This is a genomic window from Streptomyces colonosanans (assembly GCF_001866645.1).
In the GTDB taxonomy this organism is placed as follows: domain Bacteria; phylum Actinomycetota; class Actinomycetes; order Streptomycetales; family Streptomycetaceae; genus Streptomyces; species Streptomyces colonosanans.
In genome coordinates, this window is sequence record NZ_MLYP01000045.1 from 56,739 (window position 1) to 113,433 (window position 56,695).

Below are 56,695 nucleotides of genomic sequence, written 5' to 3' on the forward strand. Positions count from 1 at the left end.
GCACGTACCGCGAAGCCATCCCGGCCTATGCCAGTACGGCGACCTTCTCCAGCATCGAGGAGTACCTCGATGTCGCCGACCAGTGTCTCGCGTCCGGCTTCGCCGCGATCAAGCTGCACGCCTGGGGGGACGCGCGTGAGGACGCCGAGCTGTGCCGGAAGCTGCGGGACCACGTCGGGGATGACGTGTGTCTGATGTACGACGGCTCAGCGGCCTTCGACCTCGCTGATGCGCTCTACCTCGGCGAAGCCCTGTCCGACGCCGGGTACACCTGGTACGAGGAGCCGATGCGGGAGTTCAGCGTGACGGCATACCGCAGGCTCGCCGAACGTGTCGCCGTTCCCTTGCTCGTCGCCGAAACCTCGGACGGGGCGCACATGAACACGGCCGACTTCATCGCATCCGGTGCGGCCGGCAGCGTGCGGACCAGCGCGCTGTACAAGGCAGGCATCACCGGTGCCATGCGGGTGGCCCATCTCGCCGAGAGTTTCCTGCTGAGAGCCGAGGTCCACGGATCCGGGATCGTCAACGCGCATCTGTGCATGGCCATCCCCAACACCACCTACTACGAGTCCTTCGTCCTCACCAACCCGGTGGTACGTGAATCGTCAGTCGGTCCCGACGGGCAGCTCCGGGCCCCCACTGCGGCCGGCATCGGGTACGACCAGGATGGCTGGTCGGGCGGGGTGGCGCGGGACTGAGGCTGAGAACTCCGCTCCAACGGCCCCTCGATCGCGTCCTGGAGTCGTGCGTGCGCGTCAGTTGACGCCAGGCACGCGGAACAGCTCCTGTTCCACTGTGTTGAGTGCGAGCCGTACGCCGCCGAGTGCTGCGGCTTCGTCGCCGAGCGACGAGGCAGCCACCTCAACCGGGAAGAGGCAAAGGTCACTGAGGCGGTTCCGGAGGGGGGCGAGGAGGAGCTCGCCGGCGAGGGAGATGCCGCCGCCGATGACGACCTGCTCCGGGTCGACGGTGAGGACCATGGCCGCCACGCCCTGCGCGAGGTCGGTGGTGAAGTCGGCCAGGGCCTGTTCGGCGCGATGATCCCCGGCGTGAACGGCTCTGAAGACACCTTCCGCGGAATCCCAGTGTTCCAGCAGGCGGCCGGGCGCGGTGTGCCAGCCGGAACTGCGGAGAACGCCGATCTCGCCCGCGGCGCCATTGCGCCCGGCACGCAGTCGGCCGTCCAGGAGGATCCCCGCGGCGATGCGATGGCCGACGTGGATGTAGATCACATCCTGGTGGCCGCGGGCCACCCCCTGCCACTGCTCGCCGACCGCGGCCAGCGAGCAGTCATTGCCCACGACAACCGGCGCGCCGAACGGCTTCATGAAAGCCGCCACGAGGTCGGTGCCCGCCCAGTCCGGCAGTCGTCCGCTCACGGTGACCGTGCCGGAGGCGGAGACCACGCCGGTCGTGGCGACTCCTGTGGCTCGTACGTCCGTCACGCCGAGAGCTGCGGAACGCAGCGTGCGGCGGGCCAACGTGCGGGCGTCAGCGATGCGCTCGGCGGGGCTGTGATCAGGGCCGACGGCTGTGCGGCGAGTGGCAAGCACCGTGCCGCGCAGGTCGGCGACGATCGCGAGGATCTTGTGGACGCCGATGTCGAGGCCGAGCACGCAGCCCGCCTCACTGCGAAAGCGGTAGCGCTTGGCAGGACGGCCCACCTGGCGTGGGCCGTCGGCGGCCGGAGCCACCTCCTCCACCCACCCCTGCTCGACGAGGCCGGCGACCGCGTTCTCCACGGTGTTGCGGGCGACCGCGGTGGCTTTCACGAGTTCGGTGAGCGTGAGCTCTTCAGCGTCGTACAGAGCGCGCAGCACCGCGGACTGGTTCACCCGGCGCAGGAGTGATGGATCGCTTCCAGTGTTGATCACGGTCTGCTCCCACCCCTCTTGACGCGGCTGCGGCGAGGGTGCACAGTGGCTCGCGAAGTTATTTCAAAGGGTACCAGAAATATCGTCAGGAATTTGCCGAGACTGGCCCGACCTTCGGCGCCGTCGTCGTGTGGATCGAGGCCTGTACCGCTCCGGACTCACCGTGATCTCGGCGACTCTCGGCCGTGACCTGTGTCGTCACCACTCCCGCTTCGGGACAGCCAGCACTGTGCGCGCTCACCACCTCACCTTGCAGAGGCACTTCCTCAAAGGCCCCGCTGAAGCAGCCCTCAAAGGACGATCGTGACCCACCACACTCCTGCTACATCCGCCAAGCAGTTCACCAATCTGCGTGACCACCACGGCATACCGCTCGATCGTCCGCTCAGTGTCGCCATCGCCGGCGCGGGCGCGCGAGGCGCCGGATATGCGGCGCTGGCCGCCGCGGGTGGCACGCCTGTCACCATCGCCGCGCTCGCGGAGCCGCGTGTCGGCCGCCGCGACCAACTCGCCAGCCGGTACAGCGTGCCGACCACGCACTGCCACGACGACTGGCGGCAGATGGCCGGCGGTCCTCGTCTCGCCGATGTCGTGATCATCGCCGTACAGGACACACAGCACGTCGAGGCTGTGGAGGCATTCGCGGCCCGCGGCTACGACATCCTGCTCGAGAAACCGATGGGGACGACTGCTGCCGAGTGCGACCGGATCGCCGCCGCCGCCGAGGATGCCGGGGTCTCCCTGACGGTCTGCCACGTGCTGCGCTATGCGCCCTACACCGTCCGTCTCAAGCGCATCCTGGACTCCGGTCGTATTGGCGAGATCGTGAATGTCCAGCACTTGGAGCCCATAGGCTACTGGCACTTCGCGCACTCGTTCGTCCGGGGAAGCTGGCGGCGCGAGGACACCTCCGGTTTCCTGCTGCTCACGAAGTGTTGCCACGACATCGACTGGCTCGGCTACATCGTCGGCCGGCCCGTGCGGGCTGTTTCCTCTTTCGGCGGGCTGGCTCACTTCCGTGCCGAGAACGCCCCCGAGGGCGCCGGAGAGCGGTGTGTGTCCTGCTCGATCGAGCCCGGGTGCCCGTACTCGGCGCGCAGGCTCTATGAAGTCGGGCTGCGCGAAGGCGGCGTCAAGCGGTACTTCACCTCGGTCGCCGCAGAGGAACTGACCGAAGCCTGCGTGGAAGAGGCGCTCGCGAGTGGACCGTACGGGCGATGTGTCTACCACACCGACAACGACGTCGCGGACCACCAGGTGGTGAACCTGGAGTACGAGGGAGGCACGACCGCATCCTTCACCGCCACTGCCTTCACCCCGCAGGAGAACCGCAGCACCAAGATCTTCGGCACTCGAGGGCAGATCACCGGCGACGGTCGGCACATCGAGATCTACGACTTCGCCACCGACGAGCGCACCCTCATCGACACCGACGCCGGCGGTGCCTCCGCCGCGGAGGGCCACGGCGGCGGGGACGCGGGTCTGATCTCTTCCTTCGTACGCGCGCACCACGAGGGTCGCCCCGAACTCCTGCTCACCGGCGCGGCGGAGAGCCGTGACAGCCACCGGGTGGTGTTCGCGGCGGAGCAGTCCCGCCGGAGCAGGCAGGTCGTACAGCTCTGATCTGCCCCGTCGCGGGGAGGGCCGCAGACAGCGCCCCCTTGTCACCGGCCAAACGACAACGGGTCGGCCCTGGTACGACGTTCACCATGGCAGGCACGTTGTCACGGTCCATCTCTCCTGGGAGGAACCATGGACAGACGCAGCTTTCTGATCGCCGGCGGCCTGACGTCGCTGGCGGCGACCGGCATGACGGCCGAGCCTGCCCACGCGGCTCAGGCGTCCAAGCCGTTGCGGATCAACGCGGGGTTCCTCGCGGTTGATCTGTCGGATACCGGCCGGGTGGCCGGCCTGCGGGATCTGCGTACCGGCACCGACTACGTGGCGCCTGGCAAGTCGGTGCCGCTGGTATCGGTCGTGCTCGGTGACGGACGACAGGAAACACCCACCCGGGTGCAGATTTCACCACGCGATCCCAAAGTGCTGGTCTTCAGCAGCGACAACGCCACGGTCGAGGTGAAGGTGGTCAAGTATCCCACCTATACCACCCTGGAGGTGGTCAGCCTGACCGCGGCGTCGGGTGTGGACGTGCAGACCCTGCTCTGGGGACCGCTGCCAACCAAGGTCACCCAGACGGTGGGTGAATGCGCCGGGGTGCTCCGAGACGACGCGTTCGCCCTCGGCCTACGGCCACTCAACGACAAAACCGTGGGTTCCTGGCCGAACGAGCATCGCTCCTTCGGGTTCGGCCCCGACATTTTCGACAACCCCTACAGTCTGCAGGTGGACATCCACGTGGAATGGAGCGCCGCGGCGAAGACCACCTGGGGCAGCATTCTGCGTGCCTACACCTATGACTACAGCAAGGTGCGGGTCCGCCAGCGCACCAGCGGGTATGAGATTCCGCTGGGGCCTTTGCCGGGGCCGGAGGGTCGGATTATCGGGTCGAAGGTCGCGTTGTTCGGTAGTGGGCCGGATCTGGTTCTCACGGTGTTGAGTCAGATCGCGCAGGAGCAGGGGCTGGAGTATCCGACGCTGGGTGGGCAGTGGCAGAAGACGGCCCAGCGCACCTCGCAATCGCATTTCTGGGTCCACGATCTCAACACGAGCACCGTCATCGCCGCGAGTCAGTACGCCAAGCAGGCCGGGATAAAAAACATCTACGCGATCTCCGGCAACGGGCCCTGGATATCGCACGGGCACTACCAGTTCAACAGCGCGCTCGGCGGCTCGGACGAGAACGCCGCCAAGCTTGTTGCCACCGCGGCAAAGGAGGGGATCGAGGTCGGCGTACACACTCTCTCGGACTTCATCGACTCCGGAGATCCGTACGTCTCACCCCCACCAGCCGATTCGCGCCTGTCCACCGGCCTGACCGTCAAGCTGACCCGTCCACTAGCCGCATCCGACACCTCGCTCTATGTGGATTCTGGCAAACCGCTCGGGCCCGGCGTTCAAGGGAAGCGCCTGCGCATCGGCGATGAGTTCATCACCTACACCGGTCTGACGCAGGCCGGCGCCACCGAGTGGCAGGTCACTGGTCTGGCCCGCGGCCAGTGGGGATCGTCCGCGCAGCTGTATCCCGCCAGCACCGGCGTCGACCGGATCATCGAAAACTCCTACGGTGGTGCGATCGGCGATTTGCCGATCATCGACGAGATCGCGACCCGGTTGGCCGCCGCGTACAACAACACCGGTATCCAGGCAACGTCCTACGACGGGTTGGAATCGGCATCAGAGACCGGCTGGGGTGCCTACGGCTTCGCGCGTCTGGTCAACGGGGTTTACCGCCAGCTCGATGCGAAGGACGGCTTCATCAGCGAGACCAGCAGAATGTCGTCCAACACCTGGGACGCCCAGTCCCGGGCCAGTTGGGGCGAAATCGGCTACACCGACTACACCCAGGTCATCAAGAACAACATCTTCTACAGCGCCAACTATCTGCCTCCGATGATGGGTCAGCAAGGGCTCTCGGGAAGCTCAACCCTGCAAATGATCGAAACCACCCTGGCGCACGCGGCCTCCCTCGACGCCGGCGTCAACTTCGAGACCAGCGTGCGCAGCCTCGCCTCCGGATCGAACACGGCGGCGGTGCTTCAAGCTATCAGGATATGGGAGTCCGCACGGAAGGCTGGTGCGTTCACCACCGAGCAGAAGATGCTGTTGGCCGACCCGAACAAATATTGGCATCTGAGTGAGGGTACGCCCGACCAGGAGTGGTCGCTACAGCAGTTGGATTCCGCCGGCAACCCGATCGGGGAGGCGCAGCCGGTGAAAGCACCAGAGCCCGGGTTCACCACACCTACCCCGCCGGATGCCCGCGTGGGTGAGCTCTACGCGTTCAAAACCACCTCCAGCACACCACAGACCATCCGCTACGAAGTCACCTCTGGTGCCCTACCGGCGGGACTCGCCCTCAACAAAGACACCGGCGGTGTCATCGGAATCCCCAGAAAAGCGGGAGCCAGCAGGTTCACCATCACCGCCCGCAACGACGGAGCCGTCCCCGACGCCTCTGTCTCCTACACCCTGAAGGTCAAGCCGGACAACGAAGGCTGAGGAGCCTGCGAAACAACCGCATCTCGCGGTTGCCAGGAGCGCCATATGTGCGACACCGATGCCATCACCGGGATCCCTACCACTCCCGGCACCAGCAGGTTCACCATCACTGCGCACGACGGCGACTTGGCGTCCGACGCAGCGATCTCGTACCACCTGGGCGTCAGCCCAGCCTGACCGGCCTCCCTGCGGTCTGGTCCGACGGGACCGCAGGGAAGCCCGACCCTGCGGCGGTGGCCCGCAAGGCCCGCGTCAGTGATGCGCGTGGTCGTCCACCGCGTCCGGTGGCCGATTGTCGACCGGGGCATCGTCGGCGGGGAAAAGGCGGTGTCGGATTTCCCGCTGGAACTGTTCCTGCGTGAGGTCGATGTGCTCGGCCATGAGTGCTGCTGCCCGGTCCTCTTCCCCGCCCGCGACAGCGTCGGCGATCGCCAGGTGCTGCTCTGCGGCCACCACCAGCGACCCGCTCGAGTTGCCTGCCAGCCCGATGGCGCTGACCTGCCGCTGGAGCCGCTGGACCGACTCGAGGGTCGCAGAAAGGAAGGTGTTGGCCGCTGCGGTCCCGACCTTGCCGTGGAACAACTCGTCGGCCTGGTTGAACGCTCTGACGTCATTGCGTTCTGCCGCGTCCGCCGACTGCTGTGCCGCTTCGCGCAGCGCCTTCACCTGGGACGGTACGGCCCGCTGCGCCGCCATACGCGCGGTGGTGGTCTCCACGAAGCGACGGAACTCGAACATCTCGTCCACCTGCTGAAGGTTCGCAGGCAGAAAGTGAGAGACCGACTGCCGCCACAAGTCGCCCGCCGGCTCGGCGACGTAGATGCCCCTGCCCTTCTGTACGGAGAGCCGCCCCAGGGCGGACAGGATCTTCACCGCTTCCCTGACCACCGTTTTGCTCATCCGGACCGCGTCGGCCAGGTCCTTCTCCGTCGGCAGGCGGGCACCGGGCTCGAGGCGCTGCTGGGCGATGTACTCAAGAATCAGCTCCGCGGCGATCTCGTAACCGGGGCGATAAGCATCCGCCGCACCCTCCTGTTGTGGCGCGGGTGGCGACGGCTCGCGTCGAGTCAACCTCTCTCCTCAGTCTCCTCTGCGGGACCCGCTCGTGGGTGAGACGGCGGGCTCTTCACCGACACTACCAACAGCAATTTTACATAGCTATCCAATCTGCAACATCCAATAAACCGGATCTATGGGGGCGACGGTCAGGTTGTTCAGCCTGAGCCAGCTGGTGGTGATGCAGTCCGCTCGATGCGCGGGTATCGGCGGTGGGCGTGGTGGGCGAGGCGGGCGGGCCGGTGGTAGAGGCGGGAGCGCATCGTGTCCGGCTCGGCGTCGGCCGGTTCGTCACGGTCGTGGAGGGTCAACAACCGCAATCAGGCGCCGAGATCGGCTACAAGGTTCGCGGCGAGCAGCCACCCCGTGTTGACCTGGTACGGAGGTTCCGGTCACGTACATCCCGGCGGCGCCGGACCGAGCTGCGCGCCTGGTCAGCACAAGGCGTGCAGGGCACCAGCAAGGAGGCCGAGGATCTCGACCAGCCCTCGCCGATGCCCTGCGCCAAGTGAGCGTCGGGCCTATGCGCTATGAACCGCTGAACTCAATCTCCGAGCCGCACAGGTGACAACGCAGCGGCGATCGGCGCCGGGACTCTGGGCGATCGAGCACGCGCTGTCGCCTGCGCAGAGTTCTGACGAGCTGGTCGACGCCGAGCTCAAGCGCACACCCTCGGGGACAACCAATGCAGCTTCTGATCAACACCATCAAGAGGATGAGGCCACTCTCACCTTGTAGGTGACTGCTGCGTCGGGACGGGTGTCGCCGTTGCGGGCTGTGATCGTGAACTTGCTGGTGCCAGGGGTGGTGGGGATTCCAGTGATGGCGCCGGTGTCGATGTTGAGGGTGAGTCCGGCCGGGAGGCTGCCGGAGGTGATGTCGTAGCGGATCGTCTGGGGGGTGGTCGAGGTGACCTTGAACGCGTAGAGGTGTCCGACTCGAGGGCTCGGGGGTTCTGGATTGGTGAAGCCCGGCTCCGGGGCCTTGACGATCTGGGGTGCTCCGACGGCGTTTCCGCTGGAGTCGAGTTGCTGCAGCTCCCATTCAGTGCCGGGGGTGACGACGCTGAGATGCCAGTTGGCGGCCGGATCGGCGAGCAGTTTCTTCTGGGCGAGGGTGAAGGCGCCACTGTTGCGCGCGGACTCCCACGTCTGGACGGCGTCCAAGATCGCGGCGGTGTTCGATCCGGAGGCGAGGCCTTGCACGCTGGTCTCGAAGTTGATGCCGGCGTCGAGGGAGGCCGCACGCGCCATGGTGGCTTCGATCGTCCGAAGGCTGGAGTTCCCGGAGAGCGCTTGCTGGCCCATCATCCCGGGCAGATAGTTGGCGCGGTAGAAGGTGTTGCTCCGAATGATCTGAGCGTAGTCCGTGACGCCGATCTCGCCCCAACTGGCTCGGGACTGGGCGTCCCAGGTGTTGGAAGAGAGGTTGCTGCATTCGGTGACGAGGTCGTCCTTGGAATCGAGTTGCCGGTGGACGCCGTTGACCAGACGCGCGAAGCCGTAGCCACCCCAGCCGGTGTAGCCCGCCGACTCCAACCCGTCGTAGGACGTGGCCCGGATGCCGGTGGTGTTGTACGCGGTGGCCAGCCGGGTCGCGATCTCGTCGATGATCGGCAGACCGCCGATCGCGCCGCCGTACCCGTTCACATTGATCCGGGCCGCGCTGGTACCTGCCGGGTACGACTGCGCCACAGAGCCCCATTGCGCCCTACCCAAGCCGCTGACCTGCCACTCGGTGTCGCCGATCTTCGTGACGGTGTTGTAAGTGATGAACTCGTCATCGACACGCAGCCGTTTCCCGTCGAGACCAGGTCCGAGTGGGCGGTCGGCGTCCACATACAGAGTGGTGTCCGACGTGCCGAGCGGACGGGTCAGCTTGACCGTTCCGCCCGTAGCGAGCCGGGGGTCAGCAGGCCGTGGCGAGACATAGGGGTCCGATGGATCGATGAAGTCGGACAGCGTGTGCACACCGACGTCGATGCCGTGCTGCGCGGCCGTGGCCACCAACTGGGCCGCGGCCTCGTCCGAGCCGCCGAACGCGCTGTTGAACTGGTAGTGCCCATGCGACTTCCACGGCCCGTTTCCGGCGATCGCGTAGATGTTCTTGATCCCGGCCTGCTGGGCGTACTGGCTGGCGGCGGTGACGTTGCTCGTGTTGAGATCGAAGAGCCAGAAGTGGGATTGCGAGGTGCGCTGGGCCGCCTTCTGCCACTGGCCGCCCAGGGTCGGATAGGGCAGGCCTTGGCCCTGGGCGATCTGACTGAGTACGGTAAGCGCAAGGTCTGGAGCGCTGCCGAACAGCGCGATCTTCGACCCGACGATCTGGCCTTCCGGTCCCGGCATCGGCCCGAGCGGGATCTGGTATCCGGTGGTCCGTTCCCGGAGCCGGACACGGCTGTAGTCATAGGTGGAGGCCCGCAGAACACTGCCCCACGTCGTTTTCGCCGCGACGTTACTGGCCAGCCACTCATCCTTCTCGCCGGTCTGCAGACCGTAGGGGTTCCAGATGAGGTCGGGGCCGAATCCGTAGGAGAGGTGTTCGTTCGGCCACCCACCCACCGTCTTGTCGTTGAGTGGCCGCACCCCGATCGTGAAGGTGTCGTTGCGGACGACCCCGGCGGTCTCCCCCACAGTCTGGGTGACACTCGTCGGCAGCGGACCCCACAGCAGCGTCTGCACATCCACGCCGGGAGCGGCGCTCAGACCGACGACCTCCAGGGTGGTGTAGGTGGGGAACGTGACGACCTTCATATCGATCGTCACCTTCTCGCCGCTGAACACCAACACCCGTCCATCTCGCGGCGACCTCCGCACCGTGGTGGGGGCTTCCTGCTTCCCGTCGGCCACCACACTGACCAGCGGCACCGATCTGCTCGCGGACAGGTAGTCGGTGCCATCACGCTGATCCACCAGCCCGGTGACCAGGCCGGTTTCACTCAAATCCACCGACAGGAAACCCGCGTTGATCCGTAACGGCTTGGACGCCTGAGCAGCATGGGCGGGGACGGCCGTGATGCCGGTCGCCGTGAGGGACGTCAGGGCGCCGACGATCAGAAAGCTGCGTCTGTCCACAGTTCCTCCCAGGGGAAATAAATGGATCGGGCGACGAGTGGAGACTCACATAGTTCAAACTCTTCTGGCGATGAGGAGGACCGAGATCGCTGGTGGCGGTGCTCGCGTTGCCGCGCCGCCTCGACGGCCTCTGATGTGATCACCAGCGCGGGTGGGGCGCCGGGGCGTACCCGGTCCAGCCGGCGAGGTTCGAGCTGAGCGGTCAGGGGCGACGGTGATGCCCCGCGCAGTCCTGGGGGTGAAGGTTGTCGAGCTCTGTGTCGCTGTCAGGTGCGAGCGCGCGGATCATGCGTTTGACCAGGGAAGACGCCGAGCGATGGTACTTTCGTGGTCCGATTGCCCGGGTAGGTACGAGAAGATACCGAACAGGCGCTTGCCGACGAAGCGCAGACAGGCAGGCCTTATCCATCGCGTTCCTCCGGTCACGTCGTCGCTGTCCACCTGGAGTGCGGTCGAAAGGGTCTCGAGGTCTGTCGTCACAAACGGATCATTCAGGTCCTCGGTACTGTTATGCGACGGTATTTGGGACTTGCTCGTCTCGGCACATGGCTCAAGTCCGATTCAGAGTGCACGCCTCCGCCTGAAGCGTCAAGATATAGATCTGATCTATCTGGGGCCAGGTCGGGCGCCCACGGCTTACCCGGACTCGTCCTGGCGCATCCGCGGCGTGGACACATCTGTGCCCGGATCGCGTCGGATACGGCAGAGCGGCCACGACGCCTACCGGTGCACTCATTTCGCCAACCCGGCCGGAAAGCTCTGCGCGATGGATTGACAGCCGGTCAGTTCATCGTCAGTCTCCAACGGGTGTGTTAACGATAACAAGTTGGAGGGAGTCGATTCATGTCAGGTCGTCATACGACGCTCCATCCATGCATCGACCGGCGCACCCTGTTCCTCGCAGCCGGCGCGGGCGCACTTGCCACGGCCTGTGGAACCGCCGCAGGCCAGCCTCCCGGCAAGGTCGCCGTGCACGGTGACAACCCGGCCTGGGCCGTCCCGTTGACCGCCGCAGGCAAGGCCATGCGGTCCGTTGCCGGGATCCGACTCGTACCCGAAGTCATCCCGTCGCTCGACTCGTTCGAGCAGATCGTCAAGTCCTCGCTGCGTACGAACAAGACTCCGGACATGCTCAAGTACTGGTCCGGCTACCGTCTCCAGGACCTCGCCCGCACCGGCGGCATCGTCGACCTGACCGACCACTGGGAGAGCGCAGCCGGCAAGGGCTGGGTCGACACTTCGCTCCGCAACGCGTTCACGTACCAGGGCCGCGTCTATGGCCTGCCGATGAACCTTGCATACTGGGTGTTCTTCTACAACCCTGAGGTCTTCACCGCGAACGGACTGCGGAAGCCGGGGACCTGGGAGGACTTTCTCGCCGCCTGCGAGCGGCTGAAGAGCGCCGGCATCACTCCGCTGCATGGCACGGCCGACGGCCGCTGGCCCTCGTTCATCTGGTTTCAGGAGATTCTCAGCCGCCAGGACCCGCAGTTCTACGAGGACCTGATGAACGGCCGGGAGCGCTACACCGACCCGCGTACCGAACGGGCGATGCGCACCATCGCGTCCTTCTTCGACAAGGACTGGTTCACACCGATGGACATGAACCACAACGACGCGGCCGCCGGCGTCGTGCACGGCAAGATCGGGATGGTGCCCTGCGGCACCTGGCTCGGCTCCACGCTTGTCGCCGCAGGCGGCAGGCCCGGCAAGAATCTGGACGCCTTCGTGTTGCCGATGCAGAACACGAAGGCCCGCCCGAGCATGATCTTCGAGTCCAGCGCCCTCGTCTGCACCGTCAAGGGCCCCGACCGCACGGAGGCCTACAAGGCAGCCGGCGCCTGGATGAACCCGAAGGTGATGCAGGCGTTCTCCCACTCCCTCCAGGACGGCTGCCCCAACCCCCAGGTGCCGCCGGCCAGCGTGATGATCGACGGCATCGTCCGGAAGGCGCGTGACGACAAGCTCTGGATGCTCAACCGCTTCTGGGAGCAGGGGCCCCCGGAGCTCGTGGAGGCGACGGTCGACGACCTGGCCGGCTTCCTGCTCAACCCGTCCTCGTACCGCACGGTGCTCCACACGATGCAGGACCGCGCCGACGAAGCGTGGAAGGTATGGAGGGAGGCGGAGCAGGCATGACGGACATGGTGACCACCGCCAAACCCGTGCGGACACGCCGCCGGATCCCGACACGCACGCCCCACCAGGCTGTCCACCACGCCTCGGTTGCCGGCCGGCGTGGCGGCCCGCTGGCGAGCCTGACCTGGGCGCTGCCCGCGCTGCTCTTCGTCGGTGTGCTGCTCGTCTATCCGTTCTTCCGCAGCGTCTACGGCAGCTTCTTCGAGGACAACGGCTTCACCAGCCGCTTCACTGGACTCGACAACTACACCCGGCTCGCCGAGGACCCGGTCTTCGGCCGGTCGTTGCTCAACACCGTGATGTGGGTGGCCGGCACGCTCCTGCTGCCCGTCGTCGCCGGCCTCGCCATCGCCGTCGCCACCTTTCGGATGCGGCTGGGCTGGCTGGCCCAACTGGTGATCGTCCTGCCGTACGCGATCTCCGGCGCAGCCACCGCCGTGCTGTGGAAGTTCATGCTGACCTCCGACGGCGCCGTCAATGAAGTGCTGCGTGCCATCGGCCTCGACGGCCTGGCGACGAGCTGGCTGCTGGAGTGGCCGCAGAACACCATCTCGATGATCATCGCCAGCACCTGGCAGGCGGCCGGCCTCAATGTGGTGCTCTTCACCATCGGCCTGCGCGCCATCCCACGGGAGATCACCGAAGCGGCCGAGCTGGACGGCGCCACCGGCTGGCGGATGTTCCGCCACATCACCCTGCCGCAGCTGCGCGCCATGACGGTCGTGGTCGTCGGGATGGCAATCGTCAACAGCCTCAAGGCCTTCGACATGATCTGGATCCTGACCCAGGGCGGACCGTCCCGCTCCTCGGAAACGCTCGCGCTCACCATGTACCGCGAAACATTCCGGCTCTTCCACGTCGGTTACGGCTCCGCCATTGCCCTCGTCCTGTCGGTCATCGTCGTCGCCTCCTCGTGGGTGTACCTGCGCCGCCAGATGCCCGAAGCCACCGGAAGCCAGTGAGGAGACCCCGATGGGACGCACGGTACGGAATGTCTTCGTCGCCGGGTGTGTCGCGTTCTGGCTGATCCCGCTCTATCTGCTGATCGTCAATGCACTCACCCCGGCCACCGGCTACACGGGAGAACCCGACTGGACCCCCCAGGGCTTCGCGATCTTCGACAACATCAAGACGGCGTGGAGCGACGCGGGCATAGGCGACAGTTTCCTCAGCTCCGCGCTGTACGCCGTCGTCTGCGGCGCCGCGGCCGTGCTCGTCGCCGCGATGGCCGCGTTCGCCGTCGTCGTGCTGCCGATCCCCAAGCCGGCCTTCTGGTTCTGGCTCATCTACTCCGGGACGCTGTTCCCGCTGCAGATGTTCCTCGCGCCGCTCTTCGGCATGTACGCGGACGGAAATCTCTATGACACCCGGCTGGGCCTCATGTTGGTGTATGTGGCCTGGGCCGTTCCGTTCGCGTTCTTCTTGGTCCGCAACCAGATGACCACCATGCCACCCGAGGTCACCGAGGCGGCCATGCTGGACGGCGCCTCGTTCCTCCGCATCTTCTGGCGCATCCACGTGCCGCTCATGGCCCCCACCCTGGGCGCCGCCTTCATCTTCCAGTTCACCGCGGTCTGGAACGACCTGATTCTCGGCATCACCCTCAGCCGCAGCCCCGACGTCCAGCCGGTGATGGCAGCCCTGAGCACCCTCAGCAACGCGTACGCCTCCTCGGGCCCACCCGTCATCCTGGCCGGCGCACTGATCGTGTCGCTGCCCACCCTGCTCGTCTTCCTGGTGTTCCGCGGCCTCTTTCTGCGCGGGGTCACCGCAACCGCACGCTCATAGGGGAGAGATCCGCATGACGACACGGGCACTCGTCCGTACCACCGACTGGGACAACGAACGGATACGCGACAGCCTGCGCGGCTGCGCTGTGAGCGCGGAGGGCAGCCTGAACGGCAGCGCCCTGCGGCTCACCGTCGAGCCGCTGCTGCGCCGCGCGGAGGGCGGCGGACTGCTGCAGTCCCTCCGCGTCGACGCGGTGAACGGCTCGGCCCTGCCAGAGGCGTTCACCGTATGCGCCGAGTCCGGCAGCCCGCTGCCCGCCGTGCGGCTCGCCGGGCCGAACGGCTCCATACGCCTCCTGCTGCCCGCCGTCGACACAGCGCAGCGGGTCACCCTGTCACTGCCCGACGGCGAGGGCGGCAGCGGGATCGACGTGACCCTCACCCCGCAGCGCCAGTGGACCATCCACCTGGTGCACCACTCGCACCTCGACATCGGCTACACCGACCCTCAGGGCCGGGTGCTGGCCGAGCACCTGTCCTACCTCGACTCCTGCCTGGAGCTGACCCAGGCCACCGACGACTGGGCGCACGAGTCCCAGTTCCGCTGGTGCGTGGAGTCGCTGTGGTCCTTCCAGCAGTGGGCCGACGCCCGCCCCGCGGAGCAGGTCGAGGAGTTCGTACGGCGGGTGCGCGAGGGCCGCATCGAGTTGACCGCGCTGCCGTTCAACCTGCACACCGAGACCTGCTCGACGGATGAGCTGCACGAACTGCTGCGCCTCGCCCACCAGGTGAAGCAGAAGTACGGTGTCGACTTCACCTCGGCGATGCAGACGGATGTGCCCGGCTCGGTCGTGGGCCTGGTCGACGCGCTCAGCGCGGCGGGCGTGAAGTACCTCTCCGTCGCGCACAACTGGGCGGGCCGCTCGGTGCCGCACCTGGTCGGCGGCGAGAAGCTGCCCCGGCTCTTCCGCTGGCGCGCCCCCAGCGGCAGCAGTCTCCTCGTCTGGGTCACCGACACCCCGCACGGCCTCGCCTACATGGAGGGCCCGCTGCTCGGCTTCGACACCGACTACGACAGCGTGGACGACCTGCTGCCCGCATATCTGACGTCGCTCGCGACCAATCCGTACCCGTACCGCGGCGGCGTCTTCGGCTGGGCCATGGACCAGAAGGAGATCAAACGCGAGCCGTATCCCTGGGATGTGCTGCACCTGCGCGTCCAGGGCAAGTTCGGGGACAACGCACCGCCGCGCCGCGTCATCGCCGACACCGTGCGCCGCTGGAACGAGACCTGGGCCTACCCGCAGCTGCGCCTCTCGCGTAACGAGGACTTCTTCACCGACGCCGCATCCCGCCTCGGCGACCGGATTCGCACCTTCGAGGGTGACTGGACGGACTGGTGGGCCGACGGCATCGGCTCCGGGGCCCGCCCCCTGTCCCTGGCCCGCACCGCCCAGTCCGTGGTCGCGGACGCGCAGACGATCGGCACCTTCGCCGGCGTCCTGGGTGCCCCGGGCGCGGAGGACGACAGCCGCGACGCCGCAAGCGTCTATGAGGCGGTGTCCCTCTTCGACGAGCACACCTGGGGCGCGGGCGACCCCTGGACGCACGGCGATGAAGGCGGACACTCCGGCGAGCACCAGTGGCACTGGAAGTACGGGCAGGCCATGCGCGCCCACGACGACGGGCAGTCGCTGCTGAACCGCGCCACCGCCCGCCTCGGCCAGCGGCTGGCCCGGCCGGACGGGGCCGTGGCCGCGTACCACGTGTTCAACACCTGCTCCTGGCCGCGTACCGACGTCGTACGAATCTTTCTGCCCGAGAGCAGCGTCCCCCTGGAGCGGCCGGTCACGGTCCTCGACGCCCGCACCGGCCGCCGCCTCGACCATGAGGAGCGTGCGCAGGTCAACGACGACCACCGGGACGCGGGACGCTTCCTGCTCGTGCGGGTCGACGACGTGCCGCCGGCCGGGTCCGTACGGCTCGACATCACCGAGACCAACGCGCCCGCCGGCGAGCAGGAGGGGGGAAGCGTTCTCAAGGCCTCCACCGGCTGGAATCCCACCGGCGGCGCCGAGCAGGAGAACCTCGCCGAAAGCGCCGCCGAGGCCCACGCCCTCGCCGACCCCATGCTGGTGGATAACGAACACCTCGCCGTACGCGTCGATCTCGCCCGCGCCTGCATCGCCTCCATCACCGACAAGGCCACAGGGCGTGAGCTGGTCCGCGCCGACGCCATCGCCGGCTTCAACGCCTACATCCACGACACCTACACCACCGCCGGAGCCTTCAACCACAACTCCAGCCGCACCACCGTATCCGACCGCCTGGAGTACCTCGGCAACCGCTCGGTCGCCCCGCCCGCGGCCCTGATCGCCCGCCGCTCCACGCCCACCGCCGAGACCCTCACGTACGAAACCCGCCCGGCCGGCGCCAACCGGCTGCGCACGACACTCACCCTGCCCCGTGGTGTGGCCCGCCTCGACATCGAGAACCGCCTCGACAAGGACGCCACCCTCCGGAAGGAGAGCGCCTACTTCGTCTTCCCCTTCGCCTTCGACGAGCCCGTCGTCCGCATGGAGGCCTCCGGTGGCGCCACCGGCACCGGCCTGCCGGTCATCCCGGGTTCGGCGCGGCACATGCGCGCCCTGAGGCGCTGGATGACCGTCGAGCAGGACGGCCTCACCGTCGCCTGGTCGACCCAGGACGCGCCGCTCGTCCAGTTCGGCAACATCGCGCTGCCGTATGCGCCGTTCCCGAAGACACTGGGCCACGACGAGCCGGCCACCGTCTTCTCGTGGATCCACAACAACCTCTGGGACACGAACTTCCCCAGCGAGCAGGGCTTCGAGTTCACCTTCCGCTACAGCGTCGCCTGCGCCCCGGCCGAGACCGCCGCCGGCCTCGGCCCTCGCACTGCTGCGGCCTGGAGCCGTCCGCTGCATGCCGTACGGGCCAGGGGAGCGGTGTCGGACGCGGCCGCCGAGACGCTGGCCTTCGCCGAGCTGGGCGACCCCCGGGTCCGCTTGGTCGGGGCGACCACGCCGGAGCCCGGTGGGCGGGTGCTGCTGCGCCTGCAGTCCTTCGCCGAAGAGCCGGTGGTCTGCCCCGTGCGGGTCGGATTCCCCGTCGTCGCCGCGCACCGCGCGGACTACCTCGGCAGCGCTGTCGATGAACTGCCCCTCGACGGCGGGGAGGTGACCATCGACGTCCCCGCCCTCGGTACGACAGCTGTGCTGTTCGAACGCCCCTGAACCACGAACCGACACCACAAAGGAGAACGCGTGTACCGGCTCGACCCTCGATACAGCCCGGCGCCGGAGTCCGTCCTGATCGCCGGGTGGCAGGCGGTAGCCGCGCATCTGCCCACCGGACCGGCCGTTGTCGCCGTCGATGGACCTCCCTCCGTGGACTGGGAGTCCCTCACGGACCGACTGGCCGCTCACCGAGCGGTGCGGCTGCTCGACGTGCGCGCACACTACGCACCGCCTGCCGAGGTGCGCCGCCGCACCGTCCGCCCCGAGGACGCCGACGATCCCTACTACTGCAAGCTCGCCGAGAATCCGCTCGACGACCTCTTCGACGAACTTCCCCGGCCTGACCGGCCCTCCGAAGGCCTGCTCATCGTGTACGGTCCGGGTGCGGCGCTGGTCGAGCACGACGTGCTCTGGTACGCCGACATCCCCAAGCGCTACGCCGAGGCCGCCGTCACCGCCGGCACCGGTGTCAACCTCGGCCTCCCCAGCGAGCGGGCCGACCACCGCCGTCTGTTCTACGTCGACTGGCCGATGCTCGACCGCCACCGCGATGCTCTCGCCACCCGCATCGACGGCTGGCTCGACGTCCAGGAACCGGACCATGCGGTCCTGCTCGATGGCGACGGTCTGCGCGCCACGCTCGCCACCCTGGCTCGCCGCCCGGTCCGCACCCGACCGTTCTTCAACTCCACTCCATGGGGCGGTCATTGGGGGCAGCAACTCGGCTTCAACCCGGGCGCCCGCAACACGGCCCTCGGCTACGAGCTCATCGCCCCTGAGGCGGGCATCCTCATCGGCGAAGGCCCGCAAGCGCAGGTTGAAGTGCCTTTCCAGCTGATGTGCGTGCGGCACCCCGAGGAGGTGATGGGCGCGGAGGTGTACGCCCGCTTCGGCACGTCCTTCCCCCTTCGCTTCGACTACCTCGACACCATCGGCGGCGGCAATCTCTCGGTGCACTGCCACCCGAGGGAGCCGTACATGCGGGAGCGCTTCGGCTGGCACTACACCCAGCACGAGACGTACTACATGACCATCGGCAGCCCGGACACCCGCGTCTTCCTCGGCCTACGCGAGGACGCCGACCTCGACCTGTTCCGCAAGGAGGTCGAGGAGGCCGCCACCACCGGGGTCCCGATGGACCCCACGGACCACGTCATGACCTTCCCGGCCGAGCAGGGCCGGCTGTTCATGATTCCGGCGGGCACCCCGCACGCCAGCGGCGCCGACAACCTGGTCCTGGAGATCAGCGCCACCCCGTACCTCTACAGCCTCCGTTTCTACGACTGGCTGCGCCCGGATGCCAACGGCAATCCGCGGCAGCTGCCCTACGAGCACGGACTCGCCAATCTGGATACGGAGCGGCGCGGCGAGGCGGTCGCCCGCGAGCTCGTCCAGGAGCCGCGGACGCTCCGCTGCGGCGACGGCTGGCGCGAGGATCTGCTCGGCGCGCTGGACGAGATGTTCTACGAGGTGCGGCGGTACACGCTCGACGCGGGCGCCGCCGCCGGGGACGACACGGCCGGACGCTTCCATGTGCTCAATGTGGTGGAGGGCGAAGGGGTCATCGTGGAAACTGCGGCAGGGGACCGGCATGAGCTGTCGTACGGCGAGACACTGACCGTACCGGCGGCGGCCGGCGCGTACCGGCTGTGCGCCACCGGCAGCCCGGTCAAGGTCGTGAAAGCGCTCGTATGGTGACGCCCGTCCTCGAGATCGGCGGCACCCACGTCACCGCTGCCCTGGCGGACCCGGCCACGGCAGCGGTCCGGGACCGAGTCCGCCGGCCGCTGGACGCCCACGGCAGCGCTGAGGAGATCCTCGGCGCCATCATCCGCTGCGCCAACTCCGTGCAGGTGGAGCCGGGCCGGGTCTGGGGCGTCGCTGTGCCCGGGCCGTTCGACTACGGCAAGGGCGTCGCCCTGTTCGAAGGGGTCGGAAAGTTCGACAGCCTCTATGGGACCGACGTCCGGGCGGCGTTGCTGGGCGGCCTGCGACACAGCCCGGCCGGAGTGGTCTTCCTCAACGACGCGCATGCTTTCCTGGCCGGCGAGTGGCATGCCGGAGCGGCGCAGGGCCACCACCGCGCCGTCGGCATCACCTTGGGTACGGGTGTGGGTTCGGCCTTCCTCAGCGACGGGCAGGTATGCCGTGAAGGGCCCGGCGTTCCGCCGGAGGGCCGGGTGGACCTCATGATGCTCGACGGCCGCCCGCTCGAGGACTCCGTCTCGCGCCGCGCCATCGTGGCCCGTTACGGAGATCCGGCGGTGGACGTGCACGAGATCGCCCGCCGTGCGCGAGCGGCCGAGCGGACGGCCCTGCACGTACTCGACGAGGCGTTCACGTCTCTCGGCAGTGTGCTCAGGCCCTGCCTGAGCTCCTTCAGAGCCTCGGTTCTCGTCATCGGTGGCTCCATGGCCGGCTCCTGGGATCTCATCGGCCCCGCACTGTGCGCCGGACTCGGGCATACTCCGGTCACGGTGAAAGCGAGCGGCCTCGCCGGCGACGCCGCACTCATCGGAGCGGCACACGCCGCCGTCCGGGACTGAGAGGGCAAACGGCCACGATGTCTCACGGCTCACACCACCCGGTGGGCCACCATCGCGTCGAGCCGAGCCCCGCAGCGCAGAACGCCAGGACCGCGGGCGTGCCCCTGCAAGGCACTTTGTTTCCTCACCTGCTGAGGCAGCAACAGTAAGCTGAGGCAGGGCCCGGAGTGATCCCACGCCTGCGGACTGACCGATCTTGTACCGCTGTACGCGCTGCCCGCCCCGTGTTCAACTCGCTGAATCACATGCTCAGTCACAAGCTGTGAGCCCGTGAGGGGGCGCGCTCGGTGCTTCCGCGCACCCTGGTGCGGGCCGCCGGGCCGGCGCACGATGGACAGGTGGGCGAGCGCGATCAGGACCAGGACGATGTCGCCGAACCGGTGCCGCGGCCACCGACCACCGCGCACGCCCGCGCGGTGACGGATGGACTGCGGGAGGTCATGGACGATGTCCGGCGCATGGTCGCCGTTCTCGCCGCCCGGGTCGGTGACGCGCACGGCGCCCGGGTGCGGCTCCCGCTCGGCTACGGCTCGAGGGAGGCGTACTGCGACGCGGAGTTCGGCATCAGCCGTGCGCAGGCGTACCGGCTGCTCGACGTCGCCCGTGCCCTGGGCGCCATCCACAGCGCCGTCGCCGCCGGCACCGTGTCATGGCGAGCGAGTTGCCTGCGGTCACCGTACTGTTCTCCTGCTGGAAGGACGGTGCGAGCCTCGCCATGGCCCCGAGCGATGCCTTGGGACGTACGCACTCGTCCGCCAGGCCGTCGCAACGGTCTGGTGAAGCTGGGGCAGCCCGATCCGGGGGAGGGCGGCAAGCGACCCCGACAACGGGGCGGGACGTGCCGGGATTACTGGACGGTGCGGGTCCGTTCAGCCAGGTCAGAGAAAAGGGTGATGATCATGGAGCTTTTCCCGCCGATCCCGCTCGCCGAGTGGCGCGACACCAAAGAGACGCTCCATCGCTTCGCGCAGACCATTGGAAAGGTCCGTCTCGCCGCCAGCGCCCGGCGCAACCACTGGTGGAATGTCCCGTTCCACCTCACGGGGCGCGGCACCACCACTCGCCCGATGGGGCTGGTCGACGGCAACCCGATGTTCACGATGGACTTCGACTTCGTCGCACATCAGCTGGTTGTTTCGACTCTGGACGGCCGGGAGATCTCGCTACCGCTCATCGGCCAGTCCGTGGCGTCCTTCCACGACGCCGTCATGGACTCGCTGGCCGCGCTGGACATCCGGGTGCGGCTCGACGTACCCAAGCCCTTCGACCTGCCCGACTCCGCCCGGCCGTTCGCCGAGGACACCGAGCACGCGACCTACGATCCCTCGCAGGCAAACCGCTACTGGCGGGTCCTCAGCCAGGTGGCGTCCGTACTGGAGGAATTCGCCGCAGGGTACTCGGGGAAGGTGAGCCCGGTGCACCACTTCTGGCACACCTTCGACATCGCCCACACCCGGTTCTCCGAACGTCACATCGAGCAGTCCCAGCAGATCGACCCGGTCACCCGGGAGGCGTACTCCCGAGAGGTGGCCAGCTTCGGCTTCTGGTTCGGCGACGACACCTTTCCCGCACCCGCCTTCTACTCCTACACCGCTCCCGAGCCGGCGCACCTGGCCGAGGAGCCGCTCCGGCCCGCGGCGGCACACTGGGTCGCCCGGAACGACAGCCACCTGGCAGTACTGCCGTACGACGAAGTCCGCACCGAGCCCGATCCGCGTGCCGCCGTGCTCGCCTTCTACGAAAGCGCGTACCAGGCCGGTGCCCGGTGCGCGGGATGGCCGATCGACCCCCTCGCGTGCCCGGGCGGGGTGACGGACCCGCAGCTGCGGTCCGAGGGACCCCATCCCTCTTCCGGCTGACCTCGCAGCGGCCGCGAGCCCCACGTCGGGCCGGATGGCGTGGCCTTGACGATGGGCGTGGGCAAGGTGGCCGGTCTGGGTGCGCTGGTCCTGTCGCCCGCAGCCCGGCCCTTGACTTTCGCCTAGCGGTCGCCGAACGCGGTGTCGGGCTGGGCCAGGCACATGGCCGTGTGTTGCAGCCCGACGCTGTGGGAGCCCTTGACCAGGACGATGTCCCCCGGCCGAATCAGGTCGCGGGCCAGGGTGATTATCCACGCGACTTGGTCGAAGGTGAGCGGGGTCCTTACGTCGGGCGGGGGAGCGCCGCCCGTGCGGCGGGCCGGGCGCAGGCATCGTATAGGCCGCGCCAGGTCGGGAAACGGTTCGTTGGGGTAGGTCACCGTATGTCTCCGTGGTCACGACAGGGGGCGGGGATTGGCCAGGACAGGGCGCCGCAGGAGGTGGTCACCCGCTGGGTGCCGTCGGCGTCGATCTCAAGCCGGTAGGTGTGAGGTGATCCGGCTGCCTGCCAGCGGCCGGCGACATCCTGGAGCTCCGCCCAGACGTCGCGCGGCCCGGCGCCGGTGACGTCCCAGCGGCCGGAGTCGGCCGGGCACACCCGCATCCACGAGCCACACTCCGGCGCGCCGATCGTCAGGTGGTCGGCGCCGAAGTGGCGGACGAGCCCAGGGAAGAAGTGGTCCAGGGCCAGCCACATACCGCGCGCGGTGTCCGCCGGGGGCTCCAGCCGACTGCGCCGGGTCCAGTCGCCCGGCGAGGTGGTGATCTGATCGCGGAACTCACGGGACAGGAACAGCCGGTCGAAACCCCAGCCGCCGCGATGCCCGAACTCCACCGCGATCAGCTCCCCCTCCACCACCCCCGACTCGGACCTGGTGACCACGGCCAGGCCCGGCCAGGACGGCGAGGAGGTGCCCAGCGTCATCAACGCCCGTCCGTTTGGCGCGAGTTGGCTCATCAGGGCCGGCGGGACTCGGGGCACAGCGAAGGAGATGAAGATCCGGTCGTAGGGCACTTGGGCGGGCCATCCTGCCGTGCCGTCCCCGGTCGCCACGACGGGCCGGTAGCCGAGCGCGGCCAGCCGTGCCCGCGCGGCCTCGCTGACATGCCGGTCGATATCGACGGTGACGACGCCGTCATGGCCGCACACGAAGCACGCCACCGACGCCGTCACGCCCGCGCCGGTGCCGACGTCCAGCACCCGCTGCCCCCGTCCAAGGCCCAGCTGGTGCAGCAGATCCGCAGTCATACCCGCGACACTGGACATGGCAGTGATCGCGCCGCCCGACCGTGGCCCGGGGATACGGCTGAGGATTGGCTCGCCATCATGCTGGATCGGAACGCTTTCCCCGCTGTACAGCAGGCGCAGCAGCTCGTCCCTGTCGCCGGGCTTCGACCAGTCCAGCAGATCCCAGCGACGCGGCGTCTCGTCGGGCGCCGAGCGCCGGACGTACGCCTGCGGGATCAGCACCTCGCGAGGCAGCGCCAGCAAGGCGTCGCGGACAGGGCCGGGGGCCAGCGCCACTTCCCTCTCCAGCCGGGCGACCATCGCCGCCCGCGCGGCCGCCGGATCCACCGCGGTGCCCGGATGCGACGCGATGGCTTCGTCCTGCCCTGCCTGTGTCTTGGTCTTCGGGGTGGGCAGGGCTGAGTTCGTACCCAAGTGCGTCACTGCTCACCAGCCCATTTCGGAGTAGGGCTGGCCGGCCAGCACTTGCTCGATGGCCCACCGCGCGTACGGGACGATCGTCTGAGGCAGCGCCTTTGGACTCCACCACTTCCAGCCGAGGCACTTGTCGGACTCGCGTACCTCCGGGGTGCCCTTCCATCGGCGCACCCGGAAGACGATTTGCATGCGGGGCTCAGCACCGGCGTTGTCGCGGAGGTGCACGGTGTGCGCGTGCTCCACGTCGGCCGGACCGATGACCAGGCCCGCCTCCTCGAGGGCCTCCCGCACCAGGCACTGGACGGCGGATTCCCGTTCGCAGTGGCCTGCCAGGAAGTGCCACGTACGGCCGGCGTAGGCGGAGTCCGGGTGACGCAGCCCGAGAAGGATCCGGCCCTCGTCGTCCTCCAGATACAGATGGACGCCGATCACATTGCGCACCGTCCCGCCTGCGGCCGGGCTCTGCGGTGCCTCGGCCTGCGGGGGGTGCTGCGTGGCGTGCCGGTGCAGGAGGTCGGCCGTCGACGGGGGGAGCCGCAGCCGGTGCAGCATCTCCAGTGGGAACCAGTGCAGCAGTACACCCTCGTTCAACTGCAGGGTGTCGGGGCTGCCGTTCCAGCGGCCGGAGAATGTCTGGATCGGCACGCACAGGCCGTCGACGTTGGTGGCTTCTTCCACGGTGAAGGGTGTCAGGTCCGGCAGGTGCAGACCGGGTACTCCCTCGGCCAGTTCGCGGCGGATCGTGGCTTCCAGCGATGGATCTCCCGGCTTGCGGCCGCCGCCGAGCAGTGCGAAGGTGCCCGGCTCCCAGATGTCCGGGTGGTTGTCGCGAAGGTGGAGGAGGTAGCGGCCCGCGTCGTCGTGGATCAGCACTGAGGCATTTACCGGCTCGGGCCGCCCGTCGAGGCCGGCCTCCAGCAGCTTGGCGCGCAGTGTCGGGGAGCTGACGTCGGCGAACGGGCGCCATTCGGCACCGGCGACCTCCTCGTCCTGCAGCGCGATCGCCGGCGGCTGGTCGGCTGCGAGGTAGAACGCGAAGCGGAAGTCGTAGTGCTGGTGAGTGGGCTCACCTTTGGCCGGGTTGGCGTCGATGTCGTGGACGTCGATGTCGATCGGAGCACTGAGGAACTGCGGGGTCGGGCACAGGGATACGGGCTGGATCCCGGCTTCCTCGTGCAGTTCCCGCAGGGCCGCTGCCAGGAGGGTGCGGTCAGATGCCTCGACGTGGCCGCCGGGTGCGAGCAGCAGCCCGGTCGCCTTGTGGCCGAGGTGCAGCACGCGCCGGTCGCGGTCGATGACAACCGCGCTGCACGTGACGTGGCCGGGGAGCGCCGTACGGCTGCACGGGTCGCCGGGGCCGTCCAGGACGGCCGACAGTCCGGCCAGGGCAGTCCGCTCATGCGGATGTCGGGCGAGATACGCCTCGACGGTGCTGCGGATGTGGGTGCGGGTGGGTGGCACGTCATCACCTCGGGAGTCGCGAAGCGGAGCGAGGGCGTTGAGCAGGGGTCTCGTGCTGCTCGCCGTCGGTCTGGGCTGTATCGGAGGTGACCTGGTAGGACAGCAGCTGCTGGAACAAGCCTTCCTGCGCCGCGAGTTCTTGGTAGGTGCCTTGCTGCACGACTCGTCCCTCGTCGAGGACCACGATCCGGTCGGCCACGGCGACGTTGGTGATGCGGTGGGTCACCAGCAGCACCACCCGGTCTCGTGCCAGGTCCCGCAGCCGCTGGAAGATCCGGTATTCGGCTCGGGGGTCCAGGTTGGCGGTCGGTTCGTCGAGGACCAGCAGCCCCGCCTCGCGGAAGAACGCCCGCCCCAGAGCGATGCGTTGCCACTGGCCACCGCTCAACTCCTCCCCGTTGAGCCACTCGCGGGCGAGGAGCGTATCCAGACCAGCGCCGAGCTTTTCGATGACCTCGTCGGCTCCCGCGGCCTCGCACGCCTCACGCACCGCCACATCGCCGCGAGGCGAGGGCTGTCCGAGGGTGATGTTCTCGCGCACGGTCAGGGGCCAGTGTGCGTACTCCTGTGGCACCAGGGCCACCTGCTGCCACAGTGCCTGCGGGTCGGCGTCGCTGGTAGGGGTGCCGTCCCACAGCACCAGCCCGTCAGTGGGCAGGTAGAGGCCGCTGACCAGCTTCGACAGCGTCGACTTCCCCGAGCCGTTGAAGCCGACCAGGGCGGTGACCTCACCACGGCGCAGTGTGAGGGAGACATTGGTCAGCGCATTGCGGTCCTTGCCCGCGTAGCGATGGGAGACCGACTTGATCTCGATCGTCGTCGGCGGCTCGGGCCGGTGCGTGCCCCGCCGCATGCGGAATCCGCCGGCCTTGTCCAGGAATCCGCTCCAGTCGTCCATGTACAGGCCGGTGCGCACGGCTCGCGCCCCGACGGCCACCAGACCGCGGACCGACTGCCCTACCGTCTGCAACGCGAAGACGGCCGTCCCGGCGTGCCCGACGCTGATACGACTGGTTGCCAGCAGCCACACGACCGCCGCCCACACAACCGCGGACCCCAAGCCTCCGCACAGCGCGCCGACCAGGGACATACGGGCCCCCTTGTCGGCCGCGGCCCGGTCCTCACGGTTGATCCGGGCGACCGTCTGCCGATACCGGCCGGACAGGAACGCCGCCATGGTGCCGGCACGGATCTGGTCGGCGGCCTCCTTGGTGTAGATGTGCCAGCGCAGCACCGACAGCATCCGGTTGTCGCCGTTGCTGCGCAGGTTCGCCAGGTAGCGCACCCGTGCGGCGCTGACCTGGGCCAGCGCCTGCGGCAGGCTGGCCGCCACCAGGAGCGGAAGGAGTACCCAGTGCACGCCCGCCAGCACAACGGCCCCGGCGAGGAAAGAGGCCGACGAGGCGATCAGGTCCTGCCCCTCGTCGATCAGGTCCCCGGTGACCTGCGCTCCGCGGTCTGCAGCCTCACGATCGCGATTGAAGTCGGGCTCGTCGTAGGCACACAGCTCCACCTCGGCGCACCCGGTGAGCAGCATCAACTCGGCCTCCCGCGACATCAGCGGACCCAGCCGCGAGGAGAGCCAGCTGACGACGATCCCCAGGAGCGCTCGCACCCCGGACGCGCCGGCCAGCAGGGCCACGGACGGCCACGCCTGCAAGAGCCGGTGGTAAACGTCCCCGCTGGTCAGGAGCGCGGTCAGGGTGCCGCTGATCGCGACCAGGCCCAGCGCCTGCATCACGCCCGCGACCGCCTGGCACACCAGGAGGCCGACGGTCGCCGCCCGGTCGACCCGCCAGGCCAGAGCCAGCGACCTGCGCACCAACTGCGGGAGGCGCCTGGCCATGTCGCGCATCCGGATCGAGCGGCCGGCCGCTTCACGACTGCCCGTCAGGTCCACGTACCGCATCTGCGCCTCGGGAGCGGTCGCCTCCGTCGCTTTCGGGGGTACGTCTGATCCGTCCTGCGGTCCGGAGGACACCGTTGCGGACGGGAGTGGCGGCGGGGTGGTGCGTGGCCCCGGGACGCCATTGTCCGGCGCATCGGTGGGCTCGCTCATGCTGCCCACCCCGTATCCGGTCGTGCCGAGCAGTTGGAGCCGTCAACGCTGCGCTTCATCGCGCTGAGCTGCCGTTCGAATCCAGGGGGCTGGTGCACAGGAGCGGGATGCATGGCGTCCTCCATCTGGGCGGCGAAGTGGCACTGGTGCTCTAAAAACGCGCTGGAATCGCATCTGTTACGGGCCTTTCGGGAGCGATCTGCGAACGCATGTTCCTTTCTCTTTGGTCGGGCGTGCGGGCTGCGGGTGTCCGGAATCCAAACTCGTTCGATGGGGTCCTTGTCACCCCTTCGACGGATTGCACAGGGCTCGCCCTTGGCTCACGGGTACTCCAGGGCCTCGTTCCAAGCAGTGAAGGCGTCGGGGCGGAACTGAGGGGCGGGGTTGTGAACTGCTGCCGCGTGAGAGCGTATGAGTGCGTTCTGGCGTGCATGAGTAAGCGCTGTGGTCCAGGCGCGTTCGTCTTTGGGGTGGGAGGGGGAGTCCGACCCCGAGTTGCGGGCCTCACCAGCCAGGAAGCGGTAGCCGAACTCCGGGTACGAGCGGTTGCCGGGCTGACCTGGGGCGGGGTGGCTACGGGGACCGACTGGCCGGTTGGCCTCTTCCCCGCTCTTCCCCGTGGTTCCCCGCCAGATCTGGCACGCATCTGGCACGAGCGGGGAGCCCGGTGCGTCGAGAGGCGCACGCCGGGTTCGGCGAGCGGCACGGGGAAACGGACCGGCAGCAATGCCGATGCCGCGCCCCGTGCCGACTCAATCACTGCTGTGACCAGCGTCTGCGGCCTTGCCCTCACGCGCACCGCAGTGTGTCCGAACCCTCTGACTCTGGCCGTCCAAGGCTCACCCATGCGATGCGTGAAACTGATCGGTGTCGCCCCACAACGATCACCGCAATGCGTCAAGTTACCCGCGCGGAACCTTGACGCATTGCAGCGGGCTGCTTACCGTCAGGCCGTCTGAGTGAATCTGATCGATTTCGTTGCTTCTGGTTTGTTCCCATCCGGCCCGCTCGCATCACACCACCTGACCGATCGTCATCAAGCTGATGAGGACGTCGTCTTCTAGGAGGCTGCCCATGCGCCCGAGCAGAAAAAGACGGTGGACGGACAGCGGGGACCGCTCCGTGGTCATCATGGCTGTCATGACCATGATCATGGTTGCTGCGGCGGTCCTGCTGGTCCCGGCCCGAGCGGGGGCGACCGCGACCGCGTTGCCGGACACGTCGATCGCGGTCAACGGTCCCCACCCTCCGTCCGTCGAACCGACGGCCCGCTGACCCTTGCGGGGCCGGGACTCCGCCGGACGGCGTCTGCCGGACGGCCGAGGATCGTTCCGGCGCACGAAGGTTCGGCGCTCGCGGGTACCCAGCCTCGAAGACATGACACGTACCCCTCTTCGACGCTCGCCGGTCTTGCCCCATATTGCGTCGCGCTTCCCGGAGTGACGCATCGACGAACTCTGATCACTCCTGATTCCGCGGCACGGAAGCGGGAGCGCTTCAGTGCTGTGATCCATCTAGTGGAGGTTCCTGTGAGATTGAGAGGCGTAAGACGCCGGCTCCTGCACGGCTGCCTGGCGACCGGTACGGTCGTCGCTCTGCTCAGCGGCCTGGGCCTGGGCGTGCCCGGCGGTGCGACGGCGGCGTCGCGGCCAGTGGCGGCGCAGGCCCGTCAGTTCGTGAGCCCGGCGGGTACGGCGCATTCAGTGACATACGACGGTTACTCGTATCTGATCGACGGCAAGCGGACCTACCTGTGGGCCGGTGAGTTCCATTACTTCCGGCTGCCCAGCCAGGACCAGTGGCTCGACGTGCTGCAGAAGATGAAGGCGGCCGGCTTCAACGCGGTGTCGATGTACTTCGACTGGGGTTACCACTCGCCCGCGCCCGGGGTCTACGACTTCAAGGGTGTGCGTGACGTGGACAAGCTGCTGGACATGGCGAACCAGCTCGGCATCTACGTGATCGCCCGTCCCGGCCCGTACATCAACGCCGAAGTGGACGGCGGAGGATTCCCCGCCTGGCTGCACAACCAGGTCAGCGAGACCCGGACCACCGACCCGGGGTGGTTGAAGTACTCCGACGAGTGGCAGACGCAGATCGACCGCATCCTCGCCCGTCACCAGCTCACCAACGGCACCGGCACGGTGATTCAGTACCAGGTCGAGAACGAGTTCTACGACAGCAGCCCGGACGCCCGGGCGTACATGAAGCACTTGGAGGACAAGGCCAGGGCGGACGGCATCAGCGTGCCGCTGGTCGGCAACAACGACGGCACGTTCAACTCCGGCACGGGTGCTTTGGACGTGGACGCGGTCGATTCCTACCCTCTGGGCTTCGACTGCTCCAATCCATCGCGCTGGCAGGGCGTCCCGGACATCAGTCACGACCGCCCGCCCGGAAAGCCGCTGGTGACCGCGGAGTTCCAGGGCGGCGCGTTCGACTGGTGGGGCGGCCCCGGCTACGACAAGTGCGCGCAACTGATCAACGACCAGTTCGCCGACGTGTTCTACAAGCAGAACATCGCGGTCGGTGCGACCATGCAGAGCCTCTACATGGCCTACGGCGGCACCAACTGGGGCTGGCTGGGCATGATGAGCCACTACACGTCCTACGACTACGGCGCCGCGATCCGTGAGACGCGCCAGCTCGATCCGAAGTACGACCAGGACAAGCTGATCGGCTACTTCACGCAGGCCGTCGCCCCGCTCACCAAGACCGACGCCCAGCCCACGGCTCCGACCGACAACACCAAGATCATCGACACCGCTCGGGCCAACCCCGACACCGGTACCCAGTTCCACGTACTGCGGCACGCCGACTCCACGGCGACCAGCACCGACAGTGCGCACCTGAAGATCAACCTCGGCGCGCGCGCCTACACCGTTCCGCAGCAGCCCGGCACGTCCCTGACGCTGAACGGCCGAGAGTCCTCGATCATCGTCGCGAACTACGACCTCGGCAGCAACAATCTGCTGCGCTACTCCACCTCGCAGATCATGACGAACGCCACCATCGGCGGGCGGGACGTCGCGGTCGTCTACGGCGACCACGACTCGGACGGCGAAACGGTCCTGCACTACGACACGAAGCCCACTGTCACCTCCACCGGCGGCACCGTGACGTCCACCTGGGACGCGGCCACCGGTGACCTGCGGCTCAACTACCGGCACACCGGCCTGACCCGGGTCCAGATCAGCGGCGGCGGCCACCCGCTCCTGCTGCTGCTCGCCGACACCGCGACCGCCAAGACCTTCTGGCGCCAGGACACTGCCGCAGGCCCGGTCCTGGTCCGCGGCACACACCTGTTGCGCGGCGCCTCGTCCAAGGCGGGGACTCTGGCCCTCACCGGCGACACCGGCAGCGACGGCTCGGTCGAGGTCTGGTCCACGGCCGGCTCCCTGACCTGGAACGGCCGACCGGTCCACACCAGCCTGACGGACGACGGCGACCTCGCCGGCACGCTCCCCACCGCCGCCAAGGTCACCCTGCCCGCGCTCACCGACTGGAAGCACGCCCAGGAGTCGCCGGAATCGCAGCCCGGCTTCAACGACTCGTCCTGGCAGGTGGCCGACAAGACCACGTCGAAGATCACCACTCCGACCACCCTTCCGGTGCTGTTCGCCGACGACTACGGCTTCCACACGGGATCGACCTGGTATCGCGGCCGCTTCACCGGCGACGACAAGACGACCGGCATCACCTTGGCCACCCAGAGCAGCGGCAAGGCGGCAGCCTCCTCCGTGTGGCTCAACGGCACCTTCCTCGGCAGCTCCACCGCCGACGGCAACAAGACCTACAGCTTCCCGGCCGGCGTCCTCAGGACCGGCGGCGACAACGTCGTCTCCGTCCTCACCGTGAACATGGGCCATGACGAGAACTGGGGACGGTCCGACGCCGGCACCGTTCGCGGTCTGACCCGCGCCACCCTGGTGGGGGACCCGGGCACACACCCCATCACCTGGCGGCTGCAGGGCGTACGCGGCGGGGAGACCCCGGTCGACACCGTGCGCGGCCCGCTGGCAACCGGCGGCCTGTACGGCGAGCGCGCCGGCTGGATGCTGCCCGGCTACCCGACCGACGACTGGACCCCGGCCACCCTGCCCGCCACCGACACCACCCCCGGCGTTTCCTGGTACGCCACCGACGTGAGCCTGGACCTGCCCGAGGGACAGGACACCTCGCTCGGCCTCACCATCACCGACGACCCTTCCCGCAAGTACCGCGCGGAGATCTACGTCAACGGCTGGCACATGGGCAACTACGTCAACTACCTCGGTCCGCAGCACAGTTTCCCGGTCCCGAACGGCGTGCTCAACCCGAATGGGAACAACCGGATCGCCATCGCCGTGTGGAACCTCGACGGAAACACCGGCGGCCTCGGCAAGGTCGAACTCACCAAGTACGGCAGCTACGCGTCCTCCCTGAAGGTCGCACAGAACGACAACCCCCGCTACGACAAGGCGCGTTACACCATGCCTTCCCCGCAGCAGCCGTCGGTCGCCCTCCAGGTGCCCGGAACGGTCGAGGCCGGCCAGTCCTTCACCGCGACCGCGACGGTCAGCGTGCCTGCCGACGAGCCCCCGGCCACAGAGGTGACCGCCGCGCTCGCGGCACCCGACGGCTGGACCGTCAGTCCGCGCCCCGCAGCGGCCGTCCCCGTGCGGGTCCACGGCGGGACGTCGGCCACCTTCACCTGGGACGTCACCGCGCCGGCCGCGCCCGGCAAGGTGAACCCGCTCACCGCAACCGTGCAGTTCGTCCAGCGCGGCCGATCGCAGACCGTCTCCGACGAGCGGATCGTCATCCCGCCCCCGCCGGTCTTCCTCCCGCAGTCGAAGATGTCGGTGGCCTACGCGGACAGCCAGGAGACCGTCGGCGAGAACGCCCCGGCCACCAACGTCCTCGACGGCGACCCGGGCACCTTCTGGCACACCCGGTGGTCCGGCACCTCCGCACCGATGCCGCACGAGATCCAGCTCAATCTCGGCGGCGACAACGTGGTGTCCTGCCTGTACTACCTGCCACGCCAGGACAGTGCCAACGGTCGCATCGCCAACTACGAGGTCTACACCAGCAAGGATGGCGTCAACTGGGGCAACCCGGTCGCCACCGGAACCTGGACCAACACCTCCGCGGAACAGCAGGCCTGCTTCACCCCGGTCTCCGCGCACTACATCCGGCTGCGCGCGCTCGGCGAAGTACACGGCAACCCGTGGACCACGGCTGCCGAGATCAACGTCCGCCTGGCCAACTGACGGCCCACCCCATCCCGGCAGGGCGCAGGCATCAAGCCCGCCCTGCCGGGCCTTCACCCCAACCGAATGGCGTCGCCCATCGCGGCCCGCCGCTCACCGATGGTGCGGGGCCACAGCGACACGCGAAGGTCCACCCGCGATCATGCGGGACAAACCGGCCGACGCATGGCCCAGCCGCCGCCACTGTATAGAGCCAACAAAACAACCACTGCAACTGGATCGACTACCGAATGAGGTCGCGGATGACGCGCCTTCCGAAACGAAAGAGGTCACTTCCGATGGGTGGGAACACAGGCGAACCCAGCCGCCGCAATGTACTCATAGCGGGCCTCGCTGGTGCTGGCGCGATGCTGGTACCCGGCGGGCTGGCGAGTGCCGCATCGCGTGGAGAAGCAAGCGCGGCAACAGGGCGGCGCACCCTCAACCTCGACACAGACTGGGCATTCTGGCGCGACGATGCCCTGGGCGCGCAGGAGCTGTCCTTCGATGATTCCGAGTGGGCGGGCGTGTCGATTCCGCACACCATGCGGCTGGAACGCAAGGAGCCAATTGCCTACAACGTCTTCGCCGGCATCGGCTGGTACCGCCGGTACTTTCGCGTGGACCCCGCCGACGCAGACCGTCGGGTGACGGTCCGATTCGACGGCGTCCAAACAAATTGCGAAATCTACCTTAACGGTGAAATGCTCGTCGAGCACCACGGCGGCTATCTCGGCTTCTCCGTCGACGTCACCGACAAGCTCCATTGGGATCGCGACAATCTCCTCGCCGTGCGGGTTTCGAATCTCGACGATCTGCAGACGCCCCCTGGTAAACCCCGCGAACAGCTCGGTTTCCTGACCTACGGCGGCATCTACCGCGACGTCACGGTGCAGCTGACCGGTCGCATCTACATCCCGGATCCTCTGGAGGCCGACCGCGTCGCTAGCGGCGGGGTGTTTGTCACGTACCCGCAGGCCGATGCCGCGCAGGCTGTCGTCCAAGTCAAGACCAGCGTGGTGAACGCCACCGATTCATCTGCCGTCACAAGGCTGCAGTCGACGATCTACGATCCGCATGGAAAGATCGTCGCCAGAGAGAGCCGGACCGCGAGGATTGCGCGCGGCGCCGATCACGACTTCCAGCAGAGCCTGACCGTGATCCGACCCGACCTGTGGCACCCGGACAGCCCGCACCTGTACAAGCTCGTCAGCGAGGTCTTCCATAAGGACCAGTTGATGGATACGTGCACCACGCGAATCGGGATTCGCCGCATCGAATACCGAGCGGACGGTTTCTATATCAACGGCGAGCGCATCTATCTGCGCGGGGCGAACATCCACCAAAACTACGCCTACATTGGCGACGCCGCACCGGCCTCGATGAAATGGCGCGAGGCGCTCAGGCTGAAGATGGGCGGTTTCAATGCGGTACGTGCCGCGCATTATCCGCACGATCCGGCGTTTCTCGACGCCGCCGACGAACTCGGGTTGCTCGTTGTCGCGTGCGCACCGGGCTGGCAATTCTGGAGCGACGACCAGACGTTCGTCGATCGAACCTACCGGGACGCCGCGCAGATGATCCGCAGGGACCGCAACCGTCCGTCGATGATTCTGTGGGAAACCTCGCTGAACGAGACGCATTACCCAGAATGGTGGTCAAAGAAAGTCACCGCGCTTGCCCACGCGGAAATGCCCAACGACCAGATGTTCACCGCAGCCGACTATGGTTTGTGGGGAAAGGAGTACTATGACGTGAACTACAAGGTTGTCAACCCGGACGGCTCGGACCCCGATCTGGCCAAGCCGTTCTTCACTCGGGAATGGGGCGACTGGGAGAGCCCCTGCCAGGTGGGTCGCGAGAACGGAGAGAGTGCACTCGTCCGGCAGGTGGTGACCAGGCAGCGGTACCTCAACGGTCCCGGGTATTGGGACTGGGGCGGACTGGACGCCAACCCCCGAATCGGTGGCTACTTCCTTTGGGTGTTCGAGGACTACGGCACGAACTCACCGTATCAAAAATCCGGGGTCGTGGACATCGACCGCTACCCGAAGTACTGCTACTACTGGCTCAAGGGGATGCAGCCGCCGACGAACCCCAATCACGGCGGCCCAATGGTATTCATCGCCAGCAGTTATACGGCAGCATCCAGCCGGGACATAATGGTTTTCAGCAACACCGACCACGTGAAGCTGTATCAGAACGGCATCCTGGTCGGCGAGAAGAGCCGGGAGCAGAACGCCGACACCGCCAAGCACGTCGCCGCGAAAGGCGGCAATCCGTACTACATGTTCCCACTCGCCTCGTTTGTCGCAGGCGAGCTGAGAGCCGAGGGCTACATTGACGGTAAGTTGGCCACCACTCAGGTCGTGAAAACCCCCGGTGCCCCGCACCATATCCAGATCGATATCGACGACGCAGGTGTCCGGTCGGCACTACGAGACCTGCTCGCGTACTGTCTGGGGGACGCGTCGCCGGCCGGGGTGAAGGCGGCTGAGGCGCTGGCTGACCACGTGCAACCCACCACGGTCGAATCGTTGATCAAGAAGGTAGGCGCGAAGCGCGGCAGCCCGCTGCCCGCTGCGGTGGCCGACATGCTTCGTCGTTACGCCCGCGCGCTCACGCGCATTCAGCCGGTGGCTGACGGCTCGGACCTGATCCCGGTGTTCATCAAAGTCGTTGACGCGAACGGCACCGTCGTCCCGACGTCAACTGCGGAAATCAAGCTCGCTGTGACTGGACACGGCAGCCTCGTCGGCCACGACATCCCCCGCATCGCGGTACAAACTCAGAAGGCTCGGGCCGGCATCGGCTACGCGTTGCTCGCGGTGGACACGAACCCAGGTGACATCACGATCACCGCGACGGCCGACGGACTGGAGTCGGACAGCTACACGGTGGTGACAAGCCCCTATTCCGGCAGATACGTGCCCGACGGCCAGCATCCCGAGTGGAAGGACATCTCGACGCTGGAGCCCCAAGGCGCGCTGAACCTCGCATTGAACCAGCCGACCACAGCATCGAGCTTCCAAGAAGGCAACAACCCCGGCAACGCCGTCGATGACGACCTGGATTCCAAGTGGGTCGCGAGCGGTAACATCCCCGCATGGTGGCAGGTTGATCTCGGCCAGCCGTCGGACATTGCGGAGTTCCAGATCGTCTGGGAGACCGACCAGGCAACCTACACGTATGCCATCCTCACGTCGGATGACGAGACGAACTGGACCAAGGTGGTCAACGAGGAGTCGAACACCACCAAACGTGGCACGGTCAACCACAAGGTGTCGACTAAGGCGCGGTATGTGCGGGTGAACGTGCTTTCGGGCGGCGGATGGTGGTGGCCGAGCATCCGCGAGCTCCGCGTCGTTCCGCCAGGCGGCACGGGCGGGGGCCAACCGAATGACCCTGGTCCAAAGATTCCCCGCGGTCAGATCGGCGAGGTGAGCGCCTCCAGTTACGCGAGCGGCTTCGAACCCGCCAAGGCGTTCGACGACGACATCACCTTCGGCACGGGATGGGTCGCCGCGTCGGCAACGCTTCCGCAGACGCTGACGGTGCGGCTGTCGGCTGCCCACAACCTGGTCGGCGCTCGCATCCACTGGGGCAAAGACAGCAGTTGGTACACGTACAACCTGCAAGTCTCCGCGGACGGGAACTCATGGACAACCGTGATTCCCGGGCTGACCCGCGGCGGCCAATACACGCTGCCGGAGACCTTCACCGCCGCAGGTGCACGTTACCTCCGCATCAACATCACCGACGTCGTCGGCGGCGGCGGGCAGACGGTCGCGGGCATCGCGGAGGTGATCCTGTACGGCTCGCCGAGCTGACCAATGAGGCAGCCGGGAACCTGCACTTCGCGGGTCGTCGATGTGGATGGATCGGATGTCCCGGGGTGGACGCGCCCGGGCGCCGTCTCCCTCACTGCGGTCCGCGACATGCAGACTGTCCAACGGTCCCACGGTGCGGCGACGGGACCCTCACTGAAGAGCGATCGCCTCGGAATGAGGTCGATGGTGGTGCGGGGACCAGCACATGCCCGGCAGGGGGCCTGCCGCGACCGGTGGTGAACCAGCCGGTGGCGGCAGGCCGCTGATGTGGTGCTACGGCCGGTCGGCCGGGGGATACCCGGTGGGCAGGTCCACCGGAGTGCCGTACACGCGCATCTCGGCGGCGGCCGCGAAGGGCTGGCCATTGAGTGCGCTCAACGCGGTGAATTTCACATAGGAGGAGCGGACCGGGGGAAAGGAGATCTGCTGCATCTGCGGCGAGTCGATGAGCGAGCCCTTGGTCACGGTCCTCCAGGTGCTGCCGTCGTCGGAGACGGCCACCTCATAGGCCGCCACGCGGCCGTTCGTTCCGCCGCTCTGCCGGTCGAGGTAGCCAAAGCCGTTCACGTCGGCCGAACCGTCCAGCTTCAGCGTCACCCAGTGCGGGTACGGCGCGTTGGAATGGGTGTAGTCGGTGTGCCAGATGGTGCCCGGGTCACCGTCCAGCACGTTGGAGGCCGGGCCTTCCGACGGTCCCGAGGACAGGTTCTCCGAGTCGGCGGTCGCCGTCATCGAGCCGGGCGAGAGGACCGGCACTTTCGCGACCGCGGCCTTGGCGTCGGCCGACACCGCTTTGGTGACACCGGAGTTGTCATAGGCGGCTGTGGCCTTCCACGTCGCGGAGGTGCCTGCGGCGCCGGCCGGCGGGGTCAGGATCCAGGTGGTGCTGACGGTCGCGCCCGGCTTCACGCTGTCGAAGACGTTGCCGCCCCGCTTCTTGACCATCGTGGTCCAGTCGGCGGGCAGGCCGTCGAGCTTCACAGCAACGTTCGTGGCGTCGGTCTCTTCGTTGTTGGTGAACGTCGTGACGTACTCGCCCGGCACGCCGGGGCTCAGGTCGGTGCCGGCCGGGGTGGTCAGGCTTGCGCAGGCGGCGCCGCCGCTGACCGGGCCGAGATCGGTCACCTGGAAGTCGTCGAGCACGAAGTCCGTGCCGGCCGCGCCTCCGAGCTTGCGCAGGCCGACCCAGGTGTCGCCGCAGCCGGCCACGATTTCCTTGGAGTACGTCGCGGTGTCCAGCGCGGGCGCGAGCGCCTCGCGGGTGATGTCCTGGGAGACGGCCTTGCCGTCCCCGACCCGGTCTGCTCCCGTCACCCAGGCCCATTGGCCGTCGACGTTGGTCTGGTACTTGAACGAGACCGCGTATTTGTGACCGGCGACGAACCGTGCCGTAGCGGGGACGGTGCGGTACACCAGGCCTGTGTTCTCCTCGTGGGCCTTCAGCGAGTGCTGCCCGTCGATGACGTCGTCCACCGCCTGGCCCTTGAGGGTGCCGGAGTTGTAGGGGGAGTAGGTGTTCTTCCAGGTCTTCTGGCTGTAAGGGGCGTGCAGTTCGCTGATGCTGGTGCGCGGGTCGGTGGAGCCGCCCGCGTCGCCCTTCACGAAGGGCCCCCAGCCGGGCTGGTTGCCCTCGAAGTCCTCGTGGGTGATCACGGTGCCGTCTGACGCGGCGTCCTTGCCCTGCGGCCATGGTGTGGAGGTGTCGGCCATGATCCGCACGTTGTCGAGGGTGACCGCCGCGTCCCCGGCGGCCGCCCCGATCGACACGGTGACCTTGCCGTTCGCCGGTGCGGTGAAGGAGACGGACGCGCGTTGCGCGTAGCTGCCCTGCCTGGCGTCGGCGGCCATCGTGTTCCGCAGCGGGGTGGTGTCGAAGTTGTTGTGGGCCGTCACGCCGTGGCCGGTCACGCTGAGCGTGACGGCGCGGCGCTGCCCGGTGGCGATCTCGACGTCGGAGCTCAGCGTGTACCGCCTTCCAGGGGTGAGGTCGTCGACCTCCTGGGAGATCCCGGACTCGGCGGTGCCGAGCCGCACGACGTTGTCGCCCTTGGCTGTACGCCCGACGGCCGCCTCGCCCCGCGGATTCCAGGCGTCCAGGTTCCCGGCGTTGAAGCCGGGGTCCACCAGAGCGGTGCCCTCGCCGTAGTGCGCGTCCCGGTGCGGTGCCTGGTTCCCGTTCGGGGCGAGGACGTAGGGCTGGTTCTTGTCGACGGTGAGCCTCACCTTCCCGTCCTGGGCCTGCACCCGGCCGGCCTTCACCCGGCCCTGGTCGGTGAGTTTGTACAGGGTGAAGCTGGGAGTGGAGGCGAACTGCTTGGTCAGCTCGAAGGTGTGCGTGCCGCCCGAGGCGCTGTAGTAGTACATCTTGTCGGCCCGGCTCGGCGACGAGGTGCCGTTGCCGCCCTTCGCCTCGCCCCAGGGCAGCAGATAGGTGTCGCCGTCGAGCACGACCGCGCCATCCATCGACACCTGGCGCTTGTTGTCGGCCATCGTGACACGGAGGCCGCCGGTGAGGGTGGCGGACCTGCCGAAGTCCCAGTCCATGACTTGGTAGTGCTGGAGGAACTTGGTCGGCAGATTGTCGGTCCAGATGTTCTGGTAGAAGGCGTTCCAGTCGTCGTGGCCCGTCCAGCCCTCGAAGTCCTTGATGCTGGACCCGCCGAGCAGCGGGTCGACGTTCCACACATCGCGGTCGGAGTTGGCGATGAACCGGATGATGTTGGAGTTGATGCCCTTGTTGGTGACGCCGCCGTAGCTCTTGTCGTTCGCCCAGTGGGACCAGGTCGAGGTGCCTTCGAACTTGTACGACCATTCGGTCGCGACCTCGAAGCCCATCTTGCGCAGCTGCGCGGCCAGTCCGTCGGCCAGCCAGCCGCTGGAGTAGTAGGCGTCGATGTAGACGGTTCTGATTCCCGGGGCCTCCTTGCGCAGCTCCTTGAACCGGTCGAGGATCGCGCCGGTGCCCAGGTCGGTGCGCTGATCGATGTGGTACGACTGGTTCAGCCAGTCCCAGCCGTTGACCTGGCCCTTGATCAGGGCCTCACTGAAGTTCTTCGCCTGTGGGTAGGCCTCGGTGGCGTTCACGTGGACGGCGAAGTCGGAGTTGTACTCGGCTCCGGCCTTGGTGAGCCGGTTCAGGTCGGCGAGCCCGCCTGCCCGGATGTTGTAGTTGCCGCCGTAGTCGGGGTGAGCCGAGTCGTGGCCCTCGTTGGCGTAACCCTTCTCCAGGGCCCACTGGCCGAGGCCGTCCGTGGCCATCGAGATCCGCTTGACGTTGTCGAGCGTCTTGAGGAACGGATTGGTCGCCTGGCTGGCGAAGTTGAAGGGTATGTGCTGCACGACGCGCTCGGGCACGCGGTTTGAGCCCAGTGGGCGGGTCATGTGGGCGCGGTAGGCGATCGCGCCGTCCTGCCAGTCCACCTGTCCGTTGTCGTTGGCGTCCGCGGCGAGGACGACGGTGGCCTCGGGCAGGGCGTAGGTCTGCACCCGCGGATCGGTGGCACCGCGGGGCGCGTAGGTGTAGGTGCCGACGGACAGCTCCGCGCGGCGGGCGCCGTTGCCGGCGTCCACGATCCTCGACTGCAGGCGGGTGTTCCAGTTGTCGTTGTTGTCCTGCGCGGAGTCGTCGGTGGCGTTGGTGATGATGCCGGCGGCCAGGCCGCCGTTGCTCACGAAGCCGTACGGCGTGCTGACGGCGGCCCCATCCGGGGCCGTCGCCGTGGTGATCGGGACGAACTGGTCCGCTGTGGTGGTCGAGTTCGCCGAGATCTTCGTACGAGCCAGTGTCGCGTGCGGGGAGGAGGAGTCGACCGAGACGAGTGACTGGTCCGGGATCGCCAGCCGGTCGACGCTGGAGGCGGCCGAGCCTTCGATGCTCTTCACCGCGAAGACGACGGTCTTGTCGTCGTTTACCGTGATCGTCGAGATGATGGTGAGGTTCGGCAGATCGGCGAAGGTGGAGGTGTACACGGCCTGGTTGCCGTGCGCCTTCATGGCCGTGGTGGCGGTGTGCGCCGTGCCGTTGATGGTGAAGGTGTCCAGGGCCCGCTCCTGGCCGCCGAGTGACCTGCCGCCCATCGTGTACGAGACGACCTGCGGGAACTCCTGGGCCACCCGGACCGTCAGGCCCGGACCGGTCAGCTCGACCGGCGTCGCGGGATGGTCCGGGGGTGCCGGAGCGGCCGGGGCGGGGGTGGCAGTCGAGGCGGCTTGGGCCGGTAGGGCGCCGGCCGACAGGGCGCCCAGGACGAGAAGCGCGGCGGTCGCCGCGGCGGCGCCGGACCTTGGCCGGGCTGTGCGCCGAGGGTGTCGGGAATGGTGCAGGGGCATGGGATCCACCTGGGAGCTTCCTCGTGACTCTGAACGAGAGAGTGAGGAAGACAGTAGGGGAATGTTATCGATGACAATAGAGCCCTGGAGCTCTTGCCCCGCAGGAGATATCGGCTTGCCGGGTTACCGACCGAGCACGGCGCGCTGCCGAAGTCGCCCGTCCCGGGCGGGGCCTGGGCTTCACCGGGCGGCTTGCCGGTGACTGTCATGGTGCAGGGGGAGGCAGTAGGGGAATGGCAGCGATAACACAGAGGGTGTTCTGGGTACCGCTCGTCCGAGGAATCGTCCGGCACCGGCCGCCGGCCGCCGCCGCAGGCGGACGGCCCGGGACGGGGCACGGCACAGAGGTGGCCCGCACTGCTCCGACCCGGAGCCGCACGGGCCGCGCGCGAGGGGCTTCCTACCGCCCGCCGCGCCGGAGCGGCGCGGTGCTGGCGCGTACGACCAGGACCGGGTCGACGGACTCGGGTTCGGGGGCGGCGTACGGGTCCACGAGATGGCGCATCAGGTGGGCGACGGCGAGAGCTCCCATGTGGACGAACGGCTGGGCCACGGTGGTCAGCGACGGCGAGCAGTACTCGGCCAGGGCGATGTCGTCGACGCCGACGACCGAGATGTCGTCGGGCACCCGCCTGCCGAGCTCGTGCAGCGCTCGGATCACTCCGAAGGCCATCTCGTCGCTGGCCACGAAGACCGCCGTGACGTCCGGGATCCGGCCGAGGACGAGGCCGTTGCGGTAACCGGACGCAGGCGACCAGTCCCCCTCCAGCTCGGGCGGGACGCTCCTGCTGTCCGCCTCCAGCGTGTCGCGCCAGCCCTGGGAGCGGCTGACTGCGTCGAGCCACTCGCGGGGCCCGGCGACGTGCCAGACCGTCTCGTGCCCCAGATCGAGAAGGTGCCGGGTCGCCAGGCGGGCGGCCAGGGTCTGGTCGACGGCCACCACCTCGGTGGCGGAGGTGCGCGACCCGTCGATGGTGACGGTGGGTACTGAGTCGGTCAGCTGCTCGATCCGCCTGCTCACATGGATGAGCGGGACGGCGAGGACGACCCCCTCGACGCCCTGCTCCGCCAGCCGCGACAGCGCCGCCTCGATGGCGGAGGTGTCAAGGGAGGCGGTGGTGGCGGTGGAGACCGAGTAGCCCGCCTGGCGCGCCGCGTTCTCGATGCCGTACAGGACGGCGGTGCGTGAGTAGAAGTTGGTCTGCATGGTCACGACGCCGATGGTGCGGCTGCGGCCGGAGGACAGCATTCGTGCGGCGTTGTTCTTGCGGTACCCGAGCTGGTCGACGGCCGCGAGGACCTTCGCCCGCGTCTTCTCCTGCACGTTGGGATGGCCGGCCAGGGTCCGCGACACGGTCTGGGGGGAGACCCCTGCGACCCGGGCGACATCGGTCATGCCAGGGGGCCGGGCGTCGTCGTTCTCGCTCCGCTTGTGCATGAGTCCCTCGTCTCCTCCTACCGCTGTGATGATAGCGCTCTCACCGACGCGTCTACGCTGCTCGGAGCACTCACAGCCCGCGAAGCGTCACCCATTGGCACCGCTAACATCCTGTGTCATAGTTCCGGCACGTCAGTGTGTCCCGGCCCGGCGGCGGGCCGCAGGGGAGCGGGGCCTGTGCTCTCTCGCCGTTTCACCACTTGCCGAGGAGATGCCGTGAAGAAGCCAACCACGCCCAACGCGGCAGCGGCGAGTGCGGTCCGCTCGTCGACTTCCCGGCCCCCCCAGCGGCGTTGGGGCCCGTGCATGACCACCGGAGCCGTCGCGTGAGCCTCGTGACAGGAGAACGGCCCATGCACCGGTCGACAGCTATTCTGTCCCACCCCGGCGGCGGGCTTCTGCGGGACGGCCGCCCCCACCGCATCCTCGCCGGGTCCCTGCACTACTTCCGGGTCCATCCCGAACAGTGGCGGGACCGGCTGGCGCGGCTCGCCGCCATGGGTCTGAACACGGTCGACACCTACATTCCGTGGAACTTCCACGAGCAGCACCGGGGTCGACCGCGCTTTGACGGCTGGCGTGACGTCGAACGATTCCTCCGCCTCGCGCAGGACGCCGGCCTGGACGCGATCGTGCGACCCGGCCCGTACATCTGCGCCGAATGGGACAACGGCGGGCTGCCCGCCTGGCTCACGGGCAGCCAGGGGATGCGGTTGCGGTCCTCGCACGGTCCCTTCCTGGACGCGGTGGCCCGCTGGTTCGATCAGTTGATCCCGCGCCTTGCCACCTTGCAGGCCGCTCACGGAGGACCCGTCGTCGCCCTGCAGATCGAGAACGAGTACGGCAGCTACGGTGACGACCACGCCTATATGCAGTGGATCCGCGACGCCCTCCTCGAGCGCGGCGTCACCGAGTTGCTGTACACGGCGGACGGTCCGACCGAGCTGATGCTCGATGGCGGGACACTGTCCGACCACCTTGCGGCCGTGACGTTCGGCTCCCATGCGGCCGAGGCCGCCGAGGTACTGAGGACGCGCCGCCGCGACGAGCCCTTTGTCTGCGCGGAGTTCTGGAACGGCTGGTTCGACCACTGGGGAGAGCGGCACCATGTCCGGGCGCCGCAGAGCGCGGCAGGAACGCTGAGCGACATCCTCCACGCCGGTGGCTCGGTCAGTGTGTACATGGCCCACGGCGGCACCAACTTCGGGATGTGGGCAGGAGCCAACCACGACGGCAAGGCCATCCAGCCGACCGTGACCAGCTACGACTCCGACGCGCCGATCGCCGAACACGGCGGGCTCACCCCGAAGTTCTTCGCGTTGCGGGACCGACTCAGCGCCGTGACCGGCCTGCCGAACCCGCCGCTGCCCGCCGACCCTCCGCTGCTGGCACCCCGCGCCCTTCCCGTCACCCGGGGGTCCGGTCTGATGGGCGGGCTGGAGGCGATGTCCCAGGCGGTGGTGTCACCCCACCCGTTGAGCTTCGAGGAACTGGGACAGGCGTCCGGGCTGGTGCTCTACCGTGCGCGCCCGATGCTCCCCCGGGGCACCAACGAGGTGATCGTCAGCGGAGTCCACGACCGCGCCCAGGTCTTCGTCGACGGCGTTGCGGCGGGGGTCCTCGACCGGGAGGTCGACTCGCTCACCGTGCCCGGCACGGGTCGGCAGGTACGGCTGGAACTGCTGGTGGAGAACCAGGGGCGGATCAACTACGGTCCGCTGCTTGGCCAGGGCAAGGGCATTCTCGGCCATGTCCGGGTAGGCCGTCGGCTGATCCACGGCTGGGAGATGCACCCGTTGCCGCTGGACGAATGGTCGGCGGACGAAGTCGCCCGCGCGGCGAGTGCCACCGAGCCGCAGGGCACGGCGGGATTCGCGACTGCACGGGTCACGGTGGACGAGCCGGCGGACGCATTCCTGGCACTTCCCGGTTTCGGCAAGGGTTTCGTCTGGGTCAACGGGTTCCTGCTCGGTCGGTACTGGGAGATCGGACCGCAGGTGACGCTCTATCTGCCGGCGCCGCTCCTGGTGCCTGGTGAGAACACCCTCACCCTGCTGGAGCTGGAACGCTTCGGAGAGCGGGTCGAGCTGCGCGACGCGCCGGAGTTGGGTCAGCCCGAGGAGTACGTCGAGACCTTGTCGTAGTGCCCGGCGGCCGCTTGCGCCGGCGGCCGCGTGGTGGTCGCCCGGGTTGCCCGGCGCGTCCTGACGCTGGCCGCCGTGATCGGGCACAACTGCCGGACGGGCCAGGCGGTCAGCCGCCCACTGACCGCCTTCGACCACTGACCGTATGCAGAAAGACTCGCCTAGGATCGCGTCGGCGCGTCAGTGGTCCGTGGAGCTCGTAGCTCGGACAGGTGATCGGCGATGACGGCGCGCAGCGCGTCGGGGGTGTCGACGTCCGGGCGTACGGCGGCGTGCACGGCGAGCCCGTCCAGCAGGGCGTGCAGCCGGGCGGCCTCCCGCTCCGGGTCGCGGCCGGGACCGATGAGGCCGGCCACGAGACCGCGGCAGCCCGCGCGGAGCATGTCGTACCCCTCGTCGCGCAGGGCCCGCAGCTCGGGGTCTGTCATGGCGCGGGCGGTGAAGGCCAGCCACACCTCGTTCTCCGCTCGCCGCTGGTCGTCCAGCGGCAGCAGCTCAGCGAGTACACGCGCGGCACGCTGCCGCGGGTCGCCGTCCGAGGGCAGTGCCGCGATCCGCTGCTCGATCCCGTCGATGACCAGCCGCAGCGCGAAGGCCATCAGCTCGGACTGGCTCGCGAAGTAGTGCCTCAGCGAGCCCATCGAGAGTCTTGCCTCCCGGGCCACGTTGCGGACCGAGGCGTGCTCCAGGCCGTCGCGCCGGACCACCCGCCATACCGCTTCAGCCAGCTCTCTGCGACGGATCCTGGGATCGACCACCTTGGGCATGGACCTTTTATAGCACAGTCGTGCTACATTCGAACCCAACGCTTCATGGCACGGTCGTGCTAAATAAATCGCGGAGGCTCCCATGCAGCTCACCCGCCCCACCACCGCCCCTGAATCCGACTCGGCCCGCCGCAAGTCCTTGCTGCGCTCACGGGCCCTATGGGCAGCCGTCCTCGGCTGGCTGGCCGCCAACGCGCTCGTCGTCGCCGTCGCGGGAGACCGCTTGCCCTTCACCTGGGCATCCAGTACCGGGCAGAAGACCGCGGACCACCTCCTGGAAGCCAACGTCGGTCTCGTCGAGGTTCTGCTGCTGATCGCCCTCGTCGGTCTGCTCACTCGCCGACGTCCCCGGCCCGACCTCGCCGCCCGAACTCCCGAGCGTGCCCAGGCGCTGCGCGAGACCCTCCTGCTGCTCGCCTACGGAGCGGCTGGACTCGCCTTCGGATACGTCCTCGCCCGCTCTCTCGGCTGGCACCCCTTCGGCTTCCACCTCGCCGGCACGCTCTACGGCACCCATGAACATGTCACCCCGACCGAGGCCGTCACCTGGGCGCTCTACAACGTGATCGTGTACGCCCTCGTACCTCTGCTGTACTTCCGCCGTCGCTATACCGCCGAACAGCTCTGCCTGCGCTCGGCCGACCGCCGGGCCGACACCGTCCTGGTCGCCGTCGTGCTGGTCGTCGAGTCGGTGGTGCAGTTCCTGGTACTCGAACCCGAGACCCTCGAACTGGGCGGGCGCCGACTGCTCGTGGGCCTGCCACTCACCTTCACGCTCTACCTCGCCGGCGCGGTGCTCCCCGCCATGATCTTCATCTACGCGATCCTGCTCCCCCGCGTGCTCAAGCTCACCGGCTCGACCGCCGCCACCGTCGTCGCGGGCGGCCTCGCCTACGCCGCCTTCCACCTGTGGGACGCCTGGACGCGGTTTGGATCGCTCGAAGACACGCTGTTGTCGGGGGCCTTCCTGCTTCTCACCTATTTCGCCCCAGGCATGATGAAGGCGGTGCTCACCCTGCGCACGGGCAACGCCTGGGTCCACGTCTGGGCGTACCACGCCCTGGCCCCGCACACCCTCGCGGACACTCCTCATGTGGTGCACATCTTCCGGGTCTAGCCCCGTACTTCGCAGGTCACCGATTCAGGTCCGTGTCATCCGCCCAGTCTGGGTGTGTGCTTTCCGGTGTGTGGCCAAGCGTTCGTTGCATCAGCACGGTGTCGATCCAGCGGTCTACGGCCGTCCCGCCCCGTGGCCTCCGCTCCCGAACTCTCGCGCCACGCCGCTGGTTCCCAGTCGCGGTGGCCGGTGACCTGCGGTCGGCGGTGGCGTAGCCGGGCGGTCCGGCGCCGGCCGGACCGCCCGGATCCCGTCCGTCAGTACGAGCCGGTGCGGGCGAACATCAGGTGGGGGTCGTCGCCGATGTAGGACCAGGCGGTGGCGAAGCCGGTGGTGTTCTTGTCGTTGAGCATGGGCGAGAGCTTCTCGCGGGTGCCGGTGGTGTGGTTGCACGTGTAGTGCTTCATGTCGCTGTTGCGCCAGATGTTGCAGCCCTTGCCGGTCCAGTACTTCTCCGGCACGTTTGCATCGACCATGGCCCACACGGTGCGGCAGCCACTGCTGTACCACAGCGACGCGGTGACCGACACGTGCAGGCGGTAGCGCGAGCTGTTGCTGGCGCGGCGTCCGGAAAGCCCACTGGATCCGAGCGTCGGTCCGGTTGCGCGGTGTGCTGCCGCAGGTCGTGCGCGCCTTCGGGCTGCGACGATGCCGCATGGCCAAGACCGCGGTCCAGCATGCCCTCACCGTGACAGCGATCAACCGTCACGGACACCCAGTGTGCCCGAACGGTGGACCTTGCAGCTCTGCGGTCTCTCCATTTCCTGCGGGGCTGCCCCGGCGGGTGTAGACCGAGGGTATGCGCCTGCGGCAGCGGATTGCGCACCGGCAGCGCTCGCGGCGAGCCAGCGATGCTCTGCTTGCACTCCCGCTCAGTCTGATCGCGGTCATCGTGCTGGTCGACGTGCTGACCCCGCACGGTTTGCCGCTGGGCCCGTCGCTGCTCATCGTGGCGCCCGCGCTCACCGCGTCCTTCGCCTCAACCCTCGTCACCGGGGCGATCGCCGCCGTCGCGGTGGCGGGCATGCTCGTCATCGGCGTGGAACGCGAACACCTGCTGGACACGATGTACTTCGACTCGCAGATCATCGCCCTGGTGGTGGTCTCGGTGATCGTGACGGTCTTCCGCTATCTGCGGGAGCGACACTCCCGTGAACTGGCGCAAGTGCGGACGGTGTCGGAGGCGGCGCAACGCGTGGTGCTCAGGCCGCTGCCGCGCCGGATCGGCCCGCTGCGGGTGGCGTCGATGTATCTGGCGGCGCAGGAGCAAGCCCTGATCGGCGGCGACCTCTACGCGGCGGTACGCACCGCTTCCGGGACACGGCTGATCATCGGGGATGCAATGGGCAAGGGCCTGACCGCGATCGGCGACGCCTCCCTGCTGCTCGGCGCCTTCCGGGCGGCCGCGCACCGCCAGGCCACCCTGCCCGACCTCATGGCCTACCTGGATCAGAGCGTGTGCTGGAACCTGGCCGAACCCACCGAGGCCGAGCAGGCCGGGGAGTGCTTCATCACCGCCGCCGTTATCGACATCCCCGACGAGCCCTCCATGGTGCAGATGGTCACCTGCGGGCACCCGCCACCCCTGCTGCTGTGCGACCAGCAAGTCACCACGCTGCGCGCCGCCCGTCCCGCGCCGCCGCTGGGCCTGGGCGAGCTGACCGAGTCCGACTACCACGTCGACACCTTCGCACTGGGGCCCAGGGATGTGCTGCTGCTGCACACCGACGGCGTGGCCGAGGCCCGGAACTCCCGGGGTGTCTTCTACCCGCTGGCCGAGCGAGCCGCGGCCTGGACGCAGGAGAGGCCCTCGGCACTGGTCCGCCATCTGCGCGCCGACCTGCTCGCCCATGTCGGCGGACACCTCGCCGACGACGCCGCCGTCATCGCCGTCCAACGCACCAACGCGCCCGCACCCTCTCCACCGCCTGACCAGTGAGGACCAGACACCTCCCACGGTGATGGTCAAGCGGCTGCCGCGGGTGGGGCCGCTCGGCAAGTGGCTGCTCTCGGTGATGCGTGCAGGATTCATCGATCTCGGCCCGCGCTGACCTGTGGAGTGGGCGTTCAGACAGATCCAACGGCTGCGGCCACCTTCCCGTGCCCACGTTCTTCATCAACACGCGGGGGTACAAACAAGGCATGGTGGCATTTTTAAGCTGCCGTTGATTCGGGCAGTCCACATATTCGACCGACGTGGTGGCGCGGGCCCCGAAGGGGATCGTGGAGGCAAATACTCGCGCCGATCCGGGCAACATCTGCGGCTCCTGCTGAACCCACGGAGCATCGCTGGCCAGGTCTTCTTTCTGCAGGCGGCCATCGTGCTGCTGATTATTGCTTCTGCGGTGTTGGCCCTCGTGTTCCTGGCACGCAGTGAGAGCTTCCGGAATGCTCGTGACCGCTCGGTCACCGCTGCCGAGATGTTTGCCCACGCACCGGGGATCCAGCAAGCGCTGAAGTCACCGAATCCTACGGCGGTACTCCAGCCGCTGACCGAAGCGGCCCGTAAGCGCGCCGAGGTCAGCTTCATTGTCGTGGCGGATACACATGGGATTCGCTACACACAGACAAATCCGACGCTCATCGGGAAGAGGGTCGTGGCCAATATCGGACCGGTCCTGGCCGGCCACACGTACGTCGAGAACGTCCACGATCCTCTCGGATCCGAGATACAGGCGACGGCCCCGGTGATCGATGCCCGTGGCAGGGTCGTGGGCATGGTGACCGCCGGCGTCCAGGTCAGCAAGGTGAACAGTGCGGTCTATCGGCAGCTGCCGATCCTCGCCGGCGGCGGCGCCGCCGCGTTGGCCGCGACCACCGTGGGTACGGCGCTAGCGGTTCGGCGGGTGAGGCGCCAGACCCGCGGCCTCGGTCCCGCGGAGATCACCCGCATGTACGAGCACCACGACGCGGTGCTGCACTCGGTCCGCGAGGGCGTGTTCATAGCGGACGGCGGCGGATCGCTGCTGCTCGCCAATGACGAGGCCCATCGCCTGCTCGATCTGCCCCCGAACGCAGAGGGACGCCCCGTCGCCGATCTCGGCCTGGACCCCGACATGACCCGGCTACTGGTCTCGGGGCGCGTCGCCACAGACGAGGTACACGTGGCGGGCGACCGCTTGCTGGCAGTGAACCAGCGGCCCACGGATCTGTACGGAGGGCCGCCGGGCAGCGTGGCGACGCTCCGGGACACCACGGAGCTGCACGTCCTGTCGGGGCGGGCCGAGGTGGCGAGGGAGCGCCTGAAGCTGCTGTACGACGCCAGCGTGTGCATCGGGACCACCCTCGATGCGCGGCGGACGGCCGAGGAACTGGCGGAGGTGACGGTGCCGCGGTTCGCGGATTTCGTCTCCGTCGATCTGGTGGACCCCATCCTGCGCGGTGAAGAGCCGGTGGGTACGGGATTCCGCCGTACGGCCCTCAAGGGCATCCGCGACGGCCATCCCCTCTACCCGCCCGGTCAGCTGATCACGTTTGGTCCGAGCACGCCGCATGCCCGGGCTCTCGACCTGGGCCAGGCGATTGTCGTGCCTCGTCTGAGCGACGACCCGTCGTGGTGGCAGCAGGATGCCGAGTGGGTACAAAAGGCGCTCGCGTATGGATTCCATTCACTCCTCACCGTCCCACTGCGGCGAGCACGAGGAGCCGTCCTTGGCGTAGCCGCCTTCTGGCGCTCGGAACGGCCCAGTCCTTTCGACGCCGATGACCTGGCTCTCGCCGAAGAGCTGGTCGCTCGCGCCGCAGTGTGCATCGACAACGCCCGCCGCTTTACCCACGAACACACCCTGGCGGTCACCCTCCAGCGCAGCCTGCTGCCCCGTGGTGTGCCCGAGCAGGACGCCGTCGAGGTGGCCTCCCGCTACGTGCCGGCTCAAGCCGGGGTGGGCGGAGACTGGTTCGACGTCATTCCGCTGCCGGGGGCCCGGGTGGCCCTCGTGGTCGGTGACGTGGTCGGGCACGGCGTGCACGCCGCGGCCACCATGGGCCGACTACGCATCGCCGTTCGCAACTTCTCCGCGCTGGACCTGTCGCCCGGCGAACTCCTCAGCCACCTCGACGAGTTGGTCACCGGGCTCGACCAGGACGAGGAGGCCCAGAGCGGTGGCGAAGGGATCACCGGAGCCACCTGCCTCTACGCCATCTACGACCCGGTCACCGGCCGGGCCACCGTGGCCAGGGCCGGTCACCCAGGCCCCGCGCTGGTCCACCCCGACGGCACCGTGGCCTTTCCCGAAGTGCCCGCCTCCCCGCCGCTCGGGCTGGGTGGGGAACCGTTCGAGACGGCCGAGCTGCAGATGCGCGAGGGAAGCCGCCTGGTTCTCTACACCGACGGGCTCATCGAGGGTCGCGACCGCGACATCGACACAGGTCTCGCTCTGCTGCGCGCCGCCCTGGCCAACAGCACGGGCCGTAGCCCCGAGGAGATCTGCACGGCGGTCTGCGACACCGTGCTGCCCCAGCAACCGAGCGACGACATCGCGCTACTGGTCGCCCGCACCCGCCTGCTCCCCTCCGAGAAGCTCGCCAACTGGGACGTGCCTTCCGACGCGGCGGCCGTCTCCCAGGTCCGCGCCGCCTGCGCCCGCCAACTGGAGACGTGGGGGCTGGAGGGGCTCGGCTTCACCACCGAGCTGATCCTCAGCGAACTGGTCACCAACGCAATCCGCCACGGATGCGCACCGATACAGGTACGGATATTGTGCGACCGCAGCCTTATCTGCGAGGTTTCCGACGGCAGCAGCACCTCCCCCCACCTGCGCCGAGCCAGAGCCACTGACGAGGGCGGCCGTGGACTGTTCCTGGTGGCCCAGTGCTCCGAACGGTGGGGGACGAGGTACACGGCCCGGGGCAAGGTCATCTGGGTCGAGCAGTCCCTGACCGGCAGCCAACAGGAGATGACCATCCCCCTGCTGGACGAGCTGGACGAGCTGGCCTGCTAGCGCAGCGGCCCGTCGTAGGACTTCCCACTGGTCACACGTTCCCATACGTGCACGGGAAGGGGTTGCCTCCGCACATGGCCGAAATGCTTGACCGGCTCATGAGCGTCCGGGCCCGAGCCAGATCAGCTCGGCATTCGGCTGCCGGACGAGCCGTACGTCATCCGATACTGGGCCGACCTGCTGCTCCCGCGCCCCGCTGCGGACCACAACAGCGGTCCCCACGACCGGCTTTCCCCCTTTCGGTACTCAACGTACGCGGTGGCATTGGCAATCGGGCTGCGGTGGCCTGGGGCTGATGATCGCGGACGCCCGATGGTCGGTCAGTCGCCGGTCAGTCGGCGTTCCAGTCCCTGGTGCGCAGCGGATCCGGCACCGGTTTCCCTTCCAGCCAGGTCGGCTTCCCGCCGTCGGAGTTGCCGTCATGCCGGACGACGATGGTCTCGGCCTCCTCGTGGTGCTCCACCGTGCCTCCGGTCTCCGTGTTCGGGCCTGCGAGTGGCAGCTGCTGCTCGTTGTCCTTGGCTGGGGGCCGGATTCGGATCGCGTTGCTTTCCTGCTGGAACGGCAGAAGTCTTGGACGAGTCCGGTCGTTCCAGGTCAGGGGGCGCTTTCGTCGTCTTGCTCAAGGTCCGGACGCCGCGCAGGTGACGCGGTCGCGTCAGAGGCTGTGGGCGGTGATGTCGCCGTGGGAGGTGGTGGCGTGGATGTCGAGTTCGGTGGTGCCGTCGTTCTTGAGGGTGTTGTTGATGCGGCCGTGGCTGGTGCCGGCGTCCAGGGTGGCCGAGATGCCGGCGGCGGCGCCGATCGAAATGTCGCCGGACTGGGTGCGGAGCACGACCTTGCCGCCCGTGGCCTCGGTGATCCGGATGTCGCCCCTCGCGGTGCTGATCTCCGCGAGGCCGCCCAGCCGGCCGATCTCGATGTCGCCGTCGACCGCGGTGAGGCGGAGGCTTGCGGTCTCGTCCAGTTTGATCTGGCGGTAGGCACCTTCGAAGGCGACGTCGCCGAGGCGGCCGAGGGTCCGGAGTTCGGCGCTGGCCGCCTTGGCCTCGATGCGGGAACCGGCGGGCAGCTTCACCGTCACCTCGATGGCTCCGGAGGGGCCGAGGTACTGGTTCTTCGCCGAAGTCTCGATCCGCAGGACTCCGTCGGCGTATTCGACCGTGGTCTGCTCCGCCGCCTTCACGTCGCGGCCCTTCGAGGCGTCCGCGGGCAGGACCTCGACCGCGGTGTCGGTCCGGTCTGCGGCGATGAACTGGACGCGTCCAGCGGGGAGGTCCAGGACGGCGGAGATCGGGGCGGGGGTGTCGAACTTCTGCATTGTGCTCTCCCTTGCGCTTGCGGCTCGCTGTTTCCTGATGAGGGAAACGCTACGTTGCTTTCCAGATTTAAGCAACGCCATCTTTGCTTAGGAATGGCATCTGTGCAGGTGACAGCGCAATAATCATTGCAACGCCCTCTCGATGAACGCAACGATGGAACAGTCATTCGTTGCAATGAGTTGAAGGTGAACGCTATAGTGGAGGCGTCAGGGAACACCGAGCAGCACCATGGGGCACCCGTGGGGCATAAAAGGGGGTCGTGATGCCGGGAGGCAGACTCACCCAGCAGGAGCGCCAGCAGATCGCGGTGGGGCTGGCCGACGGCCTGGCCTACGCCGAGATCGCCCGCCGTCTCGACCGTCCGACCTCCACGATCACGCGTGAGGTGACGCGGAACGGCGGCCCCGCCGGCTACCGCGCCGATCTGGCCCACCGCGCCACCCAGCAGCGCACCCACCGGGGCAAGCAGGCCGCGCCCCGGGGGTCGCAGGCGCTCCCGCAATCCCACGGACGCGACGCCGAGGCCGTGCGCGACTACCAGGAGACCCTCACCACCGTCTTCATGACCTCGGGCCTGCCCAAGATGATGGCCCGGGTGCTGGGCTGCCTCTACACCACCGACACCGGCAGACTCACCGCCTCCGAACTCGCCCAGCGCCTCCAGGTCAGCCCGGCGTCCATCTCCAAAGCGATCACGTTCCTCGAGAGCATGGACCTCGTCCGCCGGGAACGCGACGAACGCCGCCGCGAGCGCTACGTCGTCGACGACGACCTCTGGTACCAGTCGATGATCCGCAGCGCCCGGGCCAACGACCAGTTCATCGAGACCGCACGGCAGGGCGTCGGCATCCTCGGCCGGGGCACCCCGGCCGCCACCCGCCTCGAGAATGCCGCCCGCTTCCTCGACTTCGTCAGCGAAGCGCTCGTCCGCGCCGCGGAGCAGGGCCGCGAGGTCCTCTACGCCAGAACCGAAACGACCTCAGACCACGCCGCCAAGCCGAGTTCAGATGACGGACGGACAGCCGTCCCGACGGCCACAGCATGAGACGAAGCCGGCCTGCCGTCAGATCTCGTGGCCGGTTCCCGAATCACCGAGCCCGACACGGGTCCCGGCGGAACGTGCAGCCCCTTGCCGGGCTTGGACGCAAGCCCATGCGATTCCGCGAGGAGATCCAGGTCCGCATGCCGTTACCCGACGAGATTGAGGCCCTTCAACTGCCGCTGGCCACGTCTGTAATCCTGTGGCGCGGACCGCCGTTGACGCTGCGGGCCGCGTGGTCGAGATCAACGAGATGACCATGACGGGGTTCGACGTGGCCGAAGCGGTGGCCGATGGTGGTGAAGAGGTCGTCCAATTCGTGGTCCCAGGTCTCGGCTGCCGGTGTAGTGATCACGGTCAGAGGTCTCCCTGGCCTGACACGGCCTCGTCGTCGGGGGGCACTCGTTCGAGGGGCGGACGGGCAGCAGTCGCCCATGACCACAGCCCGCCCGCTACACTCCCACCACTCGACGTTGCCCCAGGTCAGGCATGGAAGTACTGCTGGAGTACTAGACGAGTCTTTCCAAATGCCTGCGGGCATGAGACGAGGGTGCTCAAGATCCGTTTGTGACGACGAACTTGACCACCCTCGTGACCGCACTGTACGTGAAGATCGACGATGACTGGGCCGGGATCGCTCGACTGCCCGGCAGGCCGCCGAAACTGAGCCACTCCGAGCTGCTGTGCCTGGCTGTGATGCAGGCCCTGCTCGGCTTCCACAGCGAGGCTCACTGGCTGCGGCACGTGCGCGCCCACTACCGCGGCATGTTCCCGTACATCCCGCAGGACGCCGGCTACAACAAACGCCTGCGGGCCGCGCTACCGCAGGTCAAACGCCTCATCCGGGTCCTGGCCAAGGACACCGACTTCTGGCACGACACCGTGTGGATCTGCGACTCCACACCCGTACCCTGCGGCACGTCGCGGCCCACGGTGAAGCGGTCCGAGGTGGCGGGCTGGGCAAACTACGGCTACTGCGCGTCCCACTCGCGGTTCTACTGGGGGCTACGACTATTCCTGGCGTGCACTCCCTCGGGCATGCCGATCCTGTGGGCCCTGGCCAGTCCGAAGATCGATGAGCGCGAAGTCCTGGCGGCAATGATGGAGGTCGACGCTCAGCTCGTGCGGGACCGGCCTGGCCTGCTGCTGATCACGGACAAGGGCTTTGCGTCCAAGGCGTTCGAGCGGTCACTGTCCGAACAGGGCGTCACGCTGCTGCGGCCGTCGACGAAACGCGAGGCCACCCGCCCCGGAGAGCCGATGCTCAAGAAGGTCCGCCAGTTGATCGAGTCAGTGAACGACACTCTCAAGGGCCAGCTCGACCTGGAACAACACGGCGGTCGTACCTGCGAGGGCGTTGCCGTGCGTGTCGCGCAGCGCGTCCTAGCGCTGACTGCCGCTATCTGGCACAACTTCCAGACCGGCCAGGCGGTCAGCCGCTCACTGACCGCCTATGACCACTGAACGTTCGGAAAGACTCGTCTAGGGCGCGCAGCTCACGGTGGCGGTCGCCCAGTCCGCGTGGTCCTGCGTCTTTCCGTCACCGCCGTCGCCGACGACCAGGTCGAGCACCTGGGCGCCGGACACGTCGGCATTCAGCGTGACAGCGGCCTGGCGGCCCCTCAGCACCGGCGTGGCGGCGACCTGCTTGCCGTCGGCGAGCACCGTGAAGGTCACCGAGCCACCGCCGTTCGTCTCGTCGTCCACGCCGACGGACGCGGTGAAGCGAGTGCACGTGCCGCCCAGGTGGACGGTGATGTCACTGTCGGAGTGCGCCCCAAGCCCCTTGGCGTACGCCGTGCCGGCGATGGACATCGGGCGCCCGTCCCCGGCCGCGTCCTCGCCGTTGGAGGTGTTCCGCTCCACCGGACCCCATCCGTTGGTCGAGAGGAAGTCCAGATCGGCCAGGTCGTGCGTGCCCGCGGCGGGCGCCGCGGGCGGCGAGGCGACGCTTGTAGCGGCGCCCGCCGACCCGTCCCGGGAGCGCCCGGTCACCGACAGCACTGCCGACCACGGGCCGCTCCCGCCCGATGCGGTCGTCACCTTCCAAGTGCGGGTGACGGTGCTTCCCGCCGGTACGTCCCCGAGCTGCTGCCGGGCCTCAGGTTCCGCCGTCCAGCCGTCCGGCAGCTGGAGCGTGAGCGACGCGTCGTGCGCCGTGCCCCGACGGTGCGTGTAGGAGGCCGTCACCTCACCGCTCCCGCCCCGCGCGATCGTGTCCGGTGCGTCGATCCGCACATCGGCCACCGCCCGCGGGTCGCGGTACACGGCGGCCGACCAGCCGGGTGATGCGATGTCCCGGTACCGCAGCGGCGTCGTGTGGTTCCCGTATGCCTCCAGGCTCACGCTGCCGAGGCCGTCGCCGTTCGCGTCCTCGCCGATCACCGCGATCGCGACGGTGTTGCGGCCATGGGTGCGCAGCATGCCGGGCTGTACGGGGAACGTCGTCTGCGGACCCAGGTCGTTGACGTACAGACCGACCATCCAGCCGTTGACGTACACGAGCGCCCGGTAGTTCTTCGCCTTGTCGTCCTTGAACGTCAGGCCGAGAGGCACGTCCTGCCCCTTCGGCAGGTCCAGGGCGAAGGTGGTCCGGTACCAGGACACTCCGGGCGCGCCCCTGCGCGAGTCCGGCAGGGACACGGACGACCACGCGTCGTCCGGGTAGCCCGGCAGGTGCATTCCGTGCCGCTCGCCGTACAGACCGCCGGTGTTCAGCGGGCCGCGTACCGGGTCGACGAGGTCCTCGCCGCCGAGCGCGCCCTGGAGCCGCCAGCCGATCTGCTTGTCCGAGCCCACCAGGCGTGCACCCGTCAGCCCGCGCGGCTCCTTGTGGTGGTCGTCCGCGGACCAGTCCTGCTCGTGCGCCGTGTTGGCGGAGAGGACGGCCAGCACGTTGTCCTTGCCCGGCTTCAGCGTCCCGGCGGGGATGTCGAAGCGGTGTGTTGCGTCATCGCTGCTGCCCAGATACGTGCCGTTCAGCCATGCCAGGTACCTGCCGCCGCGCCCCGTGGTCGCGTCGACCTTCACCGCGGTCTCCGTACCGGCCGCCGTGAAGTGCCCCCGATACCAGATCGAGCCGGCGTGGAAGCCGTAGTGGTCCGCCGACAAGGCCTGCTTGTCGGCGGCGCGCCAAGCCGCGTCGTCGAAATCGGGCTGCGATTCCGGGGTCTCGGCGTGGTACTTCCAGCCGCCCAGAGTCGGCACCGTGACGGGCTCCGGCCCGGCGAGGGGTGTCCCGGCGGTGTCCAGGGCGCGGTTCGCAGGGCGGCCGTTCCAGGTGACGGAGGTGGCCGGCGTTCCCGTGACGACGTGAAGGCTCGCCGCCTTGTCGGTGTCGCCGGTGAGCTTCAGGACACCGTTGTCGTACGCACTGGTGCGCAGCAACTCGGGGCCGCTCGCCAGCACCGGCCCCTGCGGGGTGTCGAGACGCCAGTAGGTGTCGGCGGTCGCGTCGTCGGCGAGCAGGAGCAGCAGGGGCGTGGAACCGGGCGGGGTGATGAGGACCTGGGCGAGGCCGTCGTGCTTGTAGTTGAGGCGCAGGTCGCCGCTCGCCGGGTCCCAGGTCTGTTTCACATGCCCGCTGATGACCTGGACCTCGGGCCGGTCAGCGTACCGCAGCACGGTCTCGCCGTCCTGCCCGGGCCGCCCGTACAGCAGGGCCACGTCGCGCGGGCCGAAGGTGCCGTGGG

37 protein-coding genes and 1 pseudogene (1 of these 38 running past the window's edge) are annotated in these 56,695 nt (G+C 68.2%); 22 read left to right on the forward strand and 16 right to left on the reverse strand.

Annotated features, from left to right (window positions below):
- On the forward strand, window positions 1-701 hold the 3' portion of the coding sequence (locus BIV24_RS17925) for an enolase C-terminal domain-like protein (RefSeq protein ID WP_071367341.1). 364 nt of this gene lie to the left of the window's left edge; the window shows 701 of its 1,065 coding nt (coding positions 365-1,065); its start codon lies off the left edge, out of view; the stop codon is at window positions 699-701.
- A 57-nt stretch (window positions 702-758) separates the two neighbouring features.
- On the opposite strand, the gene BIV24_RS17930 is transcribed toward BIV24_RS17925, so the two are convergent.
- Window positions 759-1,877 carry an ROK family transcriptional regulator gene (locus tag BIV24_RS17930; RefSeq protein ID WP_071367342.1) on the reverse strand — a complete coding sequence of 373 codons (1,119 nt, stop codon included), beginning with the start codon at window positions 1,875-1,877 and terminating at the stop codon, window positions 759-761.
- A gap of 303 nt (window positions 1,878-2,180) precedes the next feature.
- On the opposite strand from BIV24_RS17930, the gene BIV24_RS17935 reads away from it, so the two are divergent.
- The 3 genes from BIV24_RS17935 to BIV24_RS36065 all read left to right on the forward strand — a co-directional run bounded on the left by BIV24_RS17935 (window position 2,181) and on the right by BIV24_RS36065 (window position 6,173).
- Entirely contained in the window at window positions 2,181-3,500 is a 1,320-nt protein-coding gene (locus BIV24_RS17935; protein ID WP_245766857.1) for a Gfo/Idh/MocA family protein, read from the forward strand.
- Between the two features lie 129 nt (window positions 3,501-3,629).
- Complete coding sequence (locus BIV24_RS17940) at window positions 3,630-5,996, forward strand: Ig domain-containing protein (RefSeq protein ID WP_071367343.1); 2,367 nt, start codon at window positions 3,630-3,632, stop codon at window positions 5,994-5,996.
- A 45-nt stretch (window positions 5,997-6,041) separates the two neighbouring features.
- Window positions 6,042-6,173: a hypothetical protein gene (locus tag BIV24_RS36065; RefSeq protein ID WP_281247755.1), complete on the forward strand. Its 132-nt coding sequence runs from the start codon at window positions 6,042-6,044 to the stop codon at window positions 6,171-6,173.
- 75 nt (window positions 6,174-6,248) lie between these two features.
- Here BIV24_RS36065 and BIV24_RS17945 read toward each other — a convergent pair whose 3' ends face one another.
- Entirely contained in the window at window positions 6,249-7,067 is an 819-nt protein-coding gene (locus BIV24_RS17945) for a FadR/GntR family transcriptional regulator (RefSeq protein ID WP_071367344.1), read from the reverse strand.
- Window positions 7,068-7,264: 197 nt separating this feature from the next.
- Between BIV24_RS17945 and BIV24_RS34465 the strand changes: the two genes are divergently transcribed.
- Complete coding sequence (locus tag BIV24_RS34465) at window positions 7,265-7,564, forward strand: hypothetical protein (protein WP_071367345.1); 300 nt, start codon at window positions 7,265-7,267, stop codon at window positions 7,562-7,564.
- A 195-nt stretch (window positions 7,565-7,759) separates the two neighbouring features.
- On the opposite strand, the gene BIV24_RS17955 is transcribed toward BIV24_RS34465, so the two are convergent.
- Window positions 7,760-10,126 carry an Ig domain-containing protein gene (locus tag BIV24_RS17955; protein WP_071367346.1) on the reverse strand — a complete coding sequence of 789 codons (2,367 nt, stop codon included), beginning with the start codon at window positions 10,124-10,126 and terminating at the stop codon, window positions 7,760-7,762.
- A gap of 843 nt (window positions 10,127-10,969) precedes the next feature.
- Here BIV24_RS17955 and BIV24_RS17960 point away from each other — a divergent pair.
- From BIV24_RS17960 to BIV24_RS17995, 7 genes are all read left to right on the forward strand, one after another.
- Window positions 10,970-12,265, forward strand: a complete 1,296-nt coding sequence (locus tag BIV24_RS17960; RefSeq protein WP_071367347.1) for an ABC transporter substrate-binding protein — start codon at window positions 10,970-10,972, stop codon at window positions 12,263-12,265.
- Window positions 12,262-13,227, forward strand: a complete 966-nt coding sequence (locus BIV24_RS17965) for a carbohydrate ABC transporter permease (protein WP_071367348.1) — start codon at window positions 12,262-12,264, stop codon at window positions 13,225-13,227. The genes BIV24_RS17960 and BIV24_RS17965 overlap by 4 nt, the downstream gene beginning before the upstream one ends.
- Window positions 13,228-13,237: 10 nt before the next feature.
- Complete coding sequence (locus tag BIV24_RS17970) at window positions 13,238-14,053, forward strand: carbohydrate ABC transporter permease (RefSeq protein WP_071367349.1); 816 nt, start codon at window positions 13,238-13,240, stop codon at window positions 14,051-14,053.
- A gap of 13 nt (window positions 14,054-14,066) precedes the next feature.
- A complete protein-coding gene (locus BIV24_RS17975) occupies window positions 14,067-17,249 on the forward strand; it encodes a glycoside hydrolase family 38 N-terminal domain-containing protein (protein WP_071367350.1) in 3,183 nt (1,060 codons plus the stop codon).
- 30 nt (window positions 17,250-17,279) lie between these two features.
- Window positions 17,280-18,950 (forward strand): class I mannose-6-phosphate isomerase, encoded by a 1,671-nt coding sequence (locus BIV24_RS17980; RefSeq protein WP_071367351.1) that lies wholly within the window; start codon window positions 17,280-17,282, stop codon window positions 18,948-18,950.
- Window positions 18,947-19,798: an ROK family protein gene (locus BIV24_RS17985; RefSeq protein ID WP_071367375.1), complete on the forward strand. Its 852-nt coding sequence runs from the start codon at window positions 18,947-18,949 to the stop codon at window positions 19,796-19,798. The genes BIV24_RS17980 and BIV24_RS17985 overlap by 4 nt, the downstream gene beginning before the upstream one ends.
- A gap of 899 nt (window positions 19,799-20,697) precedes the next feature.
- Entirely contained in the window at window positions 20,698-21,657 is a 960-nt protein-coding gene (locus BIV24_RS17995; protein ID WP_071367376.1) for a DUF5996 family protein, read from the forward strand.
- Window positions 21,658-21,779: 122 nt separating this feature from the next.
- On the opposite strand, the gene BIV24_RS18000 is transcribed toward BIV24_RS17995, so the two are convergent.
- The 5 genes from BIV24_RS18000 to BIV24_RS36070 all read right to left on the reverse strand — a co-directional run bounded on the left by BIV24_RS18000 (window position 21,780) and on the right by BIV24_RS36070 (window position 27,985).
- Complete coding sequence (locus tag BIV24_RS18000; protein WP_071367353.1) at window positions 21,780-22,037, reverse strand: hypothetical protein; 258 nt, start codon at window positions 22,035-22,037, stop codon at window positions 21,780-21,782.
- Window positions 22,034-23,320: a protein-L-isoaspartate O-methyltransferase family protein gene (locus tag BIV24_RS18005; protein ID WP_245766858.1), complete on the reverse strand. Its 1,287-nt coding sequence runs from the start codon at window positions 23,318-23,320 to the stop codon at window positions 22,034-22,036. The genes BIV24_RS18000 and BIV24_RS18005 overlap by 4 nt, the downstream gene beginning before the upstream one ends.
- A gap of 12 nt (window positions 23,321-23,332) precedes the next feature.
- Window positions 23,333-24,784, reverse strand: coding sequence for an NUDIX domain-containing protein (locus BIV24_RS18010; protein WP_071367354.1), 1,452 nt, complete (start codon window positions 24,782-24,784; stop codon window positions 23,333-23,335).
- Window positions 24,785-24,788: 4 nt separating this feature from the next.
- Complete coding sequence (locus BIV24_RS18015; protein WP_071367355.1) at window positions 24,789-26,693, reverse strand: ABC transporter ATP-binding protein; 1,905 nt, start codon at window positions 26,691-26,693, stop codon at window positions 24,789-24,791.
- Between the two features lie 1,163 nt (window positions 26,694-27,856).
- Window positions 27,857-27,985 carry a hypothetical protein gene (locus BIV24_RS36070; protein ID WP_281247756.1) on the reverse strand — a complete coding sequence of 43 codons (129 nt, stop codon included), beginning with the start codon at window positions 27,983-27,985 and terminating at the stop codon, window positions 27,857-27,859.
- Here BIV24_RS36070 and BIV24_RS36075 point away from each other — a divergent pair.
- From BIV24_RS36075 to BIV24_RS18030, 3 genes are all read left to right on the forward strand, one after another.
- Window positions 27,984-28,118 carry a hypothetical protein gene (locus tag BIV24_RS36075; protein WP_281247757.1) on the forward strand — a complete coding sequence of 45 codons (135 nt, stop codon included), beginning with the start codon at window positions 27,984-27,986 and terminating at the stop codon, window positions 28,116-28,118. The genes BIV24_RS36070 and BIV24_RS36075 overlap by 2 nt on opposite strands.
- A 254-nt stretch (window positions 28,119-28,372) precedes the next feature.
- Window positions 28,373-32,098, forward strand: coding sequence for a beta-galactosidase (locus BIV24_RS18025; RefSeq protein WP_143064623.1), 3,726 nt, complete (start codon window positions 28,373-28,375; stop codon window positions 32,096-32,098).
- 347 nt (window positions 32,099-32,445) lie between these two features.
- Window positions 32,446-35,907 carry a discoidin domain-containing protein gene (locus BIV24_RS18030; RefSeq protein WP_071367358.1) on the forward strand — a complete coding sequence of 1,154 codons (3,462 nt, stop codon included), beginning with the start codon at window positions 32,446-32,448 and terminating at the stop codon, window positions 35,905-35,907.
- A gap of 273 nt (window positions 35,908-36,180) precedes the next feature.
- Here the strand turns inward: BIV24_RS18030 and BIV24_RS18035 are convergent, their stop codons facing one another.
- On the reverse strand, window positions 36,181-40,236 hold the full coding sequence (locus BIV24_RS18035) for an endo-alpha-N-acetylgalactosaminidase family protein (protein ID WP_071367378.1): 4,056 nt from the start codon (window positions 40,234-40,236) through the stop codon (window positions 36,181-36,183).
- Window positions 40,237-40,636: 400 nt separating this feature from the next.
- Window positions 40,637-41,674, reverse strand: coding sequence for a LacI family DNA-binding transcriptional regulator (locus BIV24_RS18040; protein ID WP_071367359.1), 1,038 nt, complete (start codon window positions 41,672-41,674; stop codon window positions 40,637-40,639).
- A gap of 353 nt (window positions 41,675-42,027) precedes the next feature.
- On the opposite strand from BIV24_RS18040, the gene BIV24_RS18045 reads away from it, so the two are divergent.
- Both BIV24_RS18045 and BIV24_RS36485 read left to right on the forward strand, forming a co-directional pair.
- Window positions 42,028-43,818, forward strand: coding sequence for a glycoside hydrolase family 35 protein (locus BIV24_RS18045; protein WP_071367360.1), 1,791 nt, complete (start codon window positions 42,028-42,030; stop codon window positions 43,816-43,818).
- A gap of 21 nt (window positions 43,819-43,839) precedes the next feature.
- Window positions 43,840-43,959 (forward strand): annotated as a pseudogene (locus BIV24_RS36485) (IS982 family transposase); the annotation flags it as partial.
- Between the two features lie 20 nt (window positions 43,960-43,979).
- Here the strand turns inward: BIV24_RS36485 and BIV24_RS18050 are convergent.
- Window positions 43,980-44,585, reverse strand: coding sequence for a TetR/AcrR family transcriptional regulator (locus BIV24_RS18050; protein ID WP_071367361.1), 606 nt, complete (start codon window positions 44,583-44,585; stop codon window positions 43,980-43,982).
- 82 nt (window positions 44,586-44,667) lie between these two features.
- Between BIV24_RS18050 and BIV24_RS18055 the strand changes: the two genes are divergently transcribed.
- Window positions 44,668-45,702 (forward strand): hypothetical protein, encoded by a 1,035-nt coding sequence (locus BIV24_RS18055; protein WP_071367362.1) that lies wholly within the window; start codon window positions 44,668-44,670, stop codon window positions 45,700-45,702.
- A 257-nt stretch (window positions 45,703-45,959) separates the two neighbouring features.
- Here the strand turns inward: BIV24_RS18055 and BIV24_RS18060 are convergent, their stop codons facing one another.
- Window positions 45,960-46,178, reverse strand: coding sequence for a hypothetical protein (locus BIV24_RS18060; protein WP_143064624.1), 219 nt, complete (start codon window positions 46,176-46,178; stop codon window positions 45,960-45,962).
- 323 nt (window positions 46,179-46,501) lie between these two features.
- On the opposite strand from BIV24_RS18060, the gene BIV24_RS18065 reads away from it, so the two are divergent.
- Together BIV24_RS18065 and BIV24_RS18070 are read left to right on the forward strand one after the other, a co-directional pair.
- Window positions 46,502-47,641, forward strand: coding sequence for a PP2C family protein-serine/threonine phosphatase (locus tag BIV24_RS18065; RefSeq protein ID WP_071367364.1), 1,140 nt, complete (start codon window positions 46,502-46,504; stop codon window positions 47,639-47,641).
- 319 nt (window positions 47,642-47,960) lie between these two features.
- The gene (locus BIV24_RS18070; RefSeq protein ID WP_071367379.1) at window positions 47,961-50,642 is read left to right on the forward strand and encodes a SpoIIE family protein phosphatase; all 2,682 of its coding nucleotides are present in this window, start codon (window positions 47,961-47,963) and stop codon (window positions 50,640-50,642) included.
- 331 nt (window positions 50,643-50,973) lie between these two features.
- Here the strand turns inward: BIV24_RS18070 and BIV24_RS36080 are convergent, their stop codons facing one another.
- Both BIV24_RS36080 and BIV24_RS18075 read right to left on the reverse strand, forming a co-directional pair.
- On the reverse strand, window positions 50,974-51,105 hold the full coding sequence (locus BIV24_RS36080) for a hypothetical protein (RefSeq protein WP_281247758.1): 132 nt from the start codon (window positions 51,103-51,105) through the stop codon (window positions 50,974-50,976).
- A gap of 195 nt (window positions 51,106-51,300) precedes the next feature.
- Complete coding sequence (locus BIV24_RS18075) at window positions 51,301-51,963, reverse strand: DUF4097 family beta strand repeat-containing protein (protein WP_071367365.1); 663 nt, start codon at window positions 51,961-51,963, stop codon at window positions 51,301-51,303.
- A gap of 263 nt (window positions 51,964-52,226) precedes the next feature.
- Between BIV24_RS18075 and BIV24_RS18080 the strand changes: the two genes are divergently transcribed.
- Complete coding sequence (locus BIV24_RS18080) at window positions 52,227-53,009, forward strand: GbsR/MarR family transcriptional regulator (RefSeq protein ID WP_071367366.1); 783 nt, start codon at window positions 52,227-52,229, stop codon at window positions 53,007-53,009.
- Window positions 53,010-53,175: 166 nt separating this feature from the next.
- On the opposite strand, the gene BIV24_RS18085 is transcribed toward BIV24_RS18080, so the two are convergent.
- Entirely contained in the window at window positions 53,176-53,358 is a 183-nt protein-coding gene (locus BIV24_RS18085) for a hypothetical protein (protein WP_071367367.1), read from the reverse strand.
- Window positions 53,359-53,570: 212 nt separating this feature from the next.
- On the opposite strand from BIV24_RS18085, the gene BIV24_RS18090 reads away from it, so the two are divergent.
- On the forward strand, window positions 53,571-54,467 hold the full coding sequence (locus BIV24_RS18090) for an IS982 family transposase (protein ID WP_071367368.1): 897 nt from the start codon (window positions 53,571-53,573) through the stop codon (window positions 54,465-54,467).
- A gap of 18 nt (window positions 54,468-54,485) precedes the next feature.
- Here the strand turns inward: BIV24_RS18090 and BIV24_RS18095 are convergent.
- Window positions 54,486-56,695, reverse strand: a 2,210-nt coding sequence (locus tag BIV24_RS18095) for an NPCBM/NEW2 domain-containing protein (RefSeq protein ID WP_177198754.1), incomplete at its 5' end; no start/stop codon positions are given.

Excerpts from the sequence above, each read along its gene's own strand:
- BIV24_RS18075 (WP_071367365.1), bottom strand. The coding sequence starts at position 51,963 with ATGCAGAAGTTCGACACCCCCGCCCCGATCTCCGCCGTCCTGGACCTC.
- BIV24_RS36065 (WP_281247755.1), top strand. The coding sequence starts at position 6,042 with ATGTGCGACACCGATGCCATCACCGGGATCCCTACCACTCCCGGCACC.
- BIV24_RS18060 (WP_143064624.1), bottom strand. The coding sequence starts at position 46,178 with ATGGTCGATGCAAACGTGCCGGAGAAGTACTGGACCGGCAAGGGCTGC.
- BIV24_RS18045 (WP_071367360.1), top strand. The coding sequence starts at position 42,028 with ATGCACCGGTCGACAGCTATTCTGTCCCACCCCGGCGGCGGGCTTCTG.
- BIV24_RS18050 (WP_071367361.1), bottom strand. The coding sequence starts at position 44,585 with ATGCCCAAGGTGGTCGATCCCAGGATCCGTCGCAGAGAGCTGGCTGAA.
- BIV24_RS17965 (WP_071367348.1), top strand. The coding sequence starts at position 12,262 with ATGACGGACATGGTGACCACCGCCAAACCCGTGCGGACACGCCGCCGG.
- BIV24_RS17940 (WP_071367343.1), top strand. The coding sequence starts at position 3,630 with ATGGACAGACGCAGCTTTCTGATCGCCGGCGGCCTGACGTCGCTGGCG.
- BIV24_RS17970 (WP_071367349.1), top strand. The coding sequence starts at position 13,238 with ATGGGACGCACGGTACGGAATGTCTTCGTCGCCGGGTGTGTCGCGTTC.
- BIV24_RS17995 (WP_071367376.1), top strand. The coding sequence starts at position 20,698 with ATGGAGCTTTTCCCGCCGATCCCGCTCGCCGAGTGGCGCGACACCAAA.
- BIV24_RS17975 (WP_071367350.1), top strand. The coding sequence starts at position 14,067 with ATGACGACACGGGCACTCGTCCGTACCACCGACTGGGACAACGAACGG.
- BIV24_RS18040 (WP_071367359.1), bottom strand. The coding sequence starts at position 41,674 with ATGCACAAGCGGAGCGAGAACGACGACGCCCGGCCCCCTGGCATGACC.
- BIV24_RS18080 (WP_071367366.1), top strand. The coding sequence starts at position 52,227 with ATGCCGGGAGGCAGACTCACCCAGCAGGAGCGCCAGCAGATCGCGGTG.
- BIV24_RS17960 (WP_071367347.1), top strand. The coding sequence starts at position 10,970 with ATGTCAGGTCGTCATACGACGCTCCATCCATGCATCGACCGGCGCACC.
- BIV24_RS18015 (WP_071367355.1), bottom strand. The coding sequence starts at position 26,693 with ATGCGGTACGTGGACCTGACGGGCAGTCGTGAAGCGGCCGGCCGCTCG.
- BIV24_RS18030 (WP_071367358.1), top strand. The coding sequence starts at position 32,446 with ATGCTGGTACCCGGCGGGCTGGCGAGTGCCGCATCGCGTGGAGAAGCA.
- BIV24_RS36075 (WP_281247757.1), top strand. The coding sequence starts at position 27,984 with ATGACCATGATCATGGTTGCTGCGGCGGTCCTGCTGGTCCCGGCCCGA.
- BIV24_RS18065 (WP_071367364.1), top strand. The coding sequence starts at position 46,502 with ATGCGCCTGCGGCAGCGGATTGCGCACCGGCAGCGCTCGCGGCGAGCC.
- BIV24_RS18055 (WP_071367362.1), top strand. The coding sequence starts at position 44,668 with ATGCAGCTCACCCGCCCCACCACCGCCCCTGAATCCGACTCGGCCCGC.
- BIV24_RS18035 (WP_071367378.1), bottom strand. The coding sequence starts at position 40,236 with ATGCCCCTGCACCATTCCCGACACCCTCGGCGCACAGCCCGGCCAAGG.
- BIV24_RS36070 (WP_281247756.1), bottom strand. The coding sequence starts at position 27,985 with ATGACAGCCATGATGACCACGGAGCGGTCCCCGCTGTCCGTCCACCGT.